The 55,539-nt window shown below is 69.0% G+C and carries 51 protein-coding genes, 1 pseudogene and 1 riboswitch (2 of these 53 running past the window's edge); of the genes and pseudogenes, 30 read left to right on the top strand and 22 right to left on the bottom strand.

Annotated features, from left to right (window positions below; all coding sequences use genetic code 11):
• The 4 genes from tyrS to LRR16_RS04575 all read left to right on the top strand — a co-directional run.
• A protein-coding gene (tyrS, locus tag LRR16_RS04590) for a tyrosine--tRNA ligase (RefSeq protein WP_006576922.1) crosses the window boundary here: on the top strand, positions 1–340 show its 3' end. 902 nt of this gene lie to the left of the window's left edge; the window shows 340 of its 1,242 coding nt (coding positions 903–1,242); its start codon lies off the left edge, out of view; the stop codon is at positions 338–340.
• A 10-nt stretch (positions 341–350) separates the two neighbouring features.
• Positions 351–851 (top strand): D-aminoacyl-tRNA deacylase, encoded by a 501-nt coding sequence (gene dtd / locus LRR16_RS04585; RefSeq protein WP_006576921.1) that lies wholly within the window; start codon positions 351–353, stop codon positions 849–851.
• A gap of 16 nt (positions 852–867) precedes the next feature.
• Positions 868–1,530 carry a YbhB/YbcL family Raf kinase inhibitor-like protein gene (locus LRR16_RS04580; protein ID WP_006576920.1) on the top strand — a complete coding sequence of 221 codons (663 nt, stop codon included), beginning with the start codon at positions 868–870 and terminating at the stop codon, positions 1,528–1,530.
• A 71-nt stretch (positions 1,531–1,601) separates the two neighbouring features.
• Positions 1,602–2,279, top strand: a complete 678-nt coding sequence (locus LRR16_RS04575; RefSeq protein WP_232204924.1) for a histidine phosphatase family protein — start codon at positions 1,602–1,604, stop codon at positions 2,277–2,279.
• 94 nt (positions 2,280–2,373) lie between these two features.
• On the opposite strand, the gene LRR16_RS04570 is transcribed toward LRR16_RS04575, so the two are convergent.
• A complete protein-coding gene (locus LRR16_RS04570; RefSeq protein ID WP_006576918.1) occupies positions 2,374–3,096 on the bottom strand; it encodes a queuosine precursor transporter in 723 nt (240 codons plus the stop codon).
• Positions 3,097–3,239: 143 nt separating this feature from the next.
• Here LRR16_RS04570 and tam point away from each other — a divergent pair, with 143 nt between their 5' ends.
• On the top strand, positions 3,240–4,007 hold the full coding sequence (tam, locus tag LRR16_RS04565; protein ID WP_232204923.1) for a trans-aconitate 2-methyltransferase: 768 nt from the start codon (positions 3,240–3,242) through the stop codon (positions 4,005–4,007).
• Between the two features lie 10 nt (positions 4,008–4,017).
• On the opposite strand, the gene LRR16_RS04560 is transcribed toward tam, so the two are convergent.
• Genes LRR16_RS04560 through lptF form a run of 3 tightly spaced genes read right to left on the bottom strand, consistent with a single transcriptional unit; the run spans position 4,018 to position 6,767 of the window.
• Positions 4,018–4,491, bottom strand: coding sequence for a sirohydrochlorin chelatase (locus LRR16_RS04560; RefSeq protein ID WP_232204922.1), 474 nt, complete (start codon positions 4,489–4,491; stop codon positions 4,018–4,020).
• Between the two features lie 3 nt (positions 4,492–4,494).
• Entirely contained in the window at positions 4,495–5,649 is a 1,155-nt protein-coding gene (gene lptG / locus LRR16_RS04555) for an LPS export ABC transporter permease LptG (RefSeq protein WP_006576915.1), read from the bottom strand.
• Positions 5,646–6,767 (bottom strand): LPS export ABC transporter permease LptF, encoded by a 1,122-nt coding sequence (gene lptF / locus LRR16_RS04550; protein WP_232204921.1) that lies wholly within the window; start codon positions 6,765–6,767, stop codon positions 5,646–5,648. Before lptF ends, lptG begins: the two co-directional genes overlap by 4 nt.
• A 187-nt stretch (positions 6,768–6,954) precedes the next feature.
• On the opposite strand from lptF, the gene LRR16_RS04545 reads away from it, so the two are divergent.
• The 3 genes from LRR16_RS04545 (at position 6,955) to LRR16_RS04535 (ending at position 10,459) form a co-directional block, all read left to right on the top strand.
• Entirely contained in the window at positions 6,955–8,511 is a 1,557-nt protein-coding gene (locus LRR16_RS04545; protein WP_064572655.1) for a leucyl aminopeptidase, read from the top strand.
• Positions 8,512–8,521: 10 nt separating this feature from the next.
• A complete protein-coding gene (locus tag LRR16_RS04540; protein WP_006576912.1) occupies positions 8,522–8,965 on the top strand; it encodes a DNA polymerase III subunit chi in 444 nt (147 codons plus the stop codon).
• Between the two features lie 210 nt (positions 8,966–9,175).
• Positions 9,176–10,459 carry an Rpn family recombination-promoting nuclease/putative transposase gene (locus LRR16_RS04535; RefSeq protein WP_232204920.1) on the top strand — a complete coding sequence of 428 codons (1,284 nt, stop codon included), beginning with the start codon at positions 9,176–9,178 and terminating at the stop codon, positions 10,457–10,459.
• 70 nt (positions 10,460–10,529) lie between these two features.
• On the opposite strand, the gene rocF is transcribed toward LRR16_RS04535, so the two are convergent.
• Together rocF and LRR16_RS04525 are read right to left on the bottom strand one after the other, a co-directional pair.
• Positions 10,530–11,441 carry an arginase gene (gene rocF, locus LRR16_RS04530; RefSeq protein ID WP_232204919.1) on the bottom strand — a complete coding sequence of 304 codons (912 nt, stop codon included), beginning with the start codon at positions 11,439–11,441 and terminating at the stop codon, positions 10,530–10,532.
• Positions 11,442–11,531: 90 nt separating this feature from the next.
• A complete protein-coding gene (locus LRR16_RS04525) occupies positions 11,532–11,957 on the bottom strand; it encodes a VOC family protein (RefSeq protein WP_232204918.1) in 426 nt (141 codons plus the stop codon).
• A 122-nt stretch (positions 11,958–12,079) separates the two neighbouring features.
• Between LRR16_RS04525 and LRR16_RS04520 the strand changes: the two genes are divergently transcribed.
• Positions 12,080–12,661, top strand: a complete 582-nt coding sequence (locus LRR16_RS04520; RefSeq protein WP_216599700.1) for a TetR/AcrR family transcriptional regulator — start codon at positions 12,080–12,082, stop codon at positions 12,659–12,661.
• Positions 12,662–12,741: 80 nt separating this feature from the next.
• Here the strand turns inward: LRR16_RS04520 and ilvD (LRR16_RS04515) are convergent, their stop codons facing one another.
• On the bottom strand, positions 12,742–14,601 hold the full coding sequence (gene ilvD / locus LRR16_RS04515; protein ID WP_232204917.1) for a dihydroxy-acid dehydratase: 1,860 nt from the start codon (positions 14,599–14,601) through the stop codon (positions 12,742–12,744).
• 155 nt (positions 14,602–14,756) lie between these two features.
• Entirely contained in the window at positions 14,757–16,430 is a 1,674-nt protein-coding gene (gene ilvD / locus LRR16_RS04510) for a dihydroxy-acid dehydratase (protein WP_232204916.1), read from the bottom strand.
• A gap of 159 nt (positions 16,431–16,589) precedes the next feature.
• Between ilvD (LRR16_RS04510) and LRR16_RS04505 the strand changes: the two genes are divergently transcribed.
• A complete protein-coding gene (locus LRR16_RS04505) occupies positions 16,590–17,621 on the top strand; it encodes a LysR family transcriptional regulator (protein ID WP_232204915.1) in 1,032 nt (343 codons plus the stop codon).
• Positions 17,622–17,672: 51 nt separating this feature from the next.
• Entirely contained in the window at positions 17,673–18,476 is an 804-nt protein-coding gene (gene lgt / locus LRR16_RS04500; protein WP_232204914.1) for a prolipoprotein diacylglyceryl transferase, read from the top strand.
• 44 nt (positions 18,477–18,520) lie between these two features.
• Here lgt and LRR16_RS04495 read toward each other — a convergent pair whose 3' ends face one another.
• A complete protein-coding gene (locus tag LRR16_RS04495) occupies positions 18,521–20,245 on the bottom strand; it encodes a ShET2/EspL2 family type III secretion system effector toxin (protein ID WP_232204913.1) in 1,725 nt (574 codons plus the stop codon).
• A 205-nt stretch (positions 20,246–20,450) separates the two neighbouring features.
• Here LRR16_RS04495 and LRR16_RS04490 point away from each other — a divergent pair, with 205 nt between their 5' ends.
• Positions 20,451–22,496 carry a hypothetical protein gene (locus LRR16_RS04490; protein ID WP_232204912.1) on the top strand — a complete coding sequence of 682 codons (2,046 nt, stop codon included), beginning with the start codon at positions 20,451–20,453 and terminating at the stop codon, positions 22,494–22,496.
• A 7-nt stretch (positions 22,497–22,503) separates the two neighbouring features.
• Here the strand turns inward: LRR16_RS04490 and LRR16_RS04485 are convergent, their stop codons facing one another.
• Entirely contained in the window at positions 22,504–23,454 is a 951-nt protein-coding gene (locus tag LRR16_RS04485; RefSeq protein WP_023263818.1) for a LysR substrate-binding domain-containing protein, read from the bottom strand.
• Positions 23,455–23,613: 159 nt separating this feature from the next.
• On the opposite strand from LRR16_RS04485, the gene LRR16_RS04480 reads away from it, so the two are divergent.
• From LRR16_RS04480 to LRR16_RS04450, 7 genes are all read left to right on the top strand, one after another.
• The gene (locus LRR16_RS04480; protein WP_232204911.1) at positions 23,614–24,786 is read left to right on the top strand and encodes a CaiB/BaiF CoA-transferase family protein; all 1,173 of its coding nucleotides are present in this window, start codon (positions 23,614–23,616) and stop codon (positions 24,784–24,786) included.
• Between the two features lie 26 nt (positions 24,787–24,812).
• Positions 24,813–25,643 (top strand): CoA ester lyase, encoded by an 831-nt coding sequence (locus LRR16_RS04475; RefSeq protein ID WP_232204910.1) that lies wholly within the window; start codon positions 24,813–24,815, stop codon positions 25,641–25,643.
• Between the two features lie 239 nt (positions 25,644–25,882).
• On the top strand, positions 25,883–26,617 hold the full coding sequence (locus LRR16_RS04470) for a GntR family transcriptional regulator (RefSeq protein ID WP_064572677.1): 735 nt from the start codon (positions 25,883–25,885) through the stop codon (positions 26,615–26,617).
• A gap of 73 nt (positions 26,618–26,690) precedes the next feature.
• Positions 26,691–28,205, top strand: coding sequence for a malonyl-CoA decarboxylase domain-containing protein (locus LRR16_RS04465; RefSeq protein WP_232204909.1), 1,515 nt, complete (start codon positions 26,691–26,693; stop codon positions 28,203–28,205).
• 172 nt (positions 28,206–28,377) lie between these two features.
• Positions 28,378–29,370, top strand: coding sequence for a tripartite tricarboxylate transporter substrate binding protein (locus LRR16_RS04460; protein ID WP_043440206.1), 993 nt, complete (start codon positions 28,378–28,380; stop codon positions 29,368–29,370).
• A 55-nt stretch (positions 29,371–29,425) separates the two neighbouring features.
• The gene (locus LRR16_RS04455; protein ID WP_232204908.1) at positions 29,426–30,208 is read left to right on the top strand and encodes an enoyl-CoA hydratase-related protein; all 783 of its coding nucleotides are present in this window, start codon (positions 29,426–29,428) and stop codon (positions 30,206–30,208) included.
• 65 nt (positions 30,209–30,273) lie between these two features.
• A complete protein-coding gene (locus tag LRR16_RS04450) occupies positions 30,274–31,824 on the top strand; it encodes a malonyl-CoA synthase (protein ID WP_232204907.1) in 1,551 nt (516 codons plus the stop codon).
• A gap of 173 nt (positions 31,825–31,997) precedes the next feature.
• On the opposite strand, the gene LRR16_RS04445 is transcribed toward LRR16_RS04450, so the two are convergent.
• The 5 genes and pseudogenes from LRR16_RS04445 to LRR16_RS04425 all read right to left on the bottom strand — a co-directional run bounded on the left by LRR16_RS04445 (position 31,998) and on the right by LRR16_RS04425 (position 35,723).
• Entirely contained in the window at positions 31,998–32,708 is a 711-nt protein-coding gene (locus LRR16_RS04445; protein ID WP_232204906.1) for an SIMPL domain-containing protein, read from the bottom strand.
• Between the two features lie 127 nt (positions 32,709–32,835).
• Positions 32,836–33,648 (bottom strand): sulfite exporter TauE/SafE family protein, encoded by an 813-nt coding sequence (locus LRR16_RS04440; protein WP_006577390.1) that lies wholly within the window; start codon positions 33,646–33,648, stop codon positions 32,836–32,838.
• 80 nt (positions 33,649–33,728) lie between these two features.
• Entirely contained in the window at positions 33,729–34,175 is a 447-nt protein-coding gene (locus LRR16_RS04435) for an EVE domain-containing protein (RefSeq protein ID WP_043438401.1), read from the bottom strand.
• A gap of 895 nt (positions 34,176–35,070) precedes the next feature.
• Positions 35,071–35,391 (bottom strand): annotated as a pseudogene (locus LRR16_RS04430) (cell division protein ZapA); the annotation flags it as partial.
• Entirely contained in the window at positions 35,388–35,723 is a 336-nt protein-coding gene (locus LRR16_RS04425; protein WP_006577387.1) for a hypothetical protein, read from the bottom strand. The pseudogene LRR16_RS04430 and the gene LRR16_RS04425, both read right to left, overlap by 4 nt.
• 209 nt (positions 35,724–35,932) lie before the next feature.
• A riboswitch (cobalamin riboswitch) is annotated at positions 35,933–36,216 on the top strand.
• Positions 36,217–36,295: 79 nt separating this feature from the next.
• Between LRR16_RS04425 and LRR16_RS04420 the strand changes: the two genes are divergently transcribed.
• From LRR16_RS04420 to LRR16_RS04390, 7 genes are read left to right on the top strand one after another with little or no spacing between them, the layout of a single operon-like run.
• Entirely contained in the window at positions 36,296–38,257 is a 1,962-nt protein-coding gene (locus LRR16_RS04420) for a TonB-dependent receptor domain-containing protein (protein ID WP_232204905.1), read from the top strand.
• Positions 38,258–38,314: 57 nt separating this feature from the next.
• On the top strand, positions 38,315–39,367 hold the full coding sequence (locus LRR16_RS04415) for an iron ABC transporter permease (protein ID WP_232204904.1): 1,053 nt from the start codon (positions 38,315–38,317) through the stop codon (positions 39,365–39,367).
• Positions 39,368–39,377: 10 nt separating this feature from the next.
• Positions 39,378–40,202: an ABC transporter ATP-binding protein gene (locus LRR16_RS04410; protein WP_232204903.1), complete on the top strand. Its 825-nt coding sequence runs from the start codon at positions 39,378–39,380 to the stop codon at positions 40,200–40,202.
• 44 nt (positions 40,203–40,246) lie between these two features.
• Positions 40,247–40,936, top strand: coding sequence for a cob(I)yrinic acid a,c-diamide adenosyltransferase (gene cobO, locus LRR16_RS04405; protein WP_255674014.1), 690 nt, complete (start codon positions 40,247–40,249; stop codon positions 40,934–40,936).
• 3 nt (positions 40,937–40,939) lie between these two features.
• Positions 40,940–42,019 carry a nicotinate-nucleotide--dimethylbenzimidazole phosphoribosyltransferase gene (cobT, locus tag LRR16_RS04400; protein WP_232204902.1) on the top strand — a complete coding sequence of 360 codons (1,080 nt, stop codon included), beginning with the start codon at positions 40,940–40,942 and terminating at the stop codon, positions 42,017–42,019.
• A 38-nt stretch (positions 42,020–42,057) separates the two neighbouring features.
• Positions 42,058–42,915 (top strand): adenosylcobinamide-GDP ribazoletransferase, encoded by an 858-nt coding sequence (locus tag LRR16_RS04395; protein ID WP_232204901.1) that lies wholly within the window; start codon positions 42,058–42,060, stop codon positions 42,913–42,915.
• Positions 42,900–43,541: a histidine phosphatase family protein gene (locus LRR16_RS04390; RefSeq protein WP_232204900.1), complete on the top strand. Its 642-nt coding sequence runs from the start codon at positions 42,900–42,902 to the stop codon at positions 43,539–43,541. Before LRR16_RS04395 ends, LRR16_RS04390 begins: the two co-directional genes overlap by 16 nt.
• Positions 43,542–43,628: 87 nt before the next feature.
• Here LRR16_RS04390 and LRR16_RS04385 read toward each other — a convergent pair whose 3' ends face one another.
• The 4 genes from LRR16_RS04385 to cobU are packed head-to-tail and all read right to left on the bottom strand — an operon-like array spanning position 43,629 to position 47,372.
• Positions 43,629–44,585 (bottom strand): cobalamin-binding protein, encoded by a 957-nt coding sequence (locus LRR16_RS04385; RefSeq protein ID WP_232204899.1) that lies wholly within the window; start codon positions 44,583–44,585, stop codon positions 43,629–43,631.
• Between the two features lie 14 nt (positions 44,586–44,599).
• Positions 44,600–45,667, bottom strand: coding sequence for a threonine-phosphate decarboxylase CobD (gene cobD / locus LRR16_RS04380; protein ID WP_232204898.1), 1,068 nt, complete (start codon positions 45,665–45,667; stop codon positions 44,600–44,602).
• A complete protein-coding gene (gene cbiB / locus LRR16_RS04375) occupies positions 45,664–46,656 on the bottom strand; it encodes an adenosylcobinamide-phosphate synthase CbiB (RefSeq protein WP_232204897.1) in 993 nt (330 codons plus the stop codon). The genes cobD and cbiB overlap by 4 nt, the downstream gene beginning before the upstream one ends.
• Positions 46,650–47,372, bottom strand: coding sequence for a bifunctional adenosylcobinamide kinase/adenosylcobinamide-phosphate guanylyltransferase (gene cobU, locus LRR16_RS04370; RefSeq protein WP_023264528.1), 723 nt, complete (start codon positions 47,370–47,372; stop codon positions 46,650–46,652). Before cobU ends, cbiB begins: the two co-directional genes overlap by 7 nt.
• Positions 47,373–47,485: 113 nt before the next feature.
• Here cobU and LRR16_RS04365 point away from each other — a divergent pair, with 113 nt between their 5' ends.
• Together LRR16_RS04365 and LRR16_RS04360 are read left to right on the top strand one after the other, a co-directional pair.
• Positions 47,486–49,042: a cobyric acid synthase gene (locus tag LRR16_RS04365; RefSeq protein WP_370646753.1), complete on the top strand. Its 1,557-nt coding sequence runs from the start codon at positions 47,486–47,488 to the stop codon at positions 49,040–49,042.
• A 119-nt stretch (positions 49,043–49,161) separates the two neighbouring features.
• Positions 49,162–50,361: a PepSY domain-containing protein gene (locus LRR16_RS04360; RefSeq protein ID WP_232204896.1), complete on the top strand. Its 1,200-nt coding sequence runs from the start codon at positions 49,162–49,164 to the stop codon at positions 50,359–50,361.
• A gap of 55 nt (positions 50,362–50,416) precedes the next feature.
• On the opposite strand, the gene panC is transcribed toward LRR16_RS04360, so the two are convergent.
• The 3 genes from panC to LRR16_RS04345 form a co-directional block, all read right to left on the bottom strand.
• Positions 50,417–51,265 (bottom strand): pantoate--beta-alanine ligase, encoded by an 849-nt coding sequence (gene panC, locus LRR16_RS04355; RefSeq protein ID WP_006579311.1) that lies wholly within the window; start codon positions 51,263–51,265, stop codon positions 50,417–50,419.
• A gap of 46 nt (positions 51,266–51,311) precedes the next feature.
• Entirely contained in the window at positions 51,312–52,190 is an 879-nt protein-coding gene (locus LRR16_RS04350) for a ScpA family protein (protein ID WP_053821142.1), read from the bottom strand.
• A 67-nt stretch (positions 52,191–52,257) separates the two neighbouring features.
• Positions 52,258–52,446 (bottom strand): DUF3460 family protein, encoded by a 189-nt coding sequence (locus LRR16_RS04345; protein WP_006579309.1) that lies wholly within the window; start codon positions 52,444–52,446, stop codon positions 52,258–52,260.
• A 182-nt stretch (positions 52,447–52,628) separates the two neighbouring features.
• Here LRR16_RS04345 and LRR16_RS04340 point away from each other — a divergent pair, with 182 nt between their 5' ends.
• Both LRR16_RS04340 and LRR16_RS04335 read left to right on the top strand, forming a co-directional pair.
• On the top strand, positions 52,629–54,503 hold the full coding sequence (locus LRR16_RS04340) for an autotransporter assembly complex family protein (RefSeq protein WP_232204895.1): 1,875 nt from the start codon (positions 52,629–52,631) through the stop codon (positions 54,501–54,503).
• A 100-nt stretch (positions 54,504–54,603) separates the two neighbouring features.
• Positions 54,604–55,539: the start of a translocation/assembly module TamB domain-containing protein gene (locus LRR16_RS04335; RefSeq protein ID WP_232204894.1), read on the top strand. It continues 3,267 nt past the right edge of the window; the window shows 936 of its 4,203 coding nt (coding positions 1–936); its start codon is at positions 54,604–54,606; its stop codon lies off the right edge, out of view.

Here is a 55,539-nt window from a genome sequence, read left to right as displayed (position 1 = left end):
TCCGCGCGACTGCAAGGTGATGCTGGCGCAGGAGATCGTCACGCGCTTCCACAGCGCCGCCGACGCCGACAAGGCGCTGGAGGACTTCAATCACCGTGCCCGCGGCGGCGTGCCCGACGATATCCCCGAGGTCAGCCTGTCCGGCGCGCCAATGGGCATCGCGCAGCTGCTCAAGCAGGCCAACCTGGCGCCGTCGACGTCCGAGGCCAACCGCAATGTCGAGCAGGGCGGGGTGCGCATCGACGGCACCCAGATCAGCGACAAGGCGCTGAAGGTCGAGGCCGGCACCTATGTGGTCCAGGTCGGCAAGCGCCGTTTCGCGCGCGTGACGCTGTCCTGAGGCCGGGCCGATGATCGCGTTGATCCAGCGCGTGGCGCGCGCCAGCGTCACGGTCGATGGCCGTGTCACCGGCGAGATCGGTGCCGGCCTGCTGGCGCTGGTCTGCGCCGAACGGGGCGACACCGAGGGCGAGGCCGAGCGGCTGCTGGCCAAGCTGCTTGGCTACCGTGTCTTTTCGGACGCGGCCGGCAAGATGAACCTGCCGGTGCGAGACATCGACGGCCAGGGCACGCCCGGCGGCCTGCTGGTGGTGTCGCAGTTCACGCTGGCCGCCGATACCAACAGCGGCACGCGGCCCAGCTTCACGCCGGCGGCTTCGCCGGAAGATGGCCGCCGCCTGTACGAGCATTTCGTCGCCCGCGCGCGCGCCGCCCACCCCGTGGTGCAGACCGGGGAGTTCGGCGCGATGATGCAGGTCAGCCTGGTCAACGACGGCCCGGTCACATTCTGGCTGCGCGTGCCGCCGCCGTCCGCCCCGTCATCCACGCCGCCGCGCGCGGCCAACCTCTGAGCGCAAGGAGACAAGCATGAGACTCTGGAGCAACGCCTTTGCCGACATGGCGCCGATTCCCGGCGAGTTCGCCTTTGCCGTGCCGGACGCCGCCAACCACATCACGCTGTCCAGCAACCGCAATCCCGACCTGCATTGGGACGGCGCGCCGTCCGGCACGCGCTCGTTCGTGCTGATCTGCCACGATCGCGACGTGCCCAGCCGCGGCGACGACGTCAACCAGCAGGGCCGCGAGGTGCCGGCCAGCCTGCCGCGCGTGGACTTCTTCCATTGGGTGCTGGTCGACATTCCGCCGGGACTGACGACGATCTCGGCCGGCTCGCACAGCGACGGCGTGATCGCGCGCGGCAAGCCCGGTCCGGAGGCGACCGGCGGTACCGCGGCCGCGGGCGGCCTGCGCCACGGCGTCAACGACTACACCAACTGGTTCGCCGGCGACAAGGACATGGCGGGCGACTACTACGGCTACGATGGCCCGTGCCCGCCGTGGAACGATGCGATCGTGCACCACTACGTGTTCACGATCTATGCGCTCGATCTGGACCGCCTGCCGCTCGAAGGCCGTTTCACCGGCGCGCAGGTGCGCGAGGCGATCGCGGGCCACGTGCTCGACCAGGCCAGCCTGACCGGCACCTATACCCTGAATCCGAAACTGGCGGCGCAGCAGTCGGCCGGCTGACGCCGCCGCGGCCGCCACATCAAAAGCAAGCGCAAGAACAGCGCGCTCCCGGCGCGCGCGAAGGAAACGGCATGACGTTCACGCCCGGGCCGCAGTCGCTGCTGGCCATCACCCACCTGATCGTGATCCGACACGGCGAAACGGCCTGGAACCGCGAACGGCGGCTGCAGGGGCAGCTCGATATCCCGCTGAACGATACCGGCCAGGCGCAGGCACGCGCGCTGGCCGGCTCGCTGGCGGGCGAACCGATCGACGCGATCTACTCGAGCGACCTGTCGCGCGCGATGCAGACCGCGGCGCCGCTGTCGGAGGCCGTGGGCGTGCCGGTACAGCCGGAGCCCCGCCTGCGCGAGCGCTGCTACGGCACGCTCGAGGGCATGACCTATGCGGAGGTCGCGCAGCACCGGCCGGAGGACTTCGCCCGCTGGCAGGCCCGCGTGCCGGACTACGCCCCGCCGCAGGGCGAGTCGCTGCGCGACTTCCACGAGCGCGCCGTCGAGGTCGTGCTGGCGCTGGTGCGCCGGCATCCGGGCGAGCGCATCGCGCTGGTGGCGCACGGCGGCGTGCTCGACTGCCTGTATCGCGAGGCCACCGGCATGACGCTGGAAGCGCCGCGCGAGCATGAGCTGCTCAATGCCAGCGTCAATCGTCTGCGCAGCGACAGCTACCGGCTGACCGTCGCGCAATGGGCGGACGTCAGCCACCTGGCGACGCTGACGCTGGACGAAGTCGACCGCCGCGTGCCCTGATCCTTTTCTTCTTGGCTGTCGTCCCCGCGAAGGCGGGGACCCAGCGGCTGTGCGCGCGACGGCAACCGCGCAACCACGCAACCGCGCAACCGCGCTATACCCGCAACCGGAACGGCGTGAAATTGGTGTCGCGGTCGTACCAGTCCTCGTCCTCGGCACGCTTGAGGAAGCCGACGACGCGATAGGTGACCGGCGTCATCACGACCTCCCAGCCGGTCTTCAGCACGTACTGCGCGACCGCGACCTGCACCACCTTCTCCAGCGGCCAGATGCCGTAGAACGCGATCACGTAGAACAGCGACGAGTCGACCAGCTCGCCGGCCAGCGTCGAGCCGATCGTGCGGGTCCACAGCCAGCGGCCGCGCGTCCACAGCTTCATCTTCGCGAGCACGTAGCTGTTGGTGAAGCTGCCGCAGCAGAAGGCGATCAGCGAACCGAGCGCGATGCGCCAGGTATTGCCGAACACGTCCTCGAGGCTTTTCTGATAGTCGGCCATGAACGGCGCCACCGGCATCGACAGCACCACCAGGCTCATGAAGGTGGCGAAGGCCAGCGCCGCGAAGCCCGCCCACACCACGCGGCGGTCGCGGCCGTAGCCGTAGACCTCGGTCAGCACGTCGCCGAAGATGTACGAGACCGGGAAGAACAGCACGCCGGCGCCGAAGGTCACCGGTCCGATCCAGGGCAGCGTGACCTGCGCCGCCTTGGCCGCGCCGATCAGGTTCGAGCAAAGCAGCACGGTGACGAAGGCCACCATCACCAGATCGTAGTAGCGGTAGACGCGGCCGGTATGCGGCGCGGCGCGGGTTGTGGTCATGGTGTTCCCTGGTTTTTTGCTGGCGATTATGCCAGCAGCGGTCCGGGCGGGCGCGGCATGCAGGCATGGAGGAGCAGGTGTATCGTTGCGCCATCCCTCGGCCGCCACGTCAAGCCACACCACACCACACGGAGCCAACCGCCATGACCTGGTCCTCCAATCAATACCTGCAATTCGAAGACGAGAGAACGCGTCCGGCGCGCGAGCTGCTTGCCGCGGTGCCGACGCAGACCGTCCGCCGCGCCATCGACCTGGGCTGCGGTCCCGGCAATTCGACCGAGGCGCTGGCCGCGCGTTATCCCGACGCGCAGATCGTCGGCCTCGACAGCTCGCAGGACATGATCGACGCCGCCCGCAAGCGGCTGCCGCAGTTCCGCTTCGAGCTGGGCGATATCAGCGCCTGGGACGATCCGGGGCCGTACGATCTGGTGCTCGCCAACGCCGCGCTGCAATGGGTGCCCGACCACGAGGCGCTGTTCCCGTCGCTGGCGCAACGCCTGGCGCCGAACGGCAGCCTGGCCGTGCAGATGCCCGACAACCTCGACCAGCCGACCCACCGGCTGATGCGAGAAGTCGCGGCGGACGGACCCTGGGCGCAGGCGCTGTCGCAGGCGGCCGCCGCGCGCACCACGTTGCCGCCGGCGCGCTGGTACTACGATCTGCTGCGGCCTCACTGCGCGCGCGTCGACATCTGGCGCACGACCTATCACCACACGCTGGCAGGCGCGCCGGCGGTGGTCGAATGGCTGAAGGGAACGGGGCTGCGGCCTTTCCTCGAGCCGCTCGATGCCGAGCAGCGCGAGGCCTTCCTCGCGCGCTACACGGACGCAATCGCGCAGGCCTATCCGGCGCAGGCCGATGGGGTGGTGCTGCTGCCGTTTCCGCGGCTGTTCATCGTGGCGACGCGATGATGCCGCGGCGTCAGTCCTTCGCCGAGGAATCGGCGGAATCGTTGGTCGAGCGCTTGTTGGTCGAGTCGGCCGATGCGGCGCCGGCCAGCGCAGCCGCGCAGTAGGCGGCAATCGCATCGAGCACGCTGTCGGCCTCGCCGACCGCCGCCGCGCAGCGGATCGTGACGCCCGGCAGCCGCGCGCGGCAATCGTCCAGCAGCGCCGGCAGGTCGCGGCGCAGATGGCCGCCCTGGCCGAAAAACACCGGCACCACGAGGATGTCGCCGATGTTCTGCGCGGCCAGCTGCGCCAGCGTGCCGGGCAGGTCGGGCGTCATCAGTTCGAGAAAGGCCAGCCGCACCGCGCAATCGGGCAGCATCGCGCTCAGCCGCGCGTGCAGCCGGTCGAACGGCTCGCGCCAGCGCGCATCGCGCGCGCCGTGGGCGAACAGCACCAGCGCCTGACGGGCCGGCTTGTCGCTGGGCTGGTCGGCGCGCGAGGCCATCGCTCAGTGCCGGTCGACCCAGCGCAGCGCCGTCAGCGCGACCAGCAGGTACAGCGTGCCCGGCAGCAGCGCCGACACGATCGGCGGCCAGGTATGCAGCAGGCCCACGTGCGAGAACAGCGTGTTGGACAGGTGGAACGACAGCCCCAGCATGATGCCGCCGAACACCTTGATGCCGACCGCGCCGGCGCGCGCGTGCAGATAGGCGAATGGCAGCGCCAGCGCCATCATCACGAACAGCGTCAGCGGATAGACCACCTTCTTCCAGAACGCGATCTCGTAGCGCTGGGTGTCCTGCTTGTTGTCGCGCAGGTGGCGGATATAGCGGAACAGGTCCAGCGTCGACATGCGCTCCGGCGTGACCAGCAGCACCGACAGGATCTGCGGGGTCAGTTCCGAATGCATCGTCATGTCGGGAAAGCTCTTGCGCTCGGCGCGGAACGCCGGGGCCAGGCCGTCGCGCTGCGCGCCGGCCGGCGGCGGCGCTTCGGCAAAGCGCGTCTCGGTAACCTTCGACAGCTGCCACGACTGGTCGCCGTGGTAGCGCCCTTCCTCGGCGACGCGGATCACGCTGAGGCGGTAGTCGGCGTCGAATTCGTAGATCGTCACGCCGTTGATGGTCTGGTCGGGCTTCAGGCCCGCCACGTTGACGAAGCGGGTCAGCTCGCCCCCGGTGGCCGGATCCTTGCCGCGGTCCTTGACCCAGACGCCCGAGCGGAAGCCCGACGAAACCGTCGCGCCCAGCGAATCGAGCTTGACCTTCTGCGCGTACTGCTCGGTCTTCGGGCCGATGAACTCGCCGAACAGGAACGTCGCGATCGCCAGTGGAATCGCCAGCTTGAACAGCGAGAACAGCGCCTGCCGCGTGTTGAGGCCCGCCACGCGGAAGATCGTGTATTCGGACTGGCTGGCCAGCTGCGAGAACACATAGATCGCGCTGATCAGCGCCGCGATCGGCAGCACCTCGTAGATCCGCGTCGGCGCCTGCAGCACGACGTGGAAGAAGGCGACCAGCGAGGTGTAGCCCGCGGTCACGTTCTCCAGCTCGTTGAGCATGTCGAAGAACACGAACAGCGCCAGCACCGCGAACAGGATGAACGCGAAGACGCCGTAGATCAGCCGGCCGAAGTAGCGCTCGTAGACGTGCAGCACCCTCATGCCAGGTCTCCCTGCGGGGTGCGGCGGCGCAGCCCGAACACCGCACGCCAGCCGCCGAGGCTGTAGCGCTGGCGATAGCGGAACAGCATCACCGCGCCGAGGAAGGCCAGCAGGTGGAACGGCCACCAGGCGAGCCCGAACGGCAGCGAGCCGGAACGGACCCAGGCCTGCGACAGGTTGATCAGGTTGCTGTAGGTCAGGTAGATCAGCACGGCGAACACCAGCGGCGTATAGCGGCCCAGACGCGGGTTCACATAGGCCAGCGGGATCGCGATCAGCACGAAGTTGAAGGCGAGGATCGGCAGCGACAGCCGCCAGATCAGCTCGCCCAGGTTCTCGTTGGTCGGGTTGCGCAGCAGTTCGATCGTGTCGCGGCTCTTGACCGGCAGGTTGGCGTTGCTCTCGGGCGGCTTGCTGTCGACCTTGACCGCATAGCGGTCGAACTCGACGATGCGGTAGTCCAGCTTGCCCGGGGTGCCGGCATAGCGGCGGCCGTCCTCCATCACCACCAGCCGGTCGCCGTTCGGCATGGTCTCGAACTGGCCCTGATGGGCCAGCGCGACGCCGACCTTGCCGGCCTCGGCGTTGGCGACGAAGACGTTGCGCGCATGGCGCATATCGCCGTCGATGCTCTCGATGAACAGCACGTAGTTGCCGTTGGCCGGTTCGATGAAGCGGCCCGCCGCGATCATCGACAGCACGCCGCGCTGCTGGAAGCGGTCCCGGAACAGCGCGCTCTGCTGGTTGGCCCAGGGCCAGGCGAAGGCGCCGAGGAACAGCGCCAGCAGCACGAAGGGCGCGGCGAACTGCAGCACGGGTTTGATGAAGTCGCGCAGCGACAGGCCGGCCGAGAACCAGACCACCATCTCGGAGTCCTTGTACCAGCGCGTCAGCACGATCAGCGTGGAGATGAACAACGTCGCGCACAGCAGGATCGCCAGGTAGCCGAGCGCGGCCAGGCCGATCAGCATCAGCACGTCGTTGGGGCTGGCGCGGCCGGTGGCGGCCATGCCGAGAATACGGATCACGAGCGAGGTCAGCATGAAGGTCAGCATGACCAGGAACACCGCGCCGGCGGTGTAGGCGAGCTCGCGTCGCAAGGCTTGTTGAAAAATCATGCGATGTCGGTTCCGGGCTGCCGGCCAGCGCGGCGGCGGCGCACGCCGGCGGCTGACGAAGGGTACGGCGTCAGCGCTGCAGGCCAGCGGCGGCCAGTCGCTGCGGAAGTGACTGCCAAAAGTTCGCGAAGCAAAATCGCGGATAATGGAGGCTTTCGTTCTAAACGAGCCCCTGGAAGGAAGCGCGATGGAATTTAGCACAAAAGCCCTTGATTTGAGCAAAGCGGGCCAGAATGGTTTCCTGGCGACCAAGACCGATTGCCTGGTGGTCGGCGTGTTCGAGGGCCAGAGCCTGGACGGCGTCGCCAAGGCGCTGGACGCCGCGACCAAGGGCCTGGTGGCTAGATTGATCAAGCTCGGCGACTTCGAGGGCAAGCGCAATTCGCAACTGGTGCTGCACGAGGTCGCCGGCATCGGCGCCGCCCGCGTGCTGCTGGTCGGCCTGGGCAAGGAGGCGGAGTTCGGCGACAAGGCCTTCGCCGATGCGGTACGGACCGCATTGCGTGCGTTGAGCGGCACGCGTGCCGCCAACGTGCTGTGGTGCCTCGCCCAGCCGGCTCCGCGCGCGGCAGGGCCCGGCGCCGAGGGCGCGACCCGCGATATCGGCTGGCGCGTGATCACCACCGTCACGCTGATCCGCGAGGCCGGCTACCGGCTGCTGGAGCGCCATCCCGAGCTCAAGCGCAACGGCGCCAAGAACAACGACAAGGCCCTCGGCCTGCGCAAGGTCGTGCTGGCCGTCGATGCGGCCGAAGCCAAGGCCGCCAACCAGGCCGTGGTGCGCGGCGTGGCGATCGCCAACGGCATGGAGCTGACCAAGGACCTGGGCAACCTGCCTTCCAATATCTGCACGCCGACCTATCTGGCCGACACCGCGCGTTCGATCGCACGCCGCTTCAAGCTGAAGGTCGAGGTGCTGGGCCGCAAGCAGATCGAGGCGTTGAAGATGGGCGCCTTCCTCGCGGTCACCAAGGGCACTGCCGAGCCGCCGCAATTCATCGTGCTGCGCTACGACGGCGGCGGTGCGCGCCAGGCGCCGGTGGTGCTGGTGGGCAAGGGCATCACCTTCGATACCGGCGGCATCTCGCTGAAGCCGGGCGAGGGCATGGACGAGATGAAGTACGACATGTGCGGCGCCGCCTCGGTGCTCGGCACGCTGCAGGCCGTCGCCGAGATGGGCCTGAAGCTCAATGTCATCGCCGTGGTGCCGACCTGCGAGAACATGCCGAGCGGCACCGCCACCAAGCCGGGCGATGTGGTGACCAGCATGTCGGGCCAGACCATCGAGATCCTGAACACCGACGCCGAGGGCCGGCTGATCCTGTGCGACGCGCTGACCTATGTGGAGCGCTTCAAGCCGGCCGCGGTGATCGATGTCGCCACGCTGACCGGCGCCTGCATCATCGCGCTCGGTCACGTCAACAGCGGCCTGTACGCGCGCAGCGACGCGCTGGCCGACCAGCTGGTGCAGGCCGGCCGCAAGGCCATGGACGGCGCCTGGCGGATGCCGCTGGACGACGACTACCAGGAGCAGCTCAAGTCCAACTTCGCCGACATGGCGAACATCGGCGGGCGTCCGGCCGGCAGCGTGACGGCGGCCTGCTTCCTGGCGCGCTTTGCCGACAAGTACGACTGGGCCCACCTGGACATCGCGGGCACCGCATGGAAGAGCGGCGCGGCGAAGGGCGCCACCGGCCGCCCGGTGCCGCTGCTGACGCAATTCCTGATGGACCGCGCCGGCTGATTCCCGACCCATGACGCGCATCGACTTCCACAGCAACGTGCCGGACAAGCTCGGCTATGTCTGCCGGCTGATCCGCAAGGCCTACGGGGCCGGGCAGAAGATCGTCGTGCATGCCGAGCCGGCGGTGCTGGCGCGGCTCGATGCGCAGCTGTGGACCTTCTCGGCGCTGGACTTCCTGCCGCACTGCGGGCTCGACAGCCCGCACGCGGCGGAAACGCCGATCGTGCTGGCGGCCGCGCTCGACGCGGTGCCGCACCACGAACTGCTGATCAACCTGGATACGAAGATCCCGCTGCAGTTCGCCAGCTTCGAACGGATGATCGAAGTGGTCGGCGGCGACGCCGACGATCGCGCGGCAGGCCGCGAGCGCTATCGCCAATATCGCGAGCGGGGCTATCCGCTGGCGCACCACGACATCGGCCAACGCCAGCAGGGCGGCGACGCCGGCGCGTAGCGTCGCCGCGGGCGCCGCGTCCGCGGCCAACTCGCGTCGCTCCAACGACCTCCTCCGATCGCCCTGATCAATCGCTTCCTATAGTCGACACCGCCAGTTAACTTCGCGGCATTTCAGGCAAGCACCGTAGCCAATAGGCTGGCAACTTACGACATCGGCTCTCGCCGTGTCCCGTTGTTCCTCCTTCAGCCTCTCAGGTCCTCTTGCCAAATGCTCGACTACTCCGCTCGCCAGCCGCGGCCGCGTGCGCCGCGCCACTCAGGCCGAAATTCCGCCGACCGTCTCGTCGACCGCCATGCCGGGCATGCCGGCCGCTATCCACTGTACGGTCCCCTGCGCCATCCCACCGGCCATTCCCGCATTCCGTCCACGTATGACGGCCTCGATCGCAATCTGCCGTGGCGCTTGCCCGGGCCCACTTGCCTCGACGTATGCGAGCCAGGCGACGAGCCGAATGGCGACACGCTGCGTCCGCCGGCCCATCATCACGACGCCTCTTACAAGCTGCTGTTCGCTTTCCGCGAGGTCGTCCGCGACCTGATCCGCGACTTCATCTCGGATCCGTGGCTGCAGACAGCCGACTTCGACTCCATGGAAATGGTGCCGACCCACCACGTGTCGGACGGCCTGCGGGTGGGCATCAACGATGTGGTCTGGCGGCTGCGCGTGCCCGGACAGCAGCAGCCGGTCCATTTGCTGATCGAATTCCAGAGCAGTCACGATCCGCACATGGCCGCACGCATGCTGGCCTACGTCGGCATGTTCTATCGCGATGTCAGCCGGCGATGCCGCGGCAAGCAATGGCACCAATATCCGCTGGTGTTTCCGATCGTGTTCTACAACGGTACCGCGCGATGGCGGACGCCGACGGACATCGCGGAGATGATTCCGCCGGTACCAGGGCGCGTCGGCGCGCACCAGCCGAGGCTGCAGTACTGCCTGATCGACCGTACGACCTATACCGATTCGGAACTGGCGACGCAGCGCAATCTCGTCGCCGTGCTGATGCGGCTCGAACAGGCAAGGACGGTCGAAGCCGTGTTCGCGCCGTTGCGGTTGGCCAGGGAACTGGCGCAAGGCAATGCCGCGCTCGACACGGCGCTGAGCGCATGGGTCGCGGCGCGAGCCGCCAACTTCAGCGCCGCCGCGCTGGATCTCAACGAAGTTCGCAACCTGATGGAGCTGGATATGGAATTGTCGGCAGGCTATGGAAAGTGGGCGCGCCGCTTGGAGCGCGATATCAAGCGGAAGGTCACAGCTGAGGTCAATGCGGAACTCCGGGCCGAAATAGCAGCGGAGGTCAAGGCGGAAATTGAAGCGGAGGTAGCGGCTCGGGCCGAGGCCACGCTATTGATCACGCTGCTCGACCAACGCTTCGGCCCCTTGCCAGAGGACATCGTCGCCAAGGTTCTTGCGTCGTCGGTGGAACAGATTCAGGATTGGGCACGCCGCGTGCTATATGCGAAGAGCCTTGGTGAGGTGTTTCTCTGCTAGCGTGCGGCTGCCCGCGCGAGATGCATCGGGGGCGTGCCTTCCGGACGAGGCGGCCCCGGGCTGTAACGCCTCACTGGCGTATCAGCGTAGATTTGCCGAACAGGCTCTCGAGGAAATCGACCATCAGCCGGGCGGTCTGGTTGCGGACGTCGCAGGCCGGATTGAGCTCGAGCACGTCCAGCGATCCGAGCCGGCCGGTGTCCGCGATCATCTCCATGCAGAGCTGCGTTTCGCGATAGGTCGGACCACCCATCACCGTCGTGCCGACGCCCGGCGCGATGCTGCAGTCGAGGAAGTCCACGTCGAAGCTGACGTGCAGGTGGGTGTTGTTGTCGATGCCGGCGAGCGCGTTCTGCATCGTATGCCGCATGCCGTTTTCGTCGATATAGCGCATGTCGAAGACGGCCAGGTTCAGCTCCCGCAGCCGCCGTTTCTCCTCGGCGTCGACGCTGCGGATGCCAACTTGCCGGATATGCTCGGGCTTGACGGCCGGCACCGTGCCGCTGAGCGAAATCAATGGCGCGGGACCATCGCCGCACAGGCATGCGACGGGCATACCGTGGATGTTGCCGCTGGGACTGGTCGAACCGGTATTGGCGTCGGCGTGCGCGTCCAGCCAAAGCACCAGCAGCTTCTTGCCGGTGTCGCGGCAATGGCGTGCGGCCGCGCTGATCGAGCCGATCGCCAGGCAATGGTCGCCGACGAGCAGCAGCGGGAAGCGCCCGTCCTGCAGGCAGCCGTAGCAGGCATCGAACACGCCGCGATTCCACGCGACCACTTCGTCGAGATGCCGCATGCCATCGATCGGTTGATGCCAGGGATTGGCCGGGCCGGACAGGTTGCCGCCATCGACGACGTCGAGCCCATTGCGCAGCAGCGCGCCGGCGATATCGGCGACGCGCATCGCCTCCGGTCCCATCGACGCGCCCCGCGTGCTGGCGCCGACATCGGTAGGCGCGCCAATCAACATCACTGTCGTCATGATCCCTCCTTGCGGTTTCGAAGGCCGCCGGGGGCCGCGCATTGCTCGCGGCCGCCGATCGCCGGGCCATGATACCGCCCGCCGGCGGAATCAGCCCGGCATCGCCTGCGGGTCGTATTGGGCCGCGAACTCGGGGGAGGGCGGAATCGGCTTGATGATGTCGATCAGCACGCCGTTGGGGTCGGCGGTGATGAAATGCCGTTGGCCGAAGGGCTCATCCCGAAGCGCCAGCCGGATCGGCAGGCCGGCCTGCTGGAGCTGGACGTACAACGTGTCGATGTCCTCGACCTCGAAGTTCAGGATTGTCCCGGCCACCGGCGCGCGGCTGCCCGCCGGGATGGTCTCGTGCCGGTAGTCAAGCACCGCCAGGTTGACGCCGGCATCGTCGGCCGACTGCAGATGCCAGTACCAGTCGCTGGAGAACAACGCCTTGAAACCGAAATGCGTCTGGTAGAAGGCGGCGGTGGCGGCCACATCGGCGGTCTGGATGACGGGGTAGAAGCTGGTGATCTTCATGACGGACTCCATTTCGGTGTGGCCGCGTCGGCAAATTGTCGGGTTGCGGCCGGATTGGATTAACATGCAGCCTGTATCTTTTCTGTCGTTATAACATACAGGCTGCATGTATGCAAAGAACAATGCCACGGACCAATCGTGAACGCACCGAGGCGACGCGCGGCGCCTTGCTGGCCGCCGCGCGCGCGCTGTTCATCGACAAGGGATATGCCGATACCTCGACCCCGGAGATCGTCGCCGCGGCCGGCATCACCCGCGGCGCGCTGTATCACCACTTCGACGACAAGCGCGCGCTGTTTCGCGCGGTGCTGGAAGAGGAGGCGAGGGCGGTGGCTGACGAGATCGAGCGCGCCGCGCCGGCCACGCGCTCGCCCCGCAAGGCGCTGATCGCCGGCAGCGAGGCCTATCTCGATGCGATGTCCGTGGCCGGACGCACGCGGCTGTTGCTGCTCGATGGTCCGGCGGTGCTGGGGGCCGGCGAGAGCCTGGCCCTCGATCAGGCCCACGCCGGCCGCACGTTGCGCGAGGGTCTGGCGGCGGCGCTGGGCCCGCGCATCGCGCCGCCGCTGACGGTGGACGCGCTGGCCACGCTGCTGTCGGCGGCCTTCGACCGTGCCGCGCTGGCGATCGACGCCGGGGACGACCCGGCCGCCATCCGCGCGGCGATGGTCAGGCTGATCGAGCGGACGGTATCCGGCGGCTGAAGCCTGCCGCTGCGCCGATCCTCGATGAACCAAAAAAAAAGCCGCCCCGGAGGGCGGCCTTGCGGCGCGTCAGCTCCGGCTCAGTCGTCCAGCAGCGACAGGTCGCGCACCGCGCCCTTGTCGGCCGACATCACCAGCTTGGCGTAAGCCTTCAGGGCCGCGGAGACCTTGCGGGGACGCGGCTTGGCCGGCTTCCAGCCCTTGGCGTCCTGCTCCTCGCGGCGGCGTGCCAGTTCCTCGTCCGACAGCAGCACGTCGATCCTGCGATTCGGGATGTCGATGCGGATCCGATCGCCGTCGCGCACCAGTCCGATCGCGCCGCCGGCCGCCGCCTCCGGCGAGCAGTGGCCGATCGACAGGCCCGAGGTGCCGCCCGAGAAGCGGCCGTCGGTCAGCAGCGCGCAAGCCTTGCCCAAGCCTTTGGACTTGATATAGCTGGTCGGATACAGCATCTCCTGCATGCCGGGGCCGCCTTTCGGGCCTTCATAGCGGACGATGACCACGTCGCCGGCCTTGACCTTGTCGTTCAGGATGTTCTCGACCGCCTCGTCCTGCGATTCGGTGACGTGGGCCGTGCCTTCGAATACCAGGATGCTCTCGTCGACGCCGGCGGTCTTGACCACGCAGCCGTCGACCGCGATGTTGCCGGTCAGCACCGCCAGCCCGCCTTCCTTCGAGAACGCATGCTCGTACGAGCGGATGCAACCCTCGGCCCGGTCCAGATCCAGGCTCGGCCAGCGCGTGTTCTGGCTGAATGCCACCTGGGTCGGAATGCCGGCCGGTCCTGCCAGATAGAAGTTGCGGACCGCCTCGTCGCGGGTGCGGACGATATCCCATTGCTCGAGCGCGTCCTTCAGCGTCGGCGCATGCACGGTCGGCACGTCGGTATGCAGCTTGCCGGCGCGCTCGAGTTCGCCCAGGATGGCCATGATGCCGCCGGCGCGGTGCACATCCTCGATGTGGTACTTGTTGGTGTTGGGCGCGACCTTGCACAGCTGCGGCACGACCCGCGACAGACGGTCGATGTCGGCCATCGTGAAGTCGATCTCCGCTTCGCGCGCGATCGCCAGCAGATGCAGGATGGTGTTGGTCGAGCCGCCCATCGCGATGTCCAGCGTCATCGCGTTTTCGAAGGCCTTGAAGCCGACCGAGCGCGGCAGCACGCGCGCGTCGTCCTGCTCGTAGTACTGGCGGGCCAGTTCCACGATGCGGCGGCCGGCACGCTTGAACAGCTGCTCGCGGTCGGCATGGGTCGCCACCACCGTGCCATTGCCCGGCAGCGACAGGCCCAGCGCCTCGGTCAGGCAGTTCATCGAGTTGGCGGTGAACATGCCCGAGCAGGAGCCGCAGGTCGGGCAGGCCGAACGTTCGACCTCGGCCACGTCGGCGTCGGAGTAGGACGGGTCGGCCGCGATCACCATCGCATCGACCAGGTCCAGTTTCTTGAATTCGATGGCCTTGGTGACCGGGTTGGCCAGGCGCGTCTTGCCGGCCTCCATCGGACCGCCCGAGACGAAGATCACCGGGATGTTCAGCCGCATCGCGGCCATCAGCATGCCGGGGGTGATCTTGTCGCAGTTCGAGACACAGACCATCGCGTCCGCGCAGTGCGCGTTGACCATGTATTCGACCGAGTCGGCGATGATGTCGCGGCTGGGCAGCGAGTACAGCATGCCGTCGTGGCCCATCGCGATGCCGTCATCGACCGCGATGGTGTTGAATTCCTTGGCGACGCCGCCCGCGGCCTCGATCTCGCGCGCGACCAGCTGGCCCAGGTCCTTCAGGTGCACGTGACCGGGCACGAACTGGGTGAACGAATTGACCACCGCGATGATCGGCTTGGAGAAGTCCTCGTCTTTCATGCCGGTCGCGCGCCACAGCGAGCGCGCGCCTGCCATGTTGCGGCCGGCGGTGGAGGTCTTGGAACGGTATGTGGGCATCGTGATGGCTGCGGTAATGAAATGGCGTGAAAACGCCGCGGCGCGAGCCGCAAAAAAGAAGCCCGCGGGCGCGCAGGCTTCGGATCGGATGGAATCGGACCGGTCGGGCCGATCAGGCGGGCCAGGCGGTGCTTGCCACCACCCGCCGCCCGGGTTCAGTCGGTGACGGCCCCCTTGCTGGCCGTCGATGCCAGCCTGGAAAACTTGGCCAGCACGCCGCGCGTATAGCGCGGCGCCGGCTGCTTCCAGGCGGCGCGGCGGCGCGCCAGTTCGTCGTCGCTGACGTTCAGCTGCAGCAGCAGCCGGTGCGCATCGATCGTGATCGAGTCGCCTTCCTGGACCAGCGCGATGGTGCCGCCGACAAACGCTTCCGGTGCGACGTGGCCGACCACCATGCCCCAGGTACCGCCCGAGAAGCGGCCGTCGGTGATGAAGCCGACCGATTCGCCGAGCCCCTTGCCGATGATGGCGGAGGTCGGCGCCAGCATCTCCGGCATGCCGGGGCCGCCCTTCGGGCCCAGGTAGCGCAGCACCAGCACGTCTCCCGCCTGGATCCTGTCGGCCAGGATGGCATCCATCGCGCTCTGCTCGTCGTCGAACACGCGCGCCGGGCCGGTAATCACCGGGTTCTTCAGGCCGGTGATCTTGGCCACCGCGCCTTCCTCGGCGAGATTGCCCTTCAGGATGGCCAGATGGCCTTCCTTGTACAGCGCCTTGTCGATCGGCAGGATCACGTCCTGGTCGGCACGCGGCTGGTCGGGCACGTGCTCGAGTTCCTCGGCCAGCGTGCGGCCGGTGATCGTCAGGCAGTCGCCGTGCAGCAGGCCGGCGTTCAGCAGGATCTTCATCACCTGCGGAATGCCGCCGGCGCGATGCAGGTCGGTGGCGACATACTGGCCCGACGGCTTCAGATTGCAGATCACCGGCACCTTGCGGCGGATCCGCTCGAAATCGTCGATCGTCCATTCGACCTCGGCCGCATGCGCGATCGCCAGGTAGTGCAGCACCGCGTTGGTCGAGCCGCCGGTCGCCATGATCAGGCTGACCGCGTTCTCGATCGACTGGCGCGTGATGATGTCGCGCGGCTTGATGTCCTGCTTGATCGCCTCGACCAGCACGCGCGCCGATTCCGCGGCGCTGTCGACCTTCTCCTGGTCTGGGTTGGCCATCGTCGACGAATACAGCAGCGACATGCCCAGCGCCTCGAAGGACGAGCTCATCGTGTTGGCCGTATACATGCCGCCGCACGAGCCGGTCGACGGGCAGGCGTTCTTCTCGACGCCCTCGAAGTCCTCCTGGCTCATCCGGCCCGCGGTGAACTCGCCGACGGCCTCGAACGAGGACACGATGGTCAGGTCCTTGCCCTTCCAGTTGCCCGGCTTGATGGTGCCGCCGTAGACGTAGATGCCCGGCACATTGGTGCGCGCCAGCGCGATCATGCCGCCCGGCATGTTCTTGTCGCAGCCGCCGATGACGACCACGCCGTCCATCCACTGGCCCTGCGCCGCGGTCTCGATGCAGTCGGCGATGACCTCGCGCGAGATCAGCGAGTACTTCATGCCCTCGGTGCCCATCGACATGCCGTCGGAGATCGTCGGCGTGCCGAAGATCTGCGGGTTGGCCCCCGAGGCCTTGATCGCGTCAACCGCGGCGTCGGCCAGGCGCTGCAGGCCGGCGTTGCACGGCGTGATCGTCGAGTGGCCATTGGCGATGCCGACCATCGGCTTGTCGAAGTCTTCCTTCTGATAGCCCAGCGCGTAATACATCGAGCGGTTGGGCGAGCGCGCCACGCCTTGCGTGATGTTCTGCGAGCGTCGGTTGTAGGCCATGGGGATCTCCGGGGGATGGAATGCGTCGCGCCCGCGGGCGCTGCCTTTGTTGTGGCCGACAGCATGCCGCTTGCCTTTTTGTGTGTCAAATATATTATTCGTGCCTTATTGAGTCGTTTTACCTATCAAGCGCGGGTCGTCCCCGCGCCGGGAGTCCGCGTGGATCTGCGCCAGCTGCGCTATTTCGTTACCGTTGCCGAGGAATTGCACTTCGGCCGCGCCGCCGCGCGCCTGGCCATGACGCAGCCGCCGCTGTCGCAGCAGATCCAGGCGCTCGAGGAAGAGATCGGCGTGCAGCTGTTCGTACGGACGCGCCGCTCGGTCGCGCTGACGCCGGCCGCGCAGCAGTGGCTGCCCGAAGTGCGGCGGGTGCTGGCCGACGCGGCGGGCCTGCCGGCGCTGGCGCAGCGGCTGGCCCGCGGCGAGGTCGGCACGCTGTCGCTGGCCTTCGTCAGCACCGCGGACTACGGCATCCTGCCCGACCTGCTGCGGCGCTTTCGCGCGCGGCATCCCGAAGTCCAGCTGCAGCTGCGCGAGGCCACCAGCGATATCCAGCTCGATGCGCTGGCCGAAGGGCAGATCGATGCGGGGCTGGTGATCCGCCCGCAGATGCCGGCCTTGCCCCAGGGCCTGTCGTATCTGCCGCTGGTGCGCGAGCCGCTGGTGCTGGCCGTGCCGCAGGACTGGCGGCCGCCGGGCAGGCGCGGCCGCCCCGCGCCGGCGGACGGTGCCCCCTCGGACGCCGTTGCGCTGGCCGATTTCGCGCACGAGCCGTTGATCCTGTTCCCCCGCCGAAGCGCGCCGGCATTTCATGACATCATTACCGGTTACTATGCGCGCGACGGCTTCGCGCCGGTGATCGCGCAGGAAGCGATCCAGATGCAGACGATCGTCAGCCTGGTGTCCGCCGGCATCGGCGTCGCGCTGGTGCCCGCCTCGCTATGCAACCTGCGGCGTACCGGCGTGTCCTATCTCGCATTGCGCGGCGCGGTGCCGCAGATCGAGACGGGCCTCGCCTGGCGCGACAACGGCGCGGCAGGACCGAGTCCGGTGCTGCGCTCGTTCATCGAGATCGCGTCGGCGCTGGCGCCGGCCGCGCGGCCGGGCAGCGGCACGGCGAAGCGCCGCTTAGCGGGGCCGGACTCGAGTTCAAAGCCGAAGCCCGAGCCCAGGCCGAAGCCCAGGCCCTGATCCCGATTCCATCCATCCGACAACTCCGACAACGCCAAGCGATAGACCCGCATGCTGATTCATCCGAACTTCGATCCCATCGCCATCCATCTGGGCCCGCTGGCGATCCGCTGGTACGGGCTGATGTATCTGGCCGGCTTCATCATGTTCATGTGGTTCGGCCGGATCCGGCTGCGCCAGCCGCATGTGGCGGCGCAGGGCTGGAGCGCGCGCGATATCGACGACCTGCTGTTCTATGGCGTGCTCGGCGTGATTCTCGGCGGCCGCCTCGGCTACGTGCTGTTCTACAAGCCGTCGTTCTACCTGTCGCATCCGCTCGATATCTTCAAGGTGTGGGAGGGCGGCATGGCGTTCCACGGCGGCTTCCTCGGCGTCGTGATCGCGATGTGGGTGTTCTCGAAGGTGCGCGGCCGGCATTGGATGGAAGTGACCGACTTCATCGCGCCGATGATTCCGTGCGGGCTGGCCGCGGGCCGGCTCGGCAACTTCATCAATGGCGAGCTGTGGGGCCGTCCGACCGATCTGCCGTGGGGCATGATTTTTCCGCAGGCGGGCGACAACATCGCGCGCCATCCGTCGCAGCTGTACCAGTTCGCCGGCGAAGGCGTCGCGCTGTTCGTGATCCTGTGGCTGTTTGCCCGCCACCCGCGGCCGATGGGCGCGGTGTCCGGCGCCTTCCTGCTCGGCTACGGCGTGTTCCGCTTCCTGGCCGAATTCGCGCGGGAACCGGACAACTTCCTCGGCCTGCTCGCGCTGAACTTCTCGATGGGGCAGTGGCTCAGCCTGCCGATGATCGTCGCTGGCGCGGCGATGATGTGGTGGGCGTATCGGCGTCAGCCACAGCTGTCGGCCTGATATCGGCGGAAATCGGCCCGACAGCGGTTCAGGGCGGCTCGGCGTCAGCCCAGTTTCCGGTCCCAGCGCACCCACCCTTTGGAGGGCGCCTTGGCGCGGCCGCCCCGACCGCTGCCGTTGCCCGGCAGCAGCGACGGGGCGAACCGCTCCAGATGCGATCGCATCCTCTGTTCGACGAGCCATTGCTGGCGCCCCTGCGCGTTCAGCCGCCGAATCAGCCGCCACGCGGGCTTGAGCAGATAGACGCAGGCCTGCGGCGGCAGCAGCGGCAGCACCTTCTCGACACAGCCCACGGTCAGCAGATCGTCGTTCCGGACGGCCGCCTCCAGGCCCGTTTCGTTGTCGGCCGAACGGGCGCACATCAGCGAAGCGAGAAGCATCGGCGGCAGCGACGACAAGGCGGCGGCATACGCCGGCGGCGTATCGAAACGCCCATGCTTGAACGCGTGATACAGGGCCGAGGTGCCGTCGGGCATGGCCGCCACCAGCATGGCGTAGTGGTGGTCGGGCGGCAGCAGCGCCTGCAGCAGTTCGAGGAATGGCCGGAACATCTCGGTGCGCCCCGCCTTCACGGCGTAACCGAACGCCGTCGTGCCGCAATCCGCCCGCGATTGCAGCAGGTGGATCCGCTGCTCCAGCGGAAGGTCGGCGATCAGCTCCCCGAACAGCCTGGCCGACGATGGCAAGCCGAGCGACAGGATGTCGTAGAACAGCTGGGTGGAGCGGTTGGTACCGAGCCGCTGGATGCGTTCCTGCTCAGGTAGCGCGCGCAGGGCGGGCGCCAGCTGACGGACCGCGTCATCGCAGCCATAACGCAGCAGGTACCACAACGCATCGGCCGTCAGAGGCGGCAACGCGCCGGACAACTGGCGCGGCTGCGCGGGCAGGGTCACGTCGATGTCGCGCAGCTGCCGCAGCGTCGCCATATCCAGCTCGATCATCAGCATGGCGTCCACCGTGTTCACGGGCTGGGATTTCGGCAGGAAGGCCGGGTAGTCGGGCGCGAACTCGGTGAAGCCTCGCGCCTCCAGCGCGCGTACCGCTTCCAGGTCGTCGAAGCGCGCTTCGAGATGCGTGGCCGTGTCGTTGGGATCGTAGAAGGCGACGACATGGAGCGTGCGATGCGGCTGGCGCACGATGCGCAGCCCGACGGCCATCGCGTGGTCCGGTGTCAGCACCAGCAGGGTCGTGGCCGTTTCGCCGCGGCGCTCCAGGTCGGCCAGCCGCGCGACGAACTCATTGCCCCAGTCCCCGTTCATCACCACACGCAGCTTGCCGAGCTGCACCGCGTTCGGCACCACCCTGTAGTCGTAGTCCACGGGGACGTTGTCCCGCAGTGCCTGTGCGGTTGCCAGCCGGGAGTAGTCGGGGCCGTCGGGCCGGTCCTCGATGAACAGTCCAAGCCAGAAGACGGCCAGATGGCGGCAGGCAATCGGCCCGGACGGGCGGCCACGCGCGAAGGCGACCCGGCCATTGAGCCGCACCCGCTGGTCGGTGCCTTTTTTCCAGTGGAAGCGGTCGTCGAACCGTTCGTGATACCTCTCGGTCAGCAGCGCGGCCAACGCCTGCCGTTGCGGCTTGGTCGCTGTCGCGCTGCGCACAACGATCTGCTGGTTTTCCCAACGGATCCGGAAGCGATCGCTTCCGCACTGCAGCCAACCCCCTTGAGCCAGCAACAGCCGCCGCACGTCACGAATGCGCAGCGCCTCGGGCACGGCGCAGCGCACCACCACGGGTTGCGATTTCGCGGGGGGAAAGGCAGTCAGCATGACGTTCTCCGGAAGAGGGCGGAGGAGCAGCATGCGTCCACGGCTCGGCATGGCTCAAGAGACATGTGTCACTTATCGCGAGTTGCTTGTTGTTTTATGAAAGCCTTTGCACATAACTTGCGCGATCCTGCGGCGCATCGGCGATTGCGTTGTCGCCTTCGCCTTCGCTCCTCTTCCCTCCGTTCCGCCCGCTTCCCGACCGATCATGCCGCCGCTGTCCGCTCCCGCCATCGCCACCTCCCTGTTTCCATCCCTGACTTCCGGCATCCGGGACCATGTCGGCGATCGAACCCGCCCGCCGTCTCCCGAGGCGCCGATCGACACGCTCGCGCAGGCGGAAGGCGCGATCGGCGACACGGTGACAGCGAACTGCGCACAGCATTTGCATCGACTGGAAAGAACGATCGACGCGCTGGCCATTCCGGCCAGCCAGAAGCAGCCGCTGAGAAGAACACTCGAAGAATGCGGCAAGGACCTGGAGGCGCTGCTGAGCGCGGCGCGCGACATCGTGCAGCTCGAGCATCGAGCCACCATGCCATGGGAGGCGGGCGCGCAGGCGCAGGAGCGGCACACCGCCGTGGTGATGGCACGCAACCTGAAGCTCGCGACGCAATGCCAGGCGCTGATGCAGAAGCTTCAGTCGCTGCAAGACGAGACCGCCCCTCACGTGCAAAAACGCAGCGTCGGCAAGGCCATCGCGCTGGCGGTGGGCGCGCTGCTCGGCATTGCCGGTGCCGTCACGCTGGCGGTGATCCTGTGGCCAGTGGCCGTGACCGGCGTTGCGCTGGGCGGGTCCTTCCTGCTGACCGCGGCCTGTGCGGCGGGAACGGGGGCATCGGCGGCCGTGGGCGTGATCGCCACCATCTTCGGCGCAGGGGAAGTGTTCGCCAGGCCCGAGGCCTATCGCCACTTTCCTGACCGGCAGCCGGCTCTTGCCCGGCTGATAGACGAGCTCGGCAACCGGATGAGCCGTTGGCTCGAGGCCAATCCAGGCTTCTCGGCACCGCTGCCGCTGGACGTGCTGACGGAACTCTGTGGCAGCGACATTGGCGCGTTCCACTTTTGCACGGCAGTGCGGGACAGCAAGCTGTGCGATGCGGCCAAGCGCCTGGTCGACCATGGCAGCGAGCGGGCGCAGGCGCAGGGCGGTCTGGCGCGCACCGTATCGTCGCAGCTCATCTCCCCCGATCGGAGCGCAGACGACGCGCCTGACGACGTGGTGGACAATGACGACAGCGATTGGAACGAAGTCCTGGACCACGATCAGATGATCGAACAGCTTTGGCACCGCCTAGGCTTCGAGCGCAAGAATCCGTCGGGCACGGCGGAGCACCCCGCGCACGCGGCGCCGGTCGACACGTCGGTCGACGCGTCGGTCCACGCGTCGGTCGACAATGGAAGCGATCCGGCCAGCGACCGCACGTTGAGCCGAACCGTATCCACCTCGACCATTGGGTCGTACAACTCGGTCGACATGGAGGAGGGCCCGGACGGGCTGGGCGATCCGTCCGCCTATGGCCTCGGGATCGGCGACAGCGCCTCGCAGACCCTGCACGATACCGTCCAAGTGGTCGACGACGCGGGCGCACCAGGTACCTCGGCAGTGCAGTCAGTGCAAGCGGTGCAGGCGCCGCCGATCGACGTACGGCCACAGTGGGAGGCGAGCCGGGCCTGGGCGGAGAGCCGCATACGGACGGCGGCGAGATATGTGCAGCACCTTTCGACGGCGCTCGCGCAGCCCTATCCGAACCGGATCGAAGGGGCCGGGAACAAGGAGGACGTCATGGTCGAGGCTCTGTGCGCCTTCCAGCTGCTGGAAAAGGTACGCAGCGAGATGCTGGCGCTCGAGGAAATGGGCGGCCTGCATGCCGGCCGCTTTGCCACCGCCCGGGCAATGAACCAGCTGGCCGTCACGATGTCGATGGAACGCGGCTGGTTTCTTGGCAATCACGTGACCGGACTACGCGCGCTGTTCGACGACGGCAACAGCCTGCGCTTCGATGATCTGCCGAGTCCCACGGAGCGGGCCGAGGCCAGCCAGGTCTGGAACGCGGCCATTGCCGAGGCCGGCGCGCTGGTCCGCCAGCTGGACGACGTCTGCGCTTCCGTGTTCCAGCGAACCTTCCGGGGCCTGACGCTCGAGAGAGCGATGCGGTTCTTCGCCCGGCCTATCGCCTCGCGCGCGGCCATCATGGAGCGGGAATTGAGGCAGGATCCGCCGACGGCGCCGTCGCCGTCGCCTTCGCTGTAATCCGGCACTAGGCGCGCGCGGCCTTCAACGAGCCGCCTTCCGCGATCTTGGCGGCAACGATTTCGCGCAACGCCTCGGCCACCGCTTCGGCCGCGGCGGTCCGCGGCAGCGCACGCGGCCAGCAAAGCGACAGCGTGCGGCCGAGCTCGGGGAGAATCAGCCGTGTCGGCAGGGCAGCGTCGTCCGGCTCACGGCTCAGTGACGACGCGGGCAGGATCGTGCAGGCCAGCCCTTCGCGCGCCGTCTGCAGCAGGATCGGCAGCGAGTCCAGGTCCGCGACGACTTGCAGCCGAATGCCGGCGCCGCTGGCGTGCTGCTCCAGCACTTCGCGCAGCCCCTGCGCCCCGCTCGGCAGCACCAGCGGAATATCGGCCAGCGACTTCAACGCAATGGTCGCTTCCTTGCCCGATGCGGCGCGACGCCGCTTCGATTCCACGGCGATCGGCGGCGTGCCGACCAGATACAGGGCCTCGCTGGCCAGCGGCTCGAGCTCGACCGCGCGCGACGGCGTTTCGCGAAACAGGATCGCGAAATCGAGCCGATTGTTGTTCAGCAGCTCCGCGATATAGCCGCTCATGCTCTCGAACAGCTGCAGGCGCACGCCCGGATAGCGTTCGCGTACCGCCCGCACCAGCGGCATGCCGAAGGCCGCGGCGGCGGTGGTCGGCAGGCCGATCGCCACGTTGCCGGCGATGTCCGCCCCCGCGACCTTGACGTCGGCCCGCGCCATGTCGACCTGTTTCAGGATCGAGCGCGCGTGCCGGTACAGCGTGCGGCCGGCCTCGGTGGGTTTGACGCCCTTGGCGCCGCGATGCACCAGCGCCACGCCCAGCTCGGCTTCGAGCGCGGCCAGCTGCTGGCTCAAGGCCGGCTGCGCGACGTGGGCCACCTCGGCGGCGCGGGTCAGGCTGCCATGCTCGACGATCGCGACGAAATAGCGCATGCCCCGGATATCCATGTCCCGCCCCAATGACCAGTGAAAGTCGAAGGTATTGATTGTACTTATGGCTGGCTCGCGATTCCGTATTTCCGCGCGGCGGCGATCGCGGCTAGATTGATGCCATCGCGCCAACCCGGCCGCCCATTCCTTCCTATCGTCCTCCGCCAGGCCACCGCCATGATCCGACCGCTTGAAGGCATCACCGTCGTTTCCCTCGAACAGGCCATCGCCGCGCCGTTCTGCACGCGCCAGCTGGCGGATCTCGGCGCGCGCGTGATCAAGATCGAGCGTCCCGGCGCCGGCGATTTCGCCAGGGCCTACGACGATCGCGTGCGCGGCCTGTCGTCGCACTTCGTCTGGACCAATCGCGGCAAGGAGAGCCTGACGCTGGACGTCAAGCACGACGGCGCGGCGCCGGTGCTCGAGGCGCTTCTGTCGCGCGCCGACGTGCTGGTGCAGAACCTCGCCCCGGGTGCCGCGGCGCGGCTGGGGCTCGATCATGCCGTGCTGTCCGAGCGCTTTCCGCGGCTGATCGTCTGCGATATCTCGGGCTACGGCGCCGACGGTCCCTATCGCGACAAGAAGGCCTACGATCTGCTGGTGCAGAGCGAGTCGGGATTCGTCTCGGTGACAGGCACGCCGGAGGAGGGCGTCAAGGCCGGCGCATCGATCGCCGATATCGCCGCTGGCATGTACGCCTACTCGAATATCCTGGCCGCGCTGATCGAGCGCGGGCAGACCGGCCGCGGCAAGCGCATCGATATCTCGATGCTGGAGTCGATGGTCGAGTGGATGAGCTTTCCGCTGTACTACGCGTTCGACGGCGCATCCCCGCCGCCGCGCGCCGGCGCCTCGCACGCCACGATCTATCCGTACGGGCCGTTCCCGACCGGCGATGGCAAGACCGTGATGCTGGGCCTGCAGAACGAACGCGAGTGGGCGGTCTTCTGCGAATCGGTGCTGCAGCAGCCCGAACTCGCGACACACCCCGACTACGCCAGCAACAGCCTGCGCAGCGCCAACCGCGGCGCGCTGCGCGAACGCATTGTCGCGGCGTTCTCGCAATGGAGTGCCGACGAGGTGGGCGCGCGGCTCGAAGCGGCGAAGATCGCCAACGCGCAGGTCAATACGATGGCCGACGTCTGGGCGCATCCGCAGCTGGCGGCGCGGCGGCGCTGGCGCCAGGTCGACACGCCGGCGGGCGCGATCCCCGCGCTGCTGCCGCCCGGCATGGCCGATGCGCGCATGGACCCGGTGCCGGCGCTGGGCGAGCATACCGACGCGATCCTGGCCGAGTTCGGCATCGCGGGCGAACGGGTTGCCGCGATGCGCGCGGCCGGCGCGGTATGAGGGCTAGTATCGGGATGGCGACGACGATGACGACTCCGGACACGCGGCTGCCGCGCAGCTACCTGTTCGTTCCGGCCAACCGCCCGGAGCGGATCGGCAAGGCGCTGGCCGCCGGAGCCGATGCGGTGATCGTCGATTTCGAGGATGCGGTGGCGCCGGCCGACAAGGCCGCCGCGCGCGATGGCCTGCGTGCGTCCTGGGCCGCGCTGGCGCAGCAGGCCGCCAATGCCGGCGTGCTGCTGCTGGTGCGCGTGAACGCCACCGGCACGCCGTACCACGATGACGATATCGCCTGGTGCCGGACGCTCGGTGTCGACAAGCTGGTGCTGCCGAAGGCCGATGCCGAAGCGATGCGGACGCTGCGGCAGGCGCTGCCGGCCGTGCAATGCCACGCGCTGCTCGAGACCGCGGCCGGCTTCACCCAACTCGCGCAACTGGCCGCGCAGCCCAGCGTGGTCCGGCTGCTGTTCGGCAGCATCGACCTGATGGGCGATCTTGGCGTCGGCGACGAGGGCGAGCCGCTGCATGCGTTCCGCAGCCTGCTGGTGCTGCATTCGCGCGCGGCCGGGTTGCCTGCGCCGGTGGACGGCGTCTGCACCGCGCTCGGCGATACCACGGTGCTGGCGGCCGAGACCGCGCGTGCGCGCGCCTTCGGCTTCGGCGCCAAGCTGCTGATCCACCCGGCCCAGGTGGCGCCGGTCCACGCCGGTCTCGCGCCGACCGAGGCGGAACTGGCCTGGGCCAGGCGCGTGGTCGAGGCCGCCGCGGCCGCAGACGGCGCCGCCGTCGCGGTGGACGGCAAGATGGTCGATCGCCCGGTGCTGGAGCGGGCGCGGCGCATCCTGGCCGACGGTTGAAGCGACCGAAGCAACCGAGCGACTGAAGCATCCGAAACGACTGAAGCAACGGAAGCGACAGAACCCCTGAGCCGTCGCCCGTCAGTGCCGCTGCAAACGCGGCGCGGCGGGCATGACGCTGTGCAACATCGAAACGCCTTGCCATTCCCTCGCCGTTATTCATAATTATGAATTATTGCGAGGGCCTGCCTGGCTGGTGCGCCCATCGCAATGTCCATGCATCGCACCGGGAGGCACCCATGCGCATCGTCCAGCAGGCGCTGTATCTCGAAGTTGCCGATCGCCTGCGCGCCATGATCGACGAGCACACGCTCGTGCCCGGCGCCTGGATCGACGAAGCGGCCCTGGCCACCACGCTCGGCATTTCGCGCACGCCGCTGCGCGAGGCGCTGAAGGTACTGGCCGCCGAAGGGCTGGTGCGGCTCGAGCCGCGCCGCGGCTGCTTCGTCAATGAGCTGTCCGAGCAGGATCTCGACGAGATCTTTCCGCTGATGGCGCTGCTCGAAGGCCGTTGCGCCTACGAGGCCGCCCGCAATGCCACCGCCGCCGACCTCGACGCGCTCGAGGACCTGCATCGCGATCTGGCGCGCTATGCCCGCGCCGGCCAGATCGACGCCTACTACGAAACCAATTACCAGATCCACGAGGCGATCCAGCGGCTTGCCGGCAATCGCTGGCTGTCCGGGTTGATCGGCGACCTGCGCAAGGTGCTGCGGCTGTCGCGGCACAAGAGCCTGCAGCTGCCGGGCCGCATCGACGAATCCTGCGCCGAGCACCTGTCGGTCTTCGCCGCGCTGAAGGCGCGCGATCCCGAAGGCGCCGAGGCGATGATGAAGACCCACCTGCTGCGCCAGCGCGCCGCGTTGAAGGCGCTGGACGCGGACGCGCAGGCCGCGGCGCCCGAACCCGAGGTCCCCGCGCGGCGGCGCCACAGCCGGCTGCGCCTCGCCGCCAAGGCCGCGTCGGACCACTGACCCGATGACCACCTGAACCACGCACACCATCCCGTTCCGAGTTCGCTCCATCCTTTGCCCAACAGGTAGTTCGATGACTTCTTTCGAGACCGGAGACAAGACCGTCAGCGCGCCGCTCGGTGCCAGCGAAACCCTGGGAGACGCCCGTCCCGACGCCGCCGGCGGCACGCTGCTGGCGCGCTTCGGACGCTGGTGGAACCGCAAGGGGACCCCGGCCGATGCGAGCGCGGCCAACGACGGCAAGGCCCGCGCCGCCGAGCCCGCCACGCTGAGCGCGCGCGTGCAGCGCCGCCAGCGCGAGGAGTTGCGGCTGTGCTTCGATGCCCGCCTGACCGATGGCGCCGCCAACGCGGCGGCGCAGGCCTGGCGCAACGAATACGAGGCCGCCGATGAGCCGACTCGCCAGGCGATGCTGACGCTGCTCGCCGAGGTCGCCGGCAACGGCGCGCAGGGCGGCGGCGATGGTGCCGCCGCGGCCGAGGGCGGCAAGGCCGGGCGCAACGGCTCGGGCCTGAGCCATGCGCTGTCGAGCGCCCGCATCCGCTTCTTCAAGCGGCTGGCCGGGCTGCACGGCCCGAGCGCGAAGTCGGTCTGCGGCCTGCATTTCATCATTCACCTGCGAGCGGACATGCTGCGCTGGTACAAGAAGATCCCCGGCCTGCGCGCGCTCGACGAAGACCTCGAGGGCCTGCTGTCGAATTGGTTCGACGTCGGCCTGCTCGAGCTGCAGCCGATCACCTGGGATTCGCCGGCGTCGCTGCTGGAAAAGCTGATCCGCTACGAGGCGGTGCACGAGATCGCCTCCTGGGCCGATCTGCGCAACCGGCTCGATTCGGATCGCCGCTGCTACGCGTTCTTCCATCCGCGCATTCCGCGCGAGCCGCTGATCTTCGTCGAAGTCGCCTTCGTGCCGGAGATGGCGGCCAACGTGCAAAGCCTGCTCGACGAAGCGGCGCCGCAGGAAGACCTGCGCCGCGTCAAATGGGCGATCTTCTATTCGATTTCGAATACGCAGCCGGGCCTGCGCGGCGTCAGCTTCGGCAATTTCCTGCTCAAGCGCGTCATCGAGGAATTGCAGCGCGATTTTCCCAAGGTCAAGCAGTACGCCACGCTGTCGCCGATACCGGGTTTCGCCGACTGGCTGCGCAAGCAGGACGGCGATACCGTCGCCAAGGTGCTGGGCGGCAAGTGCATGCAGCGCTGGAGCGCCCGCGCGCCGGCCGCGGGCGAGACCACGCCGCCGGCGGTACCGACCACCGGTGCCGAATGGCTTGCCGCGTTGGGTGCGGGCTCGGACGACGCGCTGGTGCGCGACAGCGGCCTGGCGCTGGCCGCGCACTTCCTGGTGCACGCGCGCAACGGTGCGCTGCCAGCCGACCCGGTGGCGCGTTTTCACCTCGGCAATGGCGCCTGCGTCGAGCGGCTGAACTGGGGTGCGGACCTGTCGAGCAAGGGGCGCGCGCAGTCGTGCGGCATGATGGTCAATTACCTGTACGTGCCGGAAGCGCTCGACGACAATCTGGCCAAGCTCGGCGAGGGCAATCCGCGCATCAGCCGGTCTGTCGCCAAGCTGCTGGCGCGTTCCTGAGGGGAGGGAGCCGGCGGGCATCGACGTGCCGGCTCGCATTGCGCGCCGCATCGCATCACCGCCTCATCCACATCATCCAGTTTCGGCAGTGCATTTTCGACGGGAAGTTCCAACGCGGTTGACACCAGCAGTTCACATCGCATTTTCATAAGACAAAGCGAGGAGACACACCATGGAACGTAGTCAGTTCAAGCGGACGGCAACGATGTTGGCAGTGGCCGGCGGCATCGCGATGATGGCGCTCGCGCCGGCGGCGGCGCAGGAACCGTGGCCGTCCAGGCCGGTCACGATCGTCGTGCCGTTCCCGGCCGGCGGCGGCACCGATGCCTTTGCCCGCCCGTTGGCGGCGCAATTGTCCAAGCAGCTCGGCAAGCAGTTCGTCATCGACAACCGCGGCGGCGCGGGCGGCACGGTCGGCGCCAGCCTCGCCTCGAAGGCCGCGCCCGATGGCTACACGATCTTCATCGGCGGCGCGCACCATGTGATCGCGCCCTCGTTCTACAAGAAGCTGGACTACGACATCGAAAAGGACTTCGTGCCGATCACCGTGATCGCGCAGCCGCCGCAGGTGGTGGTGGTCAACCCGACCAAGGTCCAGGCCAAGACGCTGCAGGAACTGATCGCCTACGCGCGCCAGAATCCCGGCAAGCTGAACTACGGTTCGGCCGGCAACGGGTCGTCGCACCATCTGGCCGGCGAGCTGTTCAAGATCCAGACCAAGACCTTCATCACGCATATCCCGTACAAGGGCGCGGGCCCGGCGCTGTCCGACCTGATCGCCGGCCAGGTCGACATGGTGTTCGACGGGCTGGGTTCGTCGGCCCAGCATATCCGCGGCGGCCGCATCCGGGCGCTGGCGGTGGCCGCGCCCAAGCGCTCGCCGGCGTTCCCCGACGTGCCGACCGCGGCCGAGGCGGGCGTGCCGAACTACGAGGTGTCGACCTGGTATGCGCTGTGGGTGCCGAAGAACACGCCCAAGGAGATCAGCGACAAGCTCTACGCCGAGGTCAACAAGGCCCTGAATACGCCCGAGCTCAAGCAGATCTGGCTGAACAACGGCTCGGAGACGCCGTCGTACACGCCGGACCAGTTCGCGCAGTTCCAGCGCGCCGAGATCAAGCGCTGGGCGCAGGTGGTGCAGCAGTCCGGCGCCAAGATGGATTGATGGCGATGATGTGCGCGACGACGTCGATGGCCACGCCCGACCCGCGGAGGGCCCTGTGAGCGGCGCGGTCAGCTTCGAGCGCGATGGCGACATCGCGCTGGTCACGCTGTCGAATCCGGGCAAGCTCAACGCGATCTCCGAGGCGATGTGGCGCGCGCTGGCCGATGGCTTTGCGGGCCTGTCGGCGGACCGCACGCTGCGCTGCGTGGTGCTGCGCGGCGCCGACGGCAACTTCGCCGCCGGCGCCGATATCGCCGAGTTTCCGCGGCTGCGCGGCGATCCCGCCTCGGTGCGCGCCTACCACGTCGACCTGCTGGCGCCGGCGCTGGCCGCGATCGCCGGCTGCCTGCATCCCACCGTGGCCTGCATCGAGGGCGTCTGCGTCGGCGGCGGGCTGGAGATCGCCTGCCATTGCGATCTGCGGATCGCGGCGACGGACAGCCGCTTCGGCGTGCCGATCAACAAGCTGGGTTTCCCGATGGCGCCGGGCGAGCTGCAGGGCCTGCTGGCGCTGGCGGGCCGCGCGGCGACGCTGGAGATCCTGCTCGAGGGCCGGGTGTTCGATGCGGCCGAGGCGCAGGCCAAGGGTTTGCTGACGCGCGTGGTACCGCGCGGCGACGTCGCCGCGGAGGCGATGGCCACGGCGCGCCGCATCGCCGCCGGCGCGCCGCTGGCCGCCCGCATGAACAAGGCCACCATCGCGCGGCTGTCGCCGCAACCGGCGCCGCTGTCGTACGCCGAGCTCGATGCCCATTTTTCGTACGCGGCCAGCCGCGACCATGCCGAGGGCGTCGCCGCCTTCCTGGCGCGCCGCCCGCCCCGTTTTGAAGGGCACTAGGGCGCCTGGCGCCGCCACTGCCGTTCCCCGTTTTTTATCCCCCAAGCTTTTTATCCGCTGATCGCATGAACGCCAATCTGTTCGCCCTGTTCGAATCCCGCTTCCCCGCCAAGCGCGAGGCCTGCTGCATCGAGACGCACGACGGCCTGTACTACAGCTGGGACGATCTCGATCGCGCCACCGCCAAGCTGGCCAATCTGCTCGCCTCGCTCGATCTGCCCGAAGGCTCGCGCGTCGCGGTGCAGGTCGAGAAGTCGCCGGAGGCGCTGTTCCTGTACCTGGCCACGCTGCGCGCCGGCTACGTCTATCTGCCGCTGAACACGGCGTATCAGGAAGCGGAGATCGACTATTTCATCGGCAATGCCGAGCCCGCGGTGGTGGTCTGCAGCAGCGCCAATTTCGGCTGGGTGTCGAAGCTGGCGTTCCGCCATGGCACCGGGCATGTATTCACGCTCGACGACGACCGCGGCGGCACGCTGCTCTCGCGCGCCGCCGCGCAGCCGGACCGCTTCGACACCGTGCAAAGCGGGCCCGACGACCTGGCGGCGATCCTCTATACCTCCGGCACCACGGGACGCAGCAAGGGCGCGATGCTGACGCATCGCAACCTGTCGTCGAATGCCGAGACGCTGCACAAGGCCTGGGGCTGGCGCAGCGACGACGTGCTGCTGCACATGCTGCCGATCTTCCATGTGCACGGGCTGTTCGTCGCCTCGCACGGCGCGCTGCTGGCCGGCGCCAAGATGATCTGGGCGCCGAAGTTCGACATGGAGCAGGTGTTGCGCTTCCTGCCGCGCTCGACCGTGATGATGGGCGTGCCGACCTATTACGTGCGGATGCTGCAGGATCAGCGCTTCGACGAGGACACGTGCCGCCGCATGCGGCTGTTCGTGTCGGGCTCGGCGCCGCTGCTGCTCGAGACCTTCGAGGCGTTCCGCGAGCGCACCGGCCATACGATTCTCGAGCGCTACGGCATGAGCGAGACGGTGATGCTGGTGTCGAATCCCTATGACGCCGGCGAGGGCGAACGGATCGGCGGCACCGTCGGCCGTCCGCTGCCGGGCGTGTCGGTGCGCGTGGTCGATGGCGACGGCAATCCTTGCGCGGCCGGCGACATCGGCGCGGTCGAGGTCAAGGGGCCCAATGTGTTCAAGGGCTACTGGCGCATGCCGGAGAAGACGCGGGAGGAGTTCACCGCGGACGGCTGGTTCAAGACCGGCGACATGGGCCGCTTCGGCGGCGCGATCGTCGGCATGTCGGGCGAGCGCAAGGTGCCGGCCGACTATCTGACCATCGTCGGCCGCAGCAAGGACCTGATCATCTCCGGCGGCTACAACGTCTATCCGAAGGAGATCGAGAGCTTCCTCGACGAGATGCCCGGTGTGCAGGAGAGCGCGGTGATCGGCGTGCCCCATCCGGACTTCGGCGAAGCGGTGGTGGCGGTGGTGGTCGGCAAGCCGGGCGCCGAACTGAACGAGCAGGCGATGATCGGCACGCTGAAGCACCGGATCGCCAACTTCAAGGTGCCCAAGCGGATCCACCTGGTCAATGAATTGCCCCGCAATACGATGGGCAAGGTGCAGAAGAATCTGCTGCGGGAGCGGTTCAGCGGTTAGAGCCGCGTTCCGCTCGATTGGCTCCGCTCTCCCGCCTGCGGGAGAGGGGCCGGGGGAGAGGGCAGCCGCGCTGGCATTGCCTGCGCCGCTTGACCACCTCGCTCTCCCCAACCCTCTCCCCCTGAGAGGGAGAGGGAGAACACCATGGGGCGGTGTCCTGTCTTGGCGGCGCGTTACTTGAGCATCTGCACCGAACCATTGACCGTCACGGTGACCTGGGCCTTGCCGCCCTCCATCGGCACCGGCGCGGCCTCCGCGGCGGCCATCGCGGCCTTGGCGTACATGCGCGGCATCGGCGTCACGGCACCGGCCTCGCCGACCTGCACGCTGCGGATCGTATAGCTGCCATAGCCGAACAGCCGGGTCGTCGTCTGCGCCTTGTCGCGGAACGCGGCGACGGCCTGTTCGGTCAGCTTGCTCTCCGCCGCCAGGCGCGCCTCGCGCGACAGCGAGAAGCTGATGTTCTGCACCTGCATCTGGCTGGCCAGCTCGCCGGCGAGCTTCGAGGCCGCGGTGAAATCGCGCGACTGCAGGATGACCTCGGCGCGTCCGCGCCAGGTGCTGATGCGGCCGTTGCGGTCGGTGCTCGGATAGATCGTGAAGCCGCCCGATTCCGCCTGGATGCCCGATACGCGCTTGGCGCGCTCGATCACCTGCTGGGCCTTGGCCGACAGTGCCGACGAGATCGCGGACGGCTCGGCGCCTTCCTGCTCGGCGGCCAGCGTCACGCGCACCACGTCGGTCGGTACCTCGGCCGCGGCCTCCGCCGACAGCGACAGCACGCCCGCGGGGGGCTGCCAGCCTTCGGGCGGCATCGGTCCGCCCTGTGCGGAGGCGGCCAGTGCGGTGATACCGAGCAGGGTAGCGGCGAGCAATTGCTTCATCGAGTTCTCCATGACAATGTGATGGTGATCAGACGGTCACTGGCAGCGCGGGGTTCCCTTGGCCCGCGGGGCGCTTGTATCGGCGTCTTACCGAGCCAGCACCCGCATCGCGCCGCCGCCGGCTCGTTCAGAATGCCTGCCAGGCCTTCCACAGCATGTAGGCGGCCAGGCAGAACAGCATGCCGGCGAAGATCCGCTTGAGCTTGCGGACCTCCATCCGGTGCGCGGTGCGGGCGCCCAGCGGCGCGGTCAATACGCTGGCGATCGCGATCACCGCCAGCGCGGGCAGATAGACGTAGCCAAGCGAGCCGGCAGGCAGCCCGGTCATCTGGTAGCCGCTCCAGACATAGCCGATCACGCTGGCCGCGGCGATCGGAAAGCCCAGCGCGGCGGAGGTGGCGACCGCATGGTGGATCGGTACGTTGCACCAGGTCATGAACGGCACCGACACGAAGCCGCCGCCGGCGCCGACCAGGCTGGACAGGAAGCCGATCGCCGATCCGGCGCCGAACATGCCGGGAAAGCCGGGCAGCTGCCGGCTCGGCGACGGCTTGCGGTTGCGCAGCATCTGCGAGGCCGAAAAGCCGACGAACAGCGCGAACAGCAGGGACAGCCAGCCGGTCTTCAGCGCGGCGAACACCTTGCCGCCGCCGATCATGCCGCCCAGCAGGATGCCGGGCGCCAGCGCCAATACGATCTTCCAGCGCACCGCGCCCTGCTTGTGGTGGGCGCGCACCGACGACAGCGAGGTGAACAGGATCGTGGACATCGAGGTGGCGATCGCCATATGGACGATCGCCTGTTCGGGAAAGGCCAGCCAGCTGAATGTCAGGGTCAGGAACGGCACCATCATCATGCCGCCGCCGACGCCGAGCAGCCCGGCGCAGAAGCCGGTGAACGCGCCGAGCAGCAGCAGCGCGGGAATCAGGGAGAGAGTCATGCGTGGATCGCTTCGTGATGTTTTTCGTTATGGTTATTGCGCGGGCGGCTCGTGTCTTGCCCGCGAGGATCGCACGCGGTTCAGCGGCGTCCCATCAGCCGCGTGGTGATGAACTGCCATTCCTGCGGCGTGACCGGCGTGATCGACAGCCGGTTGCCACGGCGCAGCACGACCATGTCGGCCAGCTCCGGATGCTCGCGCAATGCCGCCAGAGAGATCAGCTCGCACTTGTCGACGAACTTGACGTCGACCAGCTCCCAGCGCGGATGCTCGGGCCTGGACGCAGGGTCGTGATACTTGCTGTCTGGGTCGAACTGGGTGGGATCGGGGTAGGGCGTCGAGCAGACCTCGGCGAGCCCCGCGATGCCGGGCTGCGGGCATGACGAGTGGTAGAACAGCACGCCGTCGCCGATGCGCATCGCGTCGCGCATGAAATTGCGCGCCTGGTAGTTGCGCACGCCGGTCCAGGGCAGACGCCCCTGCTCGGCCAGCGTATCGATGCTCGCCTCGTCGGGCTCGGATTTCATCAGCCAGTATTGGCGCGCGCGGGACGCGCCGGCGGCCGGTTTGTCGGCGGCTTTGGTGGCCGCCTTCTTGTCGGAGGGACTCATGCTCGCACGTCTTGGATGGTCGGAACGGCATCGCGAGCACGCGGCAAGGGCCTGGCAGCGGCGGCGCGACGCGGCAAGCATACCGTGAAAGCGCCATCATCGTCCGCATTGGCATCGCAGGCAAAATCGCAGGCCACTGCGCGGGCAAAAAAAAGAGGCGATGGTCCAAAGACCATCGCCTCTTGCATGGGGTCCCCGCCTCGGCCGTTGGGTCGGCATCCTGAACCCAAGTGAGGTTCAGTGTGGCTGCGGAAGCCGCATTTCGGGTACATCACCTATTCAGGGAGCCCAGGTTCGAGACCTGCGCTATGAACACTGTGACGCGCTCGCCCACACGGCATCATCCCGCACCATGCAATGCATATCGGTTCAAGGAGTTATGACCTTCGCGAACCAGGCAGGGAAACTGTCAAACGTCTGACTATCCGGTTTGACCCGGACTCGAAGTCCGGGGGAGGTCAGACGTTTGCCGTTTCTAACTAGGATGGGAGGAGAACGGCGGCCGGGCGCGATAACCCGACCATGCTTCTGCACCTTGGTACCCCGTGCAGTGGCTCCACTATACACCGGGGTTTCGCGCATACCAAGCGTGTCCTGGCTTGTCGTTACATTTTGCGCGGCAGGCGCGGCACGGTCTTCACATCCCTTGTATGGCCGTATATCGCCATGGTGAAGGCCCTTGCACAAGGACCCATATGCGGGTCCCTGGATGCAATTCAAGGGGTCACGATTGCGCCGGCGAAACTGTATTGCCGGCGGTATGGCCAGCGGTATGGCCAGCGGTATTGGCCGCAATACCGCCGACCATGCTGGTGCCGACATGCGCGTACTGGCGCAGCGCCTCGTCGGCGCGCTCGTTCAGCTCGCGGATGCGGGCACGTACCGCGTCCACGGGGATCGCGCCGTCCTCCTGCTGCTTGCGCTTGAGCGCGAGCAGATCCGAGGCGATGCTGATCGCGGCCATCACCGCGACCCGTTCGACGCCCTTGGTGGAGGCGCCGGACTTGATCCGCGTCATCTGGTCGTCGACCAGGGCCACCGCTTCGAGCAGTGCGGCCTCGTTCTCGGGGGCGATCGCGAAGCGGTAGGGCTGCCCCGCGATATGGACTTCGACTTGCTTGTTGCCGCTCATGCGTGTTCTCCGGAAGGCTGGGCGCCGCGCGGTTCTCCCTGGATGCGCTCGGCGGGAAGCTCCCCTTCCTCGAGCAGGTCCAGCTGGCGCGCATCGGTGGCCGTGGGCAGCTTGTCCAGGATCGACTGGATGCGCAATTGCGCTTCCTCGATCTTGATGTTCAGCAGTTCGCGATCGGCAGCCATCGCTTCGCGATCGCTGCGCAGCTGCGCGGCCTCCGCCTGCAGGCGTTCGATCTCCTCGCGCAGCCGCTGGTTTTCCGCCGCCAGCGTATCCGCGTGGTGCAGCACGCGGCCGATCTTGGCGGCCAGTTGTTCGAGTTCGGTCAGCATGGGCCTGTCGTGTCTCAGGGTGTCAGGTAACGGGATTCTAGCCGATGCATGATCCGCGTCATCACTGCGGGAAGCGATTGTGACCGTGCATTCCCCTCGAAGTTGCATCGATCGTCGGTCATTGGCCGCAATGCGCGCCGCTCAGGGGCACGCGGCGGCGCAATGGGCCGCAGGCGCCGCCGATTTGACGGGGGCCGTCAAACTGCCTACACTCACGCGCGTTTTCAGGTGCTCGCGATCCGGTCCCCATCGGATTGCAGTTAAACGGGAAACAGCGAGTCCGCCACGCCGCCGCGCGATGCCGGTCCAACCTGTGCTGCCCCCGCAACGGTAAGCGATTGCGATCGCCGCCGCGCCCGAGCCGATCGGCACGATCGTCTCCACGCCCGCCGGCCTCGCCTCACCGTCCCACATGCCACTGGACCGATGGTTCCGGGAAGGCGGACGGTGCCGATCGCCAGCCCGGATACCGGCCTGGATGCGGGCATGCCGGCCGCCATCGCGCTCGCGCAGCCTCACCGCCAGACGGTCCGCGGGGGAACGGGCCAGGCTATCACTTCCGCTCGAGCACCATGCTTTCATCGTCTTCGAGGTCGCGTCGCCCGGCACTGCCGGCCCCGCGCCCGACCGCGCGCGCCCGCGCCCAAGCCATCGCCTCCGATATTGTCCGCGTCGCTGTCCGCGCGCCTGTCCGCTCCCCCGCGCAGGCCGCGCTGCTGTCGGCCGCCACGCTGTGCGCATGGCCCGCGCTGGCGCAGCAGTCCCCGCAGTCGCCGGACACCGCGCTGGCCCCGGTCGTCGTCAGCGCCACGCGCACCGCGCAGCCGCTGGACGAGGCGCTGCCCCATACCACCGTGATCACGCGGCAGGAGATCGCGAACAGCCAGGCGCCCGACCTGCGTTCGCTGCTGCGCACGCAGGCCGGCGTGGAACTGGCCGCCACCGGCGGCATGGGCGCCAACACCACGCTGTTCATGCGCGGCGCCAATTCCAACCAGACGCTGATCCTGATCGACGGCGTGCGCATCGCCTCGGCCAGCAGCGGCACCGCGCAACTGGCCAATATCCTGCCCGACGAGATCGACCGCATCGAGGTCGTGCGCGGCAACGTATCGGCGCTGTACGGCTCCGACGCGATCGGCGGCGTGGTGCAGATCTTCACCAGGAGCGGTGCCGGCAAGCCGCCCGCCGCCAATGCCCAGGTCGAATACGGCAGCGACAATACGCGCCGCGCGACGGTCGGCTACGGCGGCCAGGTCGGCGATACCTCGTTCAACCTGACCGGCTCGATCTTCAAGACCGACGGCTTCTCGGCGGTGAACACGCGCCTGCAGCCGCGCGCCAACCCGAACGACAACCCGTACGAGAACAAGAGCGTCTCCGGCCAGATCAAGCATCGTTTCGCGCCGGACTGGGAGGCGGGCGTCGCGGCCTACTACAGCAAGAGCAAGCTGTCCTACGACAGCACGTTCGGCCGGCCCACCGACGACTGGCGCAGCGACAGCGAGCTCTATACGCTGTCCGCCTTCGTCAACGGCAAGCTGGCACCGGACTGGACCACGCGCTTCAAGGTCGCGCAGAGCGAGGACGACAGCGACAACACGCTGAATGGCGTGTTCGACAGCCGCTTCAAGACCCGCACGCGCCAGTTCACCTGGCAGAACGAATACGCGCTCGCCAAGGGCCACCAGCTGATGTTCGGCACCGAATACCTGCAGCAGCAGTTCGACTCGAACTCGTATGCCGCGCCCAGCCGCAACGTGGTGTCGGTGTTCGGCGGCTACGACGGCCGCATCGGCAAGCACCAGCTGCAGCTGAACCTGCGCAACGACCACTATTCGGATTTCGGCGACAAGGGCAGCTATTTCGCCGGCTACGGCTACTACGTGACCGAGCAGTTCAAGCTGCTGGCCAACGCCAGCAATGCGTTCCGCGCGCCGACCTTCAACGAGCTGTACTACCCGAACTATGGCCAGCCGAACCTGCAGCCCGAGCGGGCGCGCTCGGTCGAGATCGGCGCGCAGTACGACAGCAAGGGCGCGGGCCTGCTGCGCGTGACGGCCTTTCGCACGCAGTACGACAACCTGATCACGTCGGCGCTGCAGCCGAGCGGCATGTTCCTCGCGCAAAACGTCAGCAGCGCCAAGGTCGAGGGCGTCGAGGCGTCGTGGCGCGCGCGGCTGCTCGGCACCGACGTGACCGCCAGTGTCACGATGCAGAACCCGGTCGACGAGCAGACCGGCACGCAGCTGTTGCGCCGCGCGCGCCGGCATGCGGCGCTCGACCTGGGCCGCGATGTCGGCAACTGGCGCTTCGGCGGCCAGTGGATCGTGTCGTCGTCGCGCCGGGACAGCGGCTCGCGCACGCTGGGCGGATACGGTATCGTCAACCTCAACGCGCGCTACAACATCGACAAGCAATGGTTCATCGCCGCCCGCGTCGAGAATCTGTTCGACAAGGACTACCAGCTGGCCTACCCCTACAACACGCAGGGCCGGGCCGGCTTCATCACGCTCGGCTGGCGCCAGCGATAGGCGGCATCGATGCGGACAGCGGCCCCGGCAACGGCGCGTACGACGGCAGGCAGACCGATGCGCGGCGCCGCTGAGATGCGGCGCGCGCTGGCCGTCTGCGCGCTGCTGGCCACTGCCGCGGTGGCGGTGTTCCTGCTGTCGCTGGCGGTCGGCAGCGTCGGCCTGTCGCTGTCGCAGGTCTGGCACGCGCTGTTCGGACTCGCCGGGCTGGCCGATGCATCGGGCGGGCATGGCGCGGCCGACCCCACCGCGGTCGCCATCGTGCGCGAGCTGCGGCTGCCGCGCGCCGCGGCGGCGTTCGCCTGCGGCGGCCTGCTGGCGCTGTCCGGCGCGCTGATGCAGGTGCTGCTGCGCAATCCGCTGGCCGAGCCCTATGTGCTGGGCGTGTCGGGCGGCGCGGCCACCGGCGCGTTGCTGGCGATGCTGACGCTGGCGCCGCTGTGGACCGTGCAGGCCGGCGCCGCCGGCGGCGCGCTGATGTCGATGGTGCTGGTCGCCACGCTGGCGCGGCGCGATCTGCTGCATCCGCAGGTCCAGGGCGGCCATCATGAAGCCGGATCGCGGCTGCTGCTGACCGGCGTGATCCTGGCCGCCGGCTGGGGTGCGGTGATCACGCTGATCCTGAGCATCGCGCCCGAGGCCCGGCTGCGCGGCATGCTGTTCTGGCTGACCGGCGATCTGGGCGGCACCGCCAGCTACGGGCTCGCGCTCGGCACGCTGGTGCTGGCGCTGCTGCTGACGCTGCCGATGGCGCGCGCGCTGAACGTGATGCTGCTCGGCGAGACCGTGGCCCAGTCGCTGGGCGTGCGCGTCGGCCGGGTACGGCTGTCGGCCTACCTGGTCGCGTCGCTGGCGATCGCGGCGTCGATCACGACCGCCGGTTCGATCGGCTTCGTCGGCCTGGTGGTGCCGCATCTGGTGCGGCTGGCGTGGGGCAACGACCAGCGCCTGCTGCTGCCGGCGGCGGCGCTGCTGGGCGGCACGCTGCTGATGGCGGCGGACCTGATCGCGCGCACCGCGATCGCGCCGGCGCAATTGCCGGTCGGCGTGATTACCGCGCTGCTGGGCGTGCCGACCTTCCTGTTCCTGCTGCTGCGCCGGCCGCGATGAAGGATCCGCAATGACGACCGCTGCCGACTGGACCGTCCCGACCGTGCCCTGCCCACGGCTGTCGCTGCGCGACCTGAGCCTGCGTGCCGGCGGCAAGACGCTGTTCGACGCGCTCGAGCTGACCATGCGGCCCGGCGAGCTGTGGTGCGTGCTTGGCCCCAATGGCGTTGGCAAATCGACGCTGATGGCGGTGCTGGCCGGGCTGCGCGAAGCCGAGCGGGGCGACGTTCGGCTCGACGAGGAGCCGCTCGCCACGCTGGCGCGCCGGCGGCCCGAGGTACTGGCCCGGCAGCGCGCCTATCTGCCGCAGGCCATCCACGATACGTTTTCGATGACGGTGCACGACGCGGTCGCCGTCGGCCGCCATCCGCATCTGTCGGGATGGGGCTGGAGCGGCCGCGACGACGACGCGGTGGTGGCGGATCTGCTGGAAGCCCTCGATCTGGCGGGCCTGGCCGGCCGCGATGTGCTGACGCTGTCCGGCGGCGAGCGCCAGCGCGTGTCGCTGGCCGCGGTGCTGGCGCAGCAGGCGCCGCTGCTGCTGCTCGACGAACCGCTGGCGCATCTGGACCTGCGCCATCAGATCCTGGTGCTGGACACGCTGGCGCGCCTGACGCAAGCCGGCCGGCATGCCGCGATGCTGATCCTGCACGACCTGAACCTGGCACGCCGCTATGCCACGCATGCGCTGCTGATGGCCGAGGACGGCCAATGCCTGCACGGCCCGGCGGATCAGATCCTGACGCCCGCGCACTGTTCGCGCGCGCTGCGCACACCGATCGTCGCCGTCGCGCAGGGCGCGCATACGGCGTTGATCGCCAATGGCCCGGCATGAGGCAGGGCCGGGCCGCTTACCCCTGACCGATACCGCTCCGCGCAATGACGAGCCATCACGACTCCGACCAGACCGACACCAACGACACCCACGACACCCACGACACCAACGACACCAACGACACCAACGACACCGAGGGCCGCGACGAACGCCACAAGGCCCGCATGGTCCGCAAGAAGGCGGTCGTCGATGCGAAGATCGCGGCGGCGCAGGACGAGCGCGGCGTGATCGTGATCACCACCGGCAACGGCAAGGGCAAGTCGAGCTCGGGCTTCGGCATGGTGATCCGCGCGCTGGGCCACGGCATGCAGGCCGGCGTGGTGCAGTTCATCAAGGGCGCGTTTCCCAGCGGCGAGGAAATGTTCCTGCGGCGCTTTCCGGAACAATGCGCGTTCCACGTGATGGGCGAGGGCTATACCTGGGAAACCCAGGACCGTGCGCGCGACGTGGCAAAGGCCGAGGCCGCGTGGCAGGTCGCACGCCAGCTGCTGCGCGATCCGTCGATCGGCCTGGTGCTGCTCGACGAACTGAATATCGCGCTGAAGCTGCATTACCTGGACGTCGAGACCGTGATCGCCGATCTGCGCGCGCGTCCGCCGATGCAGCATGTGGTGATCACCGGCCGCGGCGCGCCGCAGGCGCTGATCGACGCGGCCGATACCGTCACCGAGATGGCGCCGGTCAAGCATGCATTCCAGCAGGGCATCAAGGCCCAGCGCGGCATCGAGATGTAAGCCATGAACACTGGACCGAACCCGGCATCGAAGTTCACGTTGCCCGCGATCGCCCCGCTGGACGAAACGCTGCGTCCGACGCTGCAGGCCGCGATCGACGACAAGACCAAGCCGCTCGGCGCGCTGGGGCGACTGGAATCGCTGGCCCTGCAGATCGGGCTGATCCAGCGCACCGCGCAGCCGGTGTTGCGGCGGCCGGCGATGATCGTGTTCGCCGCCGACCATGGCATCGCCGAAGCCGGCGTCAGCGCCTATCCGGCCGACGTCACGGTGCAGATGGTCCGCAATTTCGCCGCCGGCGGCGCGGCCATCAATGTGTTCGCGCGCCAGCACGGCATGGCGCTCGAGGTCGTCGATGCCGGCGTGCGCGTGCCGCCGGGCGCGGCGCCGGGTCTGGTGGACTGCCGCATCGATGCGGGCACGCGCAACTTCCTCGACGAACCGGCGATGCGGCGCGCACAGGCCGAGGCCGCCCTGGCCGCCGGCGCCGCCCGCGTGATGCACCATGCCGCGCAGGGGACCAATGTGATCGGCTTCGGCGAGATGGGCATCGGCAATACCTCGGCCGCCGCCTGCCTGGTCAGCCGGCTTGCGGGGTTGCCGATCGCGGGCTGCGTCGGGCGCGGCACCGGCCTTGACGATGCGGGACTCGCGCGCAAGCTGGCGCTGCTGGAACGGGCGCTGGCGCGGCATGCCGATGCGGTCGAACCGCTGGATGCGCTGGCCGCGCTGGGCGGCTTCGAGATTGCGATGATGGCGGGCGCGTTCCTCGCCGCGGCGTCGCAGCGGATGGTGATCCTGGTCGACGGTTTCATCGCGTCGGCGGCGCTGCTGGTCGCGAGCCGCCTCGATGCCGAGGTGCTGTCGTACTGCGTGTTCTCGCATTGCTCGCACGAGCAGGGCCACCGCGCGCTGCTGGAGCACTTCGGCGCGCGGCCGCTGCTGGCGCTGGACCTGCGGCTGGGCGAGGGCAGCGGCGCCGCGCTCGCGTATCCGCTGGTGGCATCGGCGGTGGCCTTCCTGCGCGAGATGGCGACCTTCGGGGCGGCGGGCGTCAGCACGGCCGGCGCGTTGCCGCAATAGACTCGCGTCGACCTGCCGCCATCCGCACCATGACGAACATGCCGACCGAGCCCACGCCCGAGCCGCTGCAGGATCGGCGAGACCAGCAAGCCGGGCAACCCCGGCGGCCGACCCATCCGCTGCTGCAGCGCGCCTGCGACGAACTGCGCTACCTGCTGACCGCGGTCGGCTACTTCACACGCATACCGGTGCCGGCCTGGGTCGGCTTCGCCCCGCACTTTCTGCATGCCGCCGCGCGCTGGTTTCCGCTGGTCGGCCTGATGGTCGGCGCCGTCGGCGCGCTGGCGACGCTGGCCGCGTGGCTGCTGTGGCCGCCCGCGGTCGCGGTGCTGATCGGCATCGGCGCGACGCTGCTGCTGACTGGCGCCTTTCATGAGGACGGCCTGGCCGATTGCGTCGATGCGTTTGGCGGCGGCTATCGGCGCGAGGACGTGCTGCGCATCATGCACGATTCGCGCATCGGTGCCTTCGGTGCTCTCGCGCTGGTGCTGGCCCTGCTGCTGAAATGGCAATTGCTGCTGGCGCTGGGCCAGCGCGGCGGGCTGCGCGAACTGCTGCTGGTGCTGGTGGCCGCGCATGCCGCGAGCCGCGCGATGGCGGTCAGCTATCTGGCGACGCTGGACTACGTACGTCCCGAGGGCAAGGCCAAGCCGGTCGCGCAGCGGCTGTCGCCGCGCGGGCTGGCGCTGGTGCTCGCCTGCGGCGCGCTGCCGTTGCTGGCGGTCGCGCCGGCCTTCGGCGTCGCCGCGATCGCCGCGCTGGCGCTGCTGCGGCTGGTGCTCGGCCGCTATTTCGTACGCCGCATCGGCGGCTATACCGGCGACTGTCTGGGCATGGCCCAGCAGCTTGGCGAACTGCTGATCTATCTGCTGGCGGCGGCATGGATCTGGTCCTGATCCGGCACGCGCATCCCGCGGTCGACGACGGGGTTTGCTATGGCCGGCTCGACCTGCCGTTGGCCGAGCCGATGTCGCCGGCGGCCGATGCGATCGTCAACGCCGCGTCGGCGGCCGCATCGGCCAACGGCGTGCCGGCTCCCGCGCGGATCGTCTGCAGTCCCGCGCAGCGCGCCCATGTCACCGCGCAGCGGATCGTGCAGGCCTGCGCCGTGCAAGCCGGGCGAGAGGGCCTCGCGCTCGACGCCGATCCGCGCCTTCGCGAACTCGATTTCGGTGCCTGGGAGGGCCAGCGCTGGGACGCGGTGCCGCGCGCCGAGCTGGACCAATGGGCGGCCGACCTGATGGATGCGCGCCCGCACGGCGGCGAATCGGCGCGCACCGCGTACGCGCGCGTTGCAGAATGGGCGGACTCGCTGCAAGCGCCTGCCGCCGCCGCCGAGCGCTGCCTGTGGGTGGTCGGCCACGCCGGCCCGATGCGGATGCTGGCCGCGCATTGGCTCGGTCTGCCGCTGTCCGTCACGCTGGGCTGGCAGCTCGGCTGGGGCGCGAGCTGCGGCGTCCGGCTCGATCGGGGCGCCGCGCGGGCGGGGCGTCTGTTGTGGTGGAACCGCACGGCGGGTTGAGGGCCAACGAGGGCCAACGAGGGCCAACGAGGGCCAACGCACCGGGCTCCGCACTGCACCCGCACTGAAGACCAGGCCCGCGCCGTGCTACTGCGCGGGCCGTCGGCTCCGTGCGACCTCCAGCTGCCGGCACACGATCTCCGCGGCATCGATCGCACGCGGTCCCGCGCGATTGATCAGGTCGCCGTCGATCGTGAACAGATTGCCCCGCGCCACCGCCGTCAGCTGCGGCCAGCGCTGCCATTGCGCGAAATCCGCCAGCGGCCGGTCCGCCGGCGTCGCGCCCATGCTGGCCGTGATCATCGCCTCGGGATTGCGGGCGATCACCGCTTCGACTGAAATGGTCGGCACCAGCGGCGTCTCGTCGGCGAATACATTGCGGCCGCCGCACAGCGCCAGCATGTCGCTGACCATATGCTGGCCATTGAGCGTCATCAGCGGCTGCTGCCAGACCTGATAGAACACCGACACCGGCGGTCGCGCGGCATGGGCCTTGCCGAGCGCGGCGATGCGCGTGCGCAGCCGCTCGGCGGCGGCATGCGCGGTCGGCCCGGTGCCGAGCAGCACGCCGAGCTTCTCGATATTGTCGGGCACCGCCGCCAGCCGCCGCGGCTCGCTGTGGAACAGCGGCAGGCCCAGCGCGCGCAGCCGCTCCGTCTGCTTCTGCGCGTTGCCATGCCGCCAGACCACGATCAGGTCGGGCTTGAGCGCGGCGATCCGTTCGAGGTCGAGCGCCTTGTTGTCGCCGACCCGCGGAATCGCGCGCGCCTCGGGCGGATAGTCGCTGTAGTTGACGGTGCCGACGATGCGCTCGCCCCCGCCCGCCGCGAACAGCATCTCGGTGACGTGCGGGGCCAGCGACACGATGCGGCGCGCCGGCTGCGCCAGCGTGATGGTCTGGCCGGCGTCGTCGACGACGGAGACCGCGGCGCGCGCGTCGATCGGCAGGATGGCCGCGAGCGCCGCGGCAAGCGACACGATGGTGGCGAGGCGCGTGGCGGCGCGCGGCCGGCGCCGGCGGAACGGGAACGGCAATACGGGCATATCGGATCGGAACGTCAGAGCGGGAGAGTGTTGGCGAGGGCGTCGGCAAGCCGCTGCCAGCAGGGCTCCCGGTCGGGCGGCAATCCGAATCGCAGGCTCGGCAGGCCGGTGGAAGGCGGTGACGCCAGGGACGGCGCCGGTGCATCGAACAGCCGGGTCCAGACGCCCGCATGTGCCAGCGTCTGATGCAGCCGTGCGGCGTCCGCATGCGGCACCCAGGCGAACAGCGGCAGGGTGACCGGCGCCAGGCCATGCCGGCGCAGCAGCGCGTCCAGACGCGCGCTGGCCAGGCGCAGACGGGCCCGCGTGGCGGCCTGCCAATCGGTGTCGCACAGCGCCAGCCGCGCCACCGCGCGTGCCGGTCCGGACACGGTCCAATGGCCAAGGCGTTCGGCCAGTGTCTGCAGCAGCTCGGGCTGCGCCAGCACGAAGCCGCAGCGCACGCCGGCGAGTCCATAGAACTTGCCCAGCGAGCGCAGCACGATCAGGCCGGCGCGGCCGCTGTCCGCCGCCAGCGAGGCAACGTCTTCTTCGGCAAGAGACGCGTCGGCGAAGGCCTCGTCGACCAGCAGCGTGCCGCCGCGCGCCGCCAGCGCGGCATGCCAGCCCAGCAGGCGCTCGCGCGGCACGATGCGCCCGGTCGGATTGTTCGGGTTGACGACCACCAGATGATCGAGGCCATCGGCGAGCGCAGGGCGCGAGAAATCAGCCTCGTCCAGCGGCACCACGCGATGGCCGGCGGCGGCGAAGGCCGGCGCGTACTCGCTGTAGCCGAGCGCGGCGATGCCGACGCGGCCCGCCGGCAGCAGCGCGGGCAGCGTGCGGATCGCGGCCTGCGAGCCGGCGACCGGCAACGCATGCGGCGCGCCGTAGGCGCGGGCGGCAATCTCCGCGAGACCATCGTCGTCCTGCGGCAGCCGTTGCCAGCAATCGGCCGGCAATGGCGACACCGGATAGCCGTCGGGATTGATGCCGGTCGACAGGTCGAGCCAGTCGGCCGGGTCGCGGCCGTAGCGGCGCGCCGCGGCCAGCAGATTGCCGCCGTGGCGGATCGGAGGGGGCAGGGGATGCGGGTGATTCATCGCGACAGCGCCAGCAGTTGGTCGACGATGCCGTACGCGACGCAGAGCGCCAGCCACAGCCACAGCGTTCGCCGCACCAGCCGCAGGCTGGCCAGCACGTCGGCGGCGCCGGGCGGCTCGCCCTCACCGAGCGGCGGGCGCGCTTCCCACTGGCCGTGGTAGCGGGCCGGTCCGCCGAGCGCGACACCGAGCGCACCGGCGCCCGCGGCCATCACCGGGCCGGCGTTCGGGCTGGACCAGGCCGGCGCCTGCATGCGCCAGCAGCGCAGCGCGCGCCCGGTCGAGCCCAGCAGCGCGTAGGACAGCGCGGTCAGCCGGGCCGGCACCAGGTTCAGCAGATCGTCGAGGCGGGCCGCGGCCCAGCCGAAATGCAGCAGGCGCTCGGTCCGGTAGCCCCACATCGCATCGAGCGTATTGGCGAGCCGATAGGCGATCGCCGCCGGGGCGCCGCCGATCAGGAACCAGAACAGCGCGCCGAAGATCGCGTCGTTGCCGTTCTCGAGCGCCGATTCGCAGGCGGCCCGGGCCAGCGCCGGCGCATCGGCGTCCGCGGTGTCGCGCGAGACGATGCGGGCGGTCAGCTGGCGCGCTTGCGGGAGGTCGTCCCTGGCCAGTGCACTGGCGATCGGTTCGATATGCTGGCACAGGCTGCGCGCGCCCAGCGCGGCGTACAGGCCCAGCGCATGCAGCAGCCAGCCCAGCCACGCACCGGCGAACTCGCTGGCGGCCGCGATCAGCAGCGCGGCCAGCGCCGCCGGTACCAGCACCAGCGCGGACCAGGCCGCCAGGCCGATGCCGCGTTGGCGCCAGCGCGGTCCCGGCCGGTTCAGCGTGCGTTCGGCAGCATTGGCGAGCCGGCCGAAGCCAACCAGCGGATGCCAGCGGCGCGGCTCGCCGAGCCAGCGGTCGAGTCCCGCCCCGGCGAGGGCCGTCAGCGCAATGGCGGCTCCCGGCGCCAGCGGCGCCGCGGGCCACAGCGAGTTCACCATGCCGGGTCCGGTCCCTTGATCGCGACCGGCAGACCGGCGACCAGCAGCCGCACGCGGTCCGCCGCGGCGGCCAGCTTCTGGTTCAGGCGTCCGAGCTCGTCGACGTAGAAGCGCGTGATCGCGCCCATCGGCACCACGCCGAAGCCGATCTCGTTGGAGACCAGGATCACGTGGCCGGGCAGCGTCGGCAGCGCGGCCAGCAGCGCGTCCATTTCCTCGGTGAAGGCCGGCGGCGGCGTGATGACGCCGTGCTCGGGATACGGACGCTTGTCGAGAAAGATCAGGTTGTTGAGCCAGACCGTCATGCAGTCGACCAGGATGCAGCCGTCGCGGCGCGCATGCGCGTACAGCGCGTCGGCCAGACGCAGCGGCTCCTCGACCAGATTCCAGTCGGCGGGGCGGCGCGCGCGATGCAGCGCGATGCGCAACTGCATCTCCTCGTCGGTGTCGTCGGGATCCTCGCGCGCGGTGGCGATATAGGTCACCGGCCCGCCGGTCGCCACCGCATGATCGGTCGCCAACTGCTCGGCGTAGTGGCTCTTGCCGCTACGGGCGCCGCCCAGCACCAGCGTCAGTTCGCGCGGGCCGGGCCTGGGCAGGCCGACGGCCGCCTGGGTCGCCACCGCGATGGCCGCCTCGCCGGCGGGCAGCGCGACATCGGACGGCGTATCGGCTGGGCCGGTGCCGGCGGCGTGAGGAGGGGCCTTGGGTTCCATCCGGGTATTGTAGCGGCCGCATCGCGTGCCGACAGGGCGGATCCGCGCAGGCAGCGGCGCGCATGGAGCCGGCGCCGGCAATGGCCGCTCGGGCCGATGCGATAATCGCCGCGATGCAAGCCCTTCCCCAATCCGCCACGCCGGCCAAGCCCGCCGACCCTGCCGGCCCTGCACCAGCCTGCGTGCCGTGGTCCGCGCTGCGCGGCACGCTGATGATCCAGGGCACCACCTCCGACGCCGGCAAGAGCACCGTCGTCGCGGGCCTGTGCCGGCTGCTGGCGCGCGCGGCCGTGCGCGTCGTGCCATTCAAGCCGCAGAACATGGCGCTGAACAGCGCCGTCACCGCCGACGGCGGCGAGATCGGCCGCGCGCAGGCGCTGCAGGCGCAGGCCGCCGGGCTGGCGCCGCACACCGACATGAATCCGGTGCTGCTCAAGCCCAGCAGCGACACCGGCGCGCAGATCATCATCCACGGCCGCGCGCGGCTGGACCTCGATGCGCGCGCCTATCACCAATACAAGCCGGTCGCGATGCAGGCCGTGCTGGCCTCGCACCGGCGCTTGCGCGAGGGCTACGACGTGGTGCTGGTCGAAGGCGCCGGCAGCCCGGCCGAGATCAATCTGCGCGAGCGCGACATCGCGAACATGGGCTTTGCCGAGGCGGTCGATTGTCCGGTGGTGCTGGTCGCCGATATCGATCGCGGCGGCGTGTTCGCGCATCTGGTCGGCACGCTCGATTGCCTGTCGCCGAGCGAGCGCGCGCGCGTCAAGGGCTTCATCATCAATCGCTTCCGCGGCGATCTGTCGTTGCTGGAACCGGGGCTGGACTGGCTGCGTGAACGAACCGGCAAGCCGGTGCTGGGCGTGCTGCCCTATCTGCACGGGCTGCATCTGGATGCCGAGGACGCGGTGGCGGCCACGCAGTCGGCCAAGGACGACGGCGCGCCGCGGCTGCGCGTGATCGTGCCGGTGCTGCCGCGCATTTCGAACCATACCGATTTCGATGCGCTGCGCGCCCATCCGCGCGTGGACCTGCGCTGGATCGGCCCCGGCATGCCGATTCCGCCGGCCGACCTGATCGTGCTGCCGGGCAGCAAGAGCGTGCGCGCCGACCTGGCCTTCCTGCGCGAGCAGGGCTGGGAGCGGGCGCTGCTGCGGCATCTGCGCTATGGCGGCAAGGTCGTCGGCATCTGCGGCGGCATGCAGATGCTGGGGCGCCGCATCGAAGACCCGGACGGACGCGAGGGCGCACCCGGCGGCAGCGACGGCCTTGGCCTGCTCGATTTCGCCACCGTGCTGGCGGCCGACAAGCAGCTGCGGCAGGCGCGCGGCACGCTGGCGCTGCCGGGCGCGAATGCCAGCGTGGCCGGCTACGAGATCCATCTGGGCGTCACCGAGGGCCCCGCGCTGGCGCGGCCCGCGCTGCGGCTCGACGACGGCCGCGCCGACGGCGCGCTGTCCGACGATGGCCAGGTGCTGGCCACCTATCTGCACGGCCTGTTCGACGATCCGGCGGGCTGCGCGGCGCTGCTGCGCTGGGCCGGCCTGGACGGCGCCGACGGGGTCGACCTGGCCGCGCTGCGCGAAGCGTCGCTCGAACGGCTGGCCGATACGATGGCCGAGCATCTGGACCTGGCGGCCCTGCTGGCGCCGCTGCGGCCGGGGGGCTGAGGCTCCCAGGCGAAGGCCCCGGGTGACACGGTCCCGCAAGGACCGGCCTGCTACACTTGTTGGCTTTGTCAGCCCTCCAGCGCGGCGGTCATCGGCCGGCCGCGCCATCGTTCCCCACCATGGTTACCGGCCGCCTGCGCGTCCTGCTCGTCAAACTCCATCTGTATATCGGCCTGTGGCTCGGCTTGCTGTTCGTGCTGCTGGGCCTGACGGGCACCGTGCTGTCGTGGCGCCACGAGATCGACGCCGCGCTCAATCCCGAACTGCTGGTCGCGTCCGAATCGGTCACGCTGCCGCTGCGGGCGGACACCGTGCAGCAGGTGGTGGCGCGGCTGAAGGCCGATCCGCAGTACGGCAAGCCCAGGATGCTGATGCTGCCGGTGTCCGAACGCGACGTCTTCATCGCCTGGTACCACGTCAAGGAGCCCGGCACCGGCAGCGTGGTGCCGGGGCGCTCGCGGCAGGTGATGGTCGATCCGGCCACGCTGGCGATCAAGGGCGAGCGCGTCTGGGGCGAGCCCGGGCTGTCGCGTCCGCTGCTGATGCCCACGCTGTTCCACCTGCATCACTATCTGCTGGCCGGCGATACCGGCAAGACCGTGGCCGGCGTCGGCGGCATGCTGCTGCTGTTCACGGTGCTGGCCGGCATCGCGCTGTGGTGGCCGAAGCTGAAGGCGCGCGCGATCGTGCAGGCGTTCCGCATCACGCACGGCGGCTCATGGTGGCGGCTGAACTATTCGCTGCATCGCGCCGGCGGCATCCTGGCCGCGCCGGTGCTCGCGACCATCGCGTTTTCCGGCTGGTATCTGAATTTGCCGAAGTGGGTCACGCCGCTGGTCGGCAGCGTGATGACAGTCACCGCGCCCGCACGGCCGGCTTCCACGCCGCCCTACGAGGGCGCCATGCCGATGGGCGTGCAGCAGGCCGTCACGGCGGCCCAGGCGCTGTATCCGCAGGCGATCGTGTCGCGCGTGTCGTTCCCGCGCCAGCCGACCGACGCCTACGAGATCCGGCTGCGCCAGCCGGGCGAGGTGCGCCAGGGCAGCGGCGCGACCCGGCTGTGGCTCGATGCCTATACCGGTGCCCGCCTCGGCGTGCGCGATCCGCTCGCCGCGCCGGCCGGCGACACCGTGCTGAACTGGATGTACCCGCTGCATACCGGCGAGGCGTTCGGCATGCCGGGGCGCATCTTCATTTCCGCGTTCGGGCTGGCGCCGCTGCTGTTCGCGCTGACGGGCGTGCTGATCTGGTGGAAGCGCCAGCGCGGCCACCGGCGCCATCTGAAGAAGACCGAGCAGCGGCAGGCGGCGCACCGCTGATGCCGCTGATGCCGCTGCGCCCGTGCGAGCTCGCGCGGGCGATGCGGTCCGGCGGCTAGATTTCCAGATTGTCGATCAGCCGCGTGGCGCCGAGCTTGGCGGCGGCCAGCACCACCAGCGGTTCGCCGGCCGCGTATTCGTCGCGGCTCGGCGCCTGCAGGTTGCTGCGCTTGCGGATCGAAACGTAGTCGGGCTTCCAGCCGCGCGCCTTCAGCGCGTCCAGCGCCTGCGCCTCGACCGCGTTCAGCTCGGCGCCGCTGGCGGCGTTGGCCAGCACCTGGTCGCGCACCTGATGCAGCGTGCGGTACAGCGTCGGCGCCTCGGCCCGCTCGTCCGGCGTCAGGTAGCGGTTGCGCGACGACAGCGCCAGGCCGTCCTCGGCCCGCACCGTTTCGGCCGGCACGATGTCGATCGGCAGCGCGAACTGGTTGGCCATGCGCCGCACGATCATCAGCTGCTGGTAGTCCTTCTTGCCGAACACCGCGACGCGCGGCTGCGTGCACGAGAACAGCTTCATCACCACCGTGCAGACGCCGTTGAAGAAGCCCGGGCGGAACTCGCCCTCGAGGATGTCGCCCAGGTCGTGCGGCGGATCGACGCGGTATTCCTGCGGTTCCGGATACATGTCGCGCTCGGTCGGGGCGAACAGCACGTAGACGCCTTCCTTCTGCAGCTTCTCGATGTCGTCCTGCAGCGTGCGCGGGTACTTGTCGAAATCCTCGTTCGGACCGAACTGCAGCCGATTGACGAAGATCGAGGCCACCACCGGATCGCCATGCTGGCGCGCCAGCCGCATCAGCGACAGATGGCCTTCGTGCAGATTGCCCATGGTCGGGACGAAGGCGATCCGGTTCTGGCCGCGCAACTGGTCGCGCAGCTCGTGAATGGAGGAAATGACTTTCATGGATGCGTGTACTGCTCGTCAGGAAAAGCGCGCGGCGGTGCCGGTGCTATGCGGGGGTATAGGCCAGGCGCACGTAGATCGGCGCATAGGGCTCGGCCTGGGTGATTTCGACCAGGGACTCGCGCGACAGCTCCAGCATCGCGATGAAATTGACCACCACCACCGGCACGCCCTTGCCCGAGCGGATCGCATCCTCGAACAGCTCGGTGAACTCCATGAAGCGGGCATGCTGCAGCCGGCGCAGGATCTGGCTCATGTGCTCGCGCACGGACAGTTCCTCGCGCGAGATCTTGTGGTGCTGGTTCAGCTTGGCGCGCTTGAGCACGTCGGCCCAGGCGGCCTGCAGATCGGTGGTGTCGACGTCGGGGAAGCGCGGCGCCAGGCTCTGCTCGATGAAGACCTGCGAGCGAAGGAAATCGCGGCCCAGCTGCGGCACCTGGTCGAGCTTCTGCGCGGCCAGCTTCATCTGCTCGTATTCGAGCAGCCGGCGCACCAGCTCGGCGCGCGGGTCCTCGGCGTCCTCGTCGCTGTCGGCCTTCTTGACCGGCAGCAGCATGCGCGACTTGATCTCGATCAGCATCGCGGCCATCAGCAGGTACTCGGCCGCCAGCTCCAGGTTGCTCTTGCGGATCTGCTCGACATACGCCAGGTACTGGTGCGTGACCTGCGACATCGGGATGTCGAGCACATTGAAGTTCTGCTTGCGAATCAGGTACAGCAACAGGTCCAGCGGCCCTTCGAACGCCTCGAGGAAGATCTCGAGCGCGTCGGGCGGGATATACAGGTCCTGCGGCAGCTGGAACAGCGGCTCGCCGTACAGGCGCGCGAACGCCATGCCGTCGACCGTCTCCGGCGAGGTGCCATCGGGCGCCACGCTGGGCAGCTCGAGCGCGAGCGCGAGCTTGTCCTGTTCGCTATGGTTCATGAGTGGGGCGGATCTGCACGCAGCGCGGTCGTCGGCAGGGACTGCGGCGCCGGGATGCGTGCCGGCATCAGTCCAGCGAGTAGACGTAGGGCTTCTGCGGGACCCGCGATGCCTCGGCGCGCTGGCGCTCCTCGAGGTCGATCGGGGCCTTGTCCCACAGCAGGGCGCGGCCTTGGCGCTGTTCCGCCTCCAGCGACGGGCGCTCCTGCTTGAGCGCCTTCAGGAACTGGGTGATGTCGGATTCGTACATGGCCATGGCAGGAAAGCTATACAGAATGCAAAAGGGGAATGGAAAACTGCCGCGATTCTACCGTATTGCCATGCCGCGGCGGGCTTTGCCGGCCCCGGGCGCTCGGGGTTTGCGGATCGGGCGGCAGGGTGTGGTCAAATAGCGACTTTGCCGGATCGCAACGACGGATGATATTGGACCTCGGGATCATGCGCCTCGGATTCCGCCGCCCCCGGGCCTGCGGCGCGGCGGCGCCCGCGCCCGTCTCGGCGGCCTCGCCGGCCTCGCGGCGGCTGGGCCCGATACTGGCGTTCCCGCTGGCCCCGCTGCTGGCCCCGCTGCTGGCCCCGCTGCTGGCGCTGCTGTTCGCCATGCTGCCGGCGCCGGTCCAGGCGGCCTACCGGGTCCAGGTGGAGGCACCCGAGCCGTTGAAGGACATCCTGGAAGAGCATCTGGACCTGATCCGCTATCGCGAGCGCGCCGACCTGGGCGAGGACCAGATCGCCTACATGATCGAGACGGTCGGCGACCAGGTCCGGGCCTTTGCCGCCACCGAGGGCTGGTTCGATCCGCAGACCACCACCCGCGTCGAGGGCAGCGGCGACAGCCGCGTGATCCACGTGACGGTCGACCCCGGCGCGCGCACGCTGATCCGCGCGGTCGATGTCGATGTGCGCGGGCCCGCCGCCACGCGCTCGCCCGAGCAGGTCGCGGCGATGCGCGAGAAGTGGGGCCTGCCGGTCGGCGAGCCGTTCCGCCAGTCGGACTGGGACAAGGCCAAGGAAGACGCGCTGGTCGAACTGCAGAGCAACGCCTACTACGGCGCCAGGCTGGCCGCCTCGCAGGCGCGCATCGAGCCCGAGGAACGCGCCGCCGATCTGAGCGCGACCTACGACAGCGGCCCGGCCTACCGCATGGGCGCGCTGACGGTGCGCGGCACCCGCCGCTATCCCGAGCAGATCGTCCACAACGTCAATCCGCTGTACGTCGGCGAACCCTATCGCGTCGAGCGGCTGCTGGAACTGCAGCGGGCGATCCAGAACCAGCCGTATTTCTCCAATGTGCAGGTCGAGCTCGGCGATCCGGTCGCCGACGCCGACGGCAATGGCGAGACGGTGACCGCGCCGGTCAATGTGCGGGTGCGCGAATATCCGACGCACCGCGTGGTCTCCGGCGTCGGCTACAACACCGATACCGGTGCGCAGGTCGAGGGCCGCTACGCGTACTACAACCTGTTCGACCGCGCCTGGATCTTCGATTCGCAGGCCCGCATCGAGCAGAAGCGCCAGTACGCGTTCGCCGAGATCGCGATGCCGCCGGACAGCAAGACCTATCGCAACAGCGTCTACGGCAGCTACGAGCGCACCACCGACATCGAGAACACCGATACCCGGAGCTGGCGCACCGGCGTGCGCCGGTCCCGCACGCGCGAGCGCTACGACACCGTGTTGTCGCTGGATTTCTACTACGACGACCTGCGGCCCTACGATCAGCCGCGGCAGCTGAGCAAGGCGCTGGTGCCGCAATATGCGTGGACCCGGCGCGATGTCGACAACCCGGTGTTCCCGCGCCGCGGCAACATCATCAACACGCAGGTCGGCGCGGCGGTCGAGGGCTTCCTGACCGACCAGACCTTCGTCCGCCTCTACGGCCGCATCCGTCAATACATCCCGGTGCGCACCCGCGACCTGATCGTGGCCCGGCTCGAGCTCGGCGCGGACCTGACCAGCGGCAGCGCCGACAAGATCCCGGCCACGCTGCGCTTCCGCGCCGGCGGCACCGATTCGATCCGCGGCTACGGTTACCAGTCGATCGGCACGCGGCGCGGCGCCAGCGTGCTGCCGGCCAAGTATCTGGCCACGACCAGCCTGGAGTACCAGTACTGGTTCAAGCCCGACTGGGGCGCGGCGATCTTCTGGGACGCCGGCACCGCCACCAACAACCTCGACGGCGTGCGCATCTACCACGGGGTCGGCATCGGCGCGCGCTGGCGCAGCCCGGTCGGCCCGGTCCAGCTCGACGTCGGCTACGGCATCCAGGAGCGGCAATTCCGCCCGCATATCTCGCTGGGAGTGGCATTCTGATGGCGATGCGTCCTTCGTGCCGGCCGGCACCGGTGCATCGGCCGATCGCCCGGATCGCTCCGCTCGCTACCGTCCCCGACGCTTTCCCGAGTCCTGGCGCATGAGCACGCCCGACCTGCCTTCCGTTCCTGCCCGCGGCAGCGAGTCGCCGCGCGCGCCGCAGCCGCGGCGCCGGCGCTGGCTGCGCGTGTTCGCCGGCGTGCTGCTCGCGCTGGTGGCCCTGCTCGTACTGCTGGCGATCGCGCTCGGCGCGGCGCTGCGCACCGAGCGCGGCTCGCGCGAGCTGTGGTCGCTGGCGACCCGGATGTCCGCCGGCGTGCTGGCTGGCCAGTATCAGGGCGGCACCTTCGCGCACGGCCTGCAGCTGCGCGACGTGGTGTTCGCGCAGGGCGATACCCGCGTCAGCGTCGACCGTCTCGACGGCAGCTGGTCGCTGGCCTGGCATCTGGGCCCCGGCCGGCCGCGGCTGCATGTGGCCGCGCTGCGGCTGGGCAACGTCGACGTCCGGCTGCCGCCGTCCGCGGACGAGCCCGACAAGCCGCCGCCGACCTTGCCCGACTCGCTGTCGCTGCCGCTGGCAATCGACGTCGATGCGCTGACGGTGGCGCGGCTGTCGGTGCTGCGCGGGCCCGAGGCCACCGCGTCGCCGCTCGTGTTTTCCGATCTGTCGGCCGCCTTGCATACGGACGGCAGCCGGCATCGGCTGACCGTCGATCGGCTGGTCACGCCCTACGGCAAGCTGTCGGCCAACGCGCAGGTCGCCGGCGAGGCGCCGTTCGCGCTGAACGGCGAGGCGCTGCTCGAAGGGGAATGGCAGAAGGAAGCCTACAACGTCAGCGCGCGCGCCGACGGCACGCTGGAGGCGCTGCGTGCCGATATCGAGGCGAGCGGCGACCGGCTGCGCGGCCGCGGCGAGGTCGAGCTGACGCCGTTCGGGCCGGTGCCGTTCACGCGCCTGCGGGTCGACGGCGAGCGCATCAACCCGAGGCTGTTCAATCCCTCCGCGCCGCAGGCCAATCTGTCGGTCCATGCGGAA

The sequence above is a fragment of the Cupriavidus sp. UGS-1 genome (assembly GCF_021213615.1).
Lineage (GTDB): Bacteria > Pseudomonadota > Gammaproteobacteria > Burkholderiales > Burkholderiaceae > Cupriavidus.
The sequence above is the reverse complement of the archived record's forward strand: the minus strand, read 5'-3'. Positions and strand labels throughout refer to the sequence as shown.

Bases quoted from the DNA above. Each gene is read 5' to 3' on its own strand.
- LRR16_RS04350 (WP_053821142.1), bottom strand. From the start codon at position 52,190: ATGAACCATAGCGAACAGGACAAGCTCGCGCTCGCGCTCGAGCTGCCC.
- LRR16_RS04365 (WP_370646753.1), top strand. From the start codon at position 47,486: ATGCAAGCCCTTCCCCAATCCGCCACGCCGGCCAAGCCCGCCGACCCT.
- LRR16_RS04445 (WP_232204906.1), bottom strand. From the start codon at position 32,708: ATGAAGCAATTGCTCGCCGCTACCCTGCTCGGTATCACCGCACTGGCC.
- LRR16_RS04525 (WP_232204918.1), bottom strand. From the start codon at position 11,957: ATGAAGATCACCAGCTTCTACCCCGTCATCCAGACCGCCGATGTGGCC.
- cbiB (WP_232204897.1), bottom strand. From the start codon at position 46,656: ATGGTGAACTCGCTGTGGCCCGCGGCGCCGCTGGCGCCGGGAGCCGCC.
- LRR16_RS04540 (WP_006576912.1), top strand. From the start codon at position 8,522: ATGACGCGCATCGACTTCCACAGCAACGTGCCGGACAAGCTCGGCTAT.
- tam (WP_232204923.1), top strand. From the start codon at position 3,240: ATGACCTGGTCCTCCAATCAATACCTGCAATTCGAAGACGAGAGAACG.
- LRR16_RS04575 (WP_232204924.1), top strand. From the start codon at position 1,602: ATGACGTTCACGCCCGGGCCGCAGTCGCTGCTGGCCATCACCCACCTG.
- LRR16_RS04440 (WP_006577390.1), bottom strand. From the start codon at position 33,648: ATGACTCTCTCCCTGATTCCCGCGCTGCTGCTGCTCGGCGCGTTCACC.
- LRR16_RS04420 (WP_232204905.1), top strand. From the start codon at position 36,296: ATGCTTTCATCGTCTTCGAGGTCGCGTCGCCCGGCACTGCCGGCCCCG.
- lptF (WP_232204921.1), bottom strand. From the start codon at position 6,767: ATGATTTTTCAACAAGCCTTGCGACGCGAGCTCGCCTACACCGCCGGC.
- LRR16_RS04485 (WP_023263818.1), bottom strand. From the start codon at position 23,454: ATGGATATCCGGGGCATGCGCTATTTCGTCGCGATCGTCGAGCATGGC.
- LRR16_RS04545 (WP_064572655.1), top strand. From the start codon at position 6,955: ATGGAATTTAGCACAAAAGCCCTTGATTTGAGCAAAGCGGGCCAGAAT.
- LRR16_RS04345 (WP_006579309.1), bottom strand. From the start codon at position 52,446: ATGGCCATGTACGAATCCGACATCACCCAGTTCCTGAAGGCGCTCAAG.
- LRR16_RS04415 (WP_232204904.1), top strand. From the start codon at position 38,315: ATGCGCGGCGCCGCTGAGATGCGGCGCGCGCTGGCCGTCTGCGCGCTG.
- LRR16_RS04435 (WP_043438401.1), bottom strand. From the start codon at position 34,175: ATGAAATCCGAGCCCGACGAGGCGAGCATCGATACGCTGGCCGAGCAG.
- cobU (WP_023264528.1), bottom strand. From the start codon at position 47,372: ATGGAACCCAAGGCCCCTCCTCACGCCGCCGGCACCGGCCCAGCCGAT.
- LRR16_RS04560 (WP_232204922.1), bottom strand. From the start codon at position 4,491: ATGGCCTCGCGCGCCGACCAGCCCAGCGACAAGCCGGCCCGTCAGGCG.
- LRR16_RS04395 (WP_232204901.1), top strand. From the start codon at position 42,058: ATGCCGACCGAGCCCACGCCCGAGCCGCTGCAGGATCGGCGAGACCAG.
- LRR16_RS04410 (WP_232204903.1), top strand. From the start codon at position 39,378: ATGACGACCGCTGCCGACTGGACCGTCCCGACCGTGCCCTGCCCACGG.
- LRR16_RS04480 (WP_232204911.1), top strand. From the start codon at position 23,614: ATGATCCGACCGCTTGAAGGCATCACCGTCGTTTCCCTCGAACAGGCC.
- LRR16_RS04465 (WP_232204909.1), top strand. From the start codon at position 26,691: ATGACTTCTTTCGAGACCGGAGACAAGACCGTCAGCGCGCCGCTCGGT.
- lgt (WP_232204914.1), top strand. From the start codon at position 17,673: ATGCTGATTCATCCGAACTTCGATCCCATCGCCATCCATCTGGGCCCG.
- LRR16_RS04535 (WP_232204920.1), top strand. From the start codon at position 9,176: ATGCTCGACTACTCCGCTCGCCAGCCGCGGCCGCGTGCGCCGCGCCAC.
- ilvD (WP_232204917.1), bottom strand. From the start codon at position 14,601: ATGCCCACATACCGTTCCAAGACCTCCACCGCCGGCCGCAACATGGCA.
- cobO (WP_255674014.1), top strand. From the start codon at position 40,247: ATGACGAGCCATCACGACTCCGACCAGACCGACACCAACGACACCCAC.
- LRR16_RS04385 (WP_232204899.1), bottom strand. From the start codon at position 44,585: ATGCCCGTATTGCCGTTCCCGTTCCGCCGGCGCCGGCCGCGCGCCGCC.
- LRR16_RS04450 (WP_232204907.1), top strand. From the start codon at position 30,274: ATGAACGCCAATCTGTTCGCCCTGTTCGAATCCCGCTTCCCCGCCAAG.
- LRR16_RS04360 (WP_232204896.1), top strand. From the start codon at position 49,162: ATGGTTACCGGCCGCCTGCGCGTCCTGCTCGTCAAACTCCATCTGTAT.
- LRR16_RS04460 (WP_043440206.1), top strand. From the start codon at position 28,378: ATGGAACGTAGTCAGTTCAAGCGGACGGCAACGATGTTGGCAGTGGCC.
- LRR16_RS04520 (WP_216599700.1), top strand. From the start codon at position 12,080: ATGCCACGGACCAATCGTGAACGCACCGAGGCGACGCGCGGCGCCTTG.
- LRR16_RS04495 (WP_232204913.1), bottom strand. From the start codon at position 20,245: ATGCTGACTGCCTTTCCCCCCGCGAAATCGCAACCCGTGGTGGTGCGC.
- LRR16_RS04470 (WP_064572677.1), top strand. From the start codon at position 25,883: ATGCGCATCGTCCAGCAGGCGCTGTATCTCGAAGTTGCCGATCGCCTG.
- LRR16_RS04390 (WP_232204900.1), top strand. From the start codon at position 42,900: ATGGATCTGGTCCTGATCCGGCACGCGCATCCCGCGGTCGACGACGGG.
- LRR16_RS04475 (WP_232204910.1), top strand. From the start codon at position 24,813: ATGACGACTCCGGACACGCGGCTGCCGCGCAGCTACCTGTTCGTTCCG.
- ilvD (WP_232204916.1), bottom strand. From the start codon at position 16,430: ATGGCCTACAACCGACGCTCGCAGAACATCACGCAAGGCGTGGCGCGC.
- LRR16_RS04425 (WP_006577387.1), bottom strand. From the start codon at position 35,723: ATGCTGACCGAACTCGAACAACTGGCCGCCAAGATCGGCCGCGTGCTG.
- rocF (WP_232204919.1), bottom strand. From the start codon at position 11,441: ATGACGACAGTGATGTTGATTGGCGCGCCTACCGATGTCGGCGCCAGC.
- dtd (WP_006576921.1), top strand. From the start codon at position 351: ATGATCGCGTTGATCCAGCGCGTGGCGCGCGCCAGCGTCACGGTCGAT.
- lptG (WP_006576915.1), bottom strand. From the start codon at position 5,649: ATGAGGGTGCTGCACGTCTACGAGCGCTACTTCGGCCGGCTGATCTAC.
- LRR16_RS04580 (WP_006576920.1), top strand. From the start codon at position 868: ATGAGACTCTGGAGCAACGCCTTTGCCGACATGGCGCCGATTCCCGGC.
- LRR16_RS04490 (WP_232204912.1), top strand. From the start codon at position 20,451: ATGCCGCCGCTGTCCGCTCCCGCCATCGCCACCTCCCTGTTTCCATCC.
- LRR16_RS04570 (WP_006576918.1), bottom strand. From the start codon at position 3,096: ATGACCACAACCCGCGCCGCGCCGCATACCGGCCGCGTCTACCGCTAC.
- LRR16_RS04340 (WP_232204895.1), top strand. From the start codon at position 52,629: ATGCGCCTCGGATTCCGCCGCCCCCGGGCCTGCGGCGCGGCGGCGCCC.
- cobT (WP_232204902.1), top strand. From the start codon at position 40,940: ATGAACACTGGACCGAACCCGGCATCGAAGTTCACGTTGCCCGCGATC.
- cobD (WP_232204898.1), bottom strand. From the start codon at position 45,667: ATGAATCACCCGCATCCCCTGCCCCCTCCGATCCGCCACGGCGGCAAT.
- panC (WP_006579311.1), bottom strand. From the start codon at position 51,265: ATGAAAGTCATTTCCTCCATTCACGAGCTGCGCGACCAGTTGCGCGGC.